We start from the raw sequence: 57,671 nt of genomic DNA, 5'->3' as shown, positions 1-57,671 counted from the left end.
ACTCCCGCCAGCGCGTCTCCACACCGTTCGCGGTGATGGTGGGCAAGTATGACACCTGGGCCCCACTGCTGGGAGATGCCCCCCTGCTGCCGGTCATTGAGGATGGCGTGGTCAGGCTCGACCACATCAAGGCAAACTCCGCCCGCGTGCGCAATCTCATGGTGCGCATCTGCCCCTCCATCGTGGCCAATGCAGAGGCCATCTCCTCCAATGTGTGCTACTTCGCCGTCAGTCCGCTGGGCTCTTCCCCGGTGGAATTTCTCGACCGGGAAGGCACGCCCCGCATCGGGCCGGATCCGAAGCAGCTCAATCCCCGGCATGTGGAGGCGCCCACACTCTGGGTGCTGTCACAGGCGACTCCTGAAATGATTCCCTCCACCTCCGCAAACTGACCTCATGGCCTGGCAGCTCATCTACACCAGCGCCCCACGCCTGATCGAAGCAGGCCGCACCGGATTCGGCACCGTGGCCAGACATCGTGCCGTCAGCGGCATGCTCGCAGCCGCCGTGGAACGCTTCAGCCAGTTTGCCCGTCTGCCGGGTCACGATCCCCGGCGCGTCGTCCATGCCCACCGCATCCTGACTGTGGGTTCGGGCACTTATCATGTGCTGAGCTGTCTGCAGGACGCCGGCTCCGATTACACCGGCCGCACTAATCACATCGCCCATCACCTGATCGCCGAACCTCGGGAGATTCGCGCACTCTCCGCCGCAGGACTGACACCTGCGGATGTGCTGCTCTCCATGGCGTGGCGCACGTCATGGAACGAAGCACCGCGTTACCTGGATCCATCCGAAGAGATCAACCTTTCGTCCTTCACCCCTTCGGCCTCCCGCGCCTGGGCCTCCGTCACCGGCAATCCCGCCTCAGCCGGCATCCTCTGGTCCCGTGAAGCACAGCGTGGATGCTATCTCATCACATCTTCTGGCATCAATGTGCTGGAGCTTTTCCGCGAGTCGCTGCTGGTGGAGCCCGCGCACGCCTGGCAGACCCGCTTCACCACCTGCCTGGAGCCCAATGACGATGTGGCAGACTTCCGCTGGATCGCCCTGTCATCCTCCTCCCCCATGCGTGCACAGGTGGAGACCTCCAACCGCTTCGTTTTCGATCTCACTTCTCCCGCTACCCTGCCCGAGCCGCCGCAACGTGAGGCTCCTCCGCCGGCCCTTGAAACCGTGAGTCCAGCAGCACCGGGGCCTGCACCGCGCCCCCCGGCATCGGTTTATGAACCCATGCGTTCGACAGTTGCCGCGTCAGCTCCCGTCAGCCCCATGGGCGCCTGGTCGCCTGAGCCGCGCCGCAAAGCTGCCAAATCAAACAGGAGCTTCATCGGCATCTCGCTCATCATTGCCGCCGTGATGATCGTTGTCGTGGTGGGGGCCTTGCTGCGGCAGAACAACCTGCAGGAGCAGGCCCGCGCGGACTATGAACAAAAAATCGCCGCCACCTGGAAAAATCATCAACTCGTCCTCAACGACACACGCAAGCTGCTCGAAGAGCAGCCCGACATTGAAGAAGGAACGGCACTGCTAAAGTCACACGAAGACTTTTTCCGCAGCATGAAGCAGGTGCTGAAGCAGCCGGGCACTTCCATCGAACTCCCATTGCCCGCACATACCGCGGACGATCTCGAAGATCTCAAAAAGCTGCTGGAGGAGTGGGCGGAACTGCATGTGAAACCCTGGGCGAAGCTGCAATCAGGCCAGACCACGGTGACGGCGTTGGACATTCTTGAGACCTACCGCAAATGGCAGGACTCACGCAATGCCACGTGGAAACAGCTCTCCCATTCTCTGAGCTTGAAAGAGATTCCGCCACCCGGCGAAGAACTGGTTCAATCCCTGAAGGACGCAGCCCGGGAAGTGCTGCGTCAGTCGGAGCCTGCACGTGACACCCGCGCTCAATGGGAGGAAGTGTTTAAACTCCCCGGAGACCTGAAGAACAGCACCGTTCTCGAAGTGCAGCAATGGCTGAAGCTTTGGGCGGTACTGGACGATGCAGGCCCCCAGTCCCAAGCCACATCGCAAACTGCCGCCTCCAACAATTCGCTGCCGGAATGGCTGCGCGAAAAGGCTGCAGGGGTGAAGCAGCCGCCTGACAAGAAAAACGAACCCAAGATGGCGGTCAAGACTGACGAGCCACGCACTCAAGTGGCGCCAAAACCGGTGGTCATCATCGATGATGCAGATGCGATCTCCGCCACGAATCCCATCTATCTTTGCCTGCTTCTGCCCAACGAAGATCCATCGGGCAAAGTCAACGGGCTGAAGGTCTCTGACGACATGCAGTTGTTTGTCGGCAATGCCTGGGCACTGCATTCACCCCCGGATGGAAAAATCGAGCCCAAAGAGGGCGAATTGAAGAAGTGGCTGCCGGTCAGCCTGGAAGGCGATGAGGTGCTCAAGTTCGGCACCTCCTTGTTTGCAAAACTGTCTGACATGATCGTCTTCTCCAAAGACGGCAAGCTAACCGCTATTCCTGAAGAACTCGGCAAATCGCCCGACGGTGCCAGGATCGTGGCCCGCAGCAAGGAGGGCACAAAAATTCTCTTTGATCTCCGCATTTTAAAATCGACTGCCAGCCAGCCAGCCCTGCTGCCATTCGTCTTGAAGGCCACGTTGGTTGAGTCACCTGAAATGGTCGAATCGCCAGAGCTCAGCGCATTGCTCAATCGTCTTTCTGGTTTGGCCCCCGCCTTTCAGTTGCGCCCTCCGTTGAATCTCGAAGCATCCTGGGATCTTAACCTTCAGGATGGAAAGTGGCTCCTGTCTCAGAAACAAAACGCCTCAGCCCCAAACTTCCTGGAAATAAAGCGTCTGGAAAACCTTATTCAGGCCTTTCTCGACGGAATAAAAAGCCTGGAAAATAAAAAGAAAGGGCTCAACAAAAGGCAGTCCAATTATGCGAGCGAGCTCCAAAAGTGTGATGACGGGATCGCTGCAAAGCAGAGCGAGCTGGCGGAAACCCAGTCTAAATTGGCAGACTTGAAACAGCCCAAAGCACTGCCCAAGCCCAGCCTGCCTTCGGGCGAATTCACTCTCTCTGCCTCACCCAAGGCGGGAACTGAGATCGACATCTGCAAAGTGCAGATCGTGCCTCAGGCAAAATCTGCAGCAACTCCCACGAACTAACCGTGAAACCTCTCACTCAAGCCATCGAGGCCATCCGCGCCGCCCTCAAAGAGGAGGTGCCACCATCCGCCGTCGAAGATGCCGCCATCATCTACGCGCAGTTTTGCTCGGACGTGGAGCGGCGGCTTGACCTTGTGGCAGCCATGCTGCAAAAAGGCAGTGACTATCAGGCCCTGCAGGTGGCCGAAGAAGATCCTCCCCTGCTGGATCTCGCCGCAGCCGTGAGTTTCGGCGAGGAAAAGAACTGGCAGATCTATTGTGAAGCACGCGGGCTGAAGGTGGCCGCGCGCGTGGACCTCCGCATCATTCAGGATCTTGAGTCACTTTATTCCCGGGGCATCTCCGCCAACCATCCGCTTTACAAAGACTTTCGCGCGGCGGTGCTCTCACGCGATGACGCGAAGTCGCTGCGCATCGTCAAAACCATCCTCAAGCTCAACCCGCAGGACGACAACGCCCGCAAGGAACTCCTGCGTCTGGAGAACAAGGCGCTGCAGGAAAAAATCGACCTGCTGCGTGAGGCGCTGAAGACGGATGACGAAGAACGCATCGCCACGCTCGCGGAGGACATCAAGGCCGCCGCTCCTCCATCCAAGCTGGAACGCCTGGATGTCTTTGAGCAGGGGGAGCACATCCGCCAGGCGCTCCGCCGCAGGCAGGCCGAGGCCCGCGTGCCGGACATGCTCGCCAACATGCAGCAGCTCATGGCCGAAGGCAGATGGCGGCAGGTGGGTCAGATGCTGAACGTCGTCAACGCCATGTTCAAGGAGCACGGATTCACGCCCGCCGATGCAGTGCAAAAAGCCACCTTGGCGGACCTGACTCAATTCCATCAAAAGGAAAGGGCAGCCGATGAAAAGCAGCGCAACTTTGACCTCACGCTCAAAAGCTTTCTTTCCTTTGTGGACGAGGTGGAAACCCGCCTGCTCACGGGGGCGGGCGTCACGTTTGAAGAGATTGCCGGGAAGGATGAAAGCTTCGTCAAACGCTGGAAGGAGCTGGAAGGCTATCAGCTGCCAGTGGCCGCTGACTCGCTGCAGCGCCTGCGCACCGCTGGCCAGGAACTGCGGCACAAGCTGGAGCGCATGCAGCGCACCAAACGTGTGGGCAACATCGCGCTGGCCGCTGCCGCATTGGTGCTGCTCTGCGGCGTGTCCGCCATCAGCCTGCATGCATGGAAGGCCTGGACGCTCACGCAGGAGCTCGCCTCGTATCAGGCCAAAGAAAACTACAGCGCCGCAGAAAATCTGATCAAGAAACTGCGCAGCGAAGAGGAGCTGCTGCTGCGCTGGCCCTACCTGCAGGCCCGGATCGAAGAAGTCAGTGCATGGGCCGCCAAATCCCGCGTCACCGGCAAGCAGGCTGCCGATGCACTGCTGGCGCTGGAAAATTCATTCCAAGGCGAACAGACCAAACTGACCGCCACTCAACTCGTCAGGCAGCTCAGCGATGCCGAAGCCTTGGTAAAACAACTGGGAGGAGATGTGGCTGCGGAGCCGAAAAACCGCCTCGCTGCCCTGAAGACCAAGGCGGATCTTCACCTCGTGACGGTCCTGAAAAAATTTGTCGCCAGCACCTCCACCACCCTGGCCAAGCTCGAAAAGCGCAGCGCCGCCGAGCTTTCGCACGAGAAGCTTTCGGCCAATGTCAGCACCAGTTGCACGGCCATCGACAAAGAGCTGCTGCCCCTCGAAACCCTCCTCAAGCCCGAGGTGCCGGCGCTGGCCTTCCCGGCGGATCTGGAGACGCGGATTCGCGCCCTGCGCCAGCGGCTGAGCACCTACCAGGAGGATCTGCGCACCTTTGCCGCCATCCGCAAGGAAACCGCCGGCGCGGCTTCACTGGACGACTACCGCAAGGCCATCACCAAGTGGCAGACCGTCAAGTTTGCCGAGGCCGCCCCCTCCCTCAAAATGCTGGACACCCTGCCGACCGAAAAAGCCTTTCAGGCCGCCCTCTTCACCGGTGGGGACAAGGACCTGCTCCAGGCCGTTCTCGATGACAAGTCCAGGCACTACATGGCACCCGACACACTGCTCGAAGCGGAGCTAAAAATGATCCTCTCCCTTCTGCACAACGAATATTTAAACAACATTTTCGAGAGCAGCTTGATCCATTATTCCAGCAAAAAGAGCGGCGGCACTGTGTGGTCCATGGGCAAGCCTGAAGCGACGATCATTGGGGGCTCCAGCCGCTGGAGCGCCAAATTCTACCAGCCCGACCCGACACAAACGTCGGTGATGTTTATCCAGCACAGCTTCACCCGCGCCGGAGAGGTGGGGGAATACCAGGGGGATGCCATCGCCACCACCCGACTGAGTCAGACCAGCGAGTTCATGAACTCATTGGATATCGGACGCATCAGTGACGAAAAAGGAGAGCACGTGCTCAAGCCGCTCCTGGAAGTCTGTGACAAGCTGGTACAGGACACCCGTGGCAGCCCCATCGCCAAAGCCTACGTCCTGCTCAAGCTTGAAGACATGATGCACCTGAGGCCTCGTGAATGGGGCTTGGTGCACTGCCCGTCCTTGCAGCAGGATCTGCAGGTTTTGCATCAGACTCTCGGCACCACGCCACTGCGCAGCGAAGACTGGCTCGTGCCGGAAATGCAGGAAAAATGGCTGGCCCCGCTCACCGCCTTTTTCAAACCTTTGAAATCACGCGCCTATCTGCGGGAGGCGCTCGCCCACCGGAACTACCTTCGCGCTGCCACCAGCGCCGGATTGAAATTTGCCGGTTATGTGGAGACCGATCTGTCTCTTGTCCTCAACTCACAGGGACGCAGCGCAGGTGAACTGTGGATGATCAGCAGGGAGAACGGCAAGCCGCTCCTCGTGCCCAACCCTGCTGCTGGAAAAGCCGCGTCAGATGCGCCCAAAGTGATCGTGGCCTCCGCCTCCGTTCCTCTCAGCCCGGTGTTCTTCGTGACCGCAGACCGGCGCGCACTGCTGCAGCAGTATCAAGAAGCTCTTTCCTCCACCGGAGTCGATCTCAAGCCGCTCCCTGCTGAATCCCTTTTCTTAACCAACCCCTGATATGAGCAACACAACCTATTCTCTGGAGTGGCGCGGCACTGTGAAGTCCGGCCTCACCTATGAAGACATTGAGGCCGGACTCGTCTCGGGTGATTTGCACACCTTGTACAAGATCCAGGTGAACGGCAGAAGGCTCGTGCTGCGGGACTTCGTGGAGCAGCAGCGTCCCCTGCTTGCTCCGCCCCCTGTGAGGAATCTCCTGCCGCAGCTCGCCGGCGATTCCCTGCCACGGCCAGATCTGCATTCATCGGCACCGCCACCGCCGCCCATGGGGAAAGCCGTCCCCACAACTCCCAGCCTGTCCGCAGGTGGCAAGGCGGCGAAGCCCGTCTGGTTCTGGCCCGCCATCATCCTCTCTTCCACCGCCTGCATTCTGATCGGCGTCGTGTTCGTGTATTTCATCGCCAGCAGTTTTTCCAGCAACCGCAGCTCCAAGACCACAACGAACACCTCCTCAACAAGCACCAGTGCTGGCAGCGAGGGCAAGGGAGAGGCCAAAGCGAGGGTCTTGAAAATCCTCCCCTACTCCCGCGCCGGGAAAGAGTTCTTCCCCAGTGCGCTCGTCTCCACCTATAACGTGCAATGGAACAACCAAGAGCTGAACAGTTTCGCCACGGCCATCTTCGGCAATGAGGGCAGCTGGCTGGGCCTGGTCTTGGAAGGGGTGAAAAAGGACGCCCATGTCAGCGTGGCGATCACCGTGGACGGCTTCACAAAACCCTCCAAATGGGAGGGGGAGATCACATCGGTAAGCGAGGACGGCGCGGCCATGATCATGCCCAAGCTCATCTGGGATTACGCGGCACTGCAGAAGGTCCGCCAGCAGCGGCCCGTCAATGTCAGCTTCACCGCCTCAGTCGATGGCAAGCCGCTGCCGGAAGTGACAGAAACCTACACGATGAGATCCATCAACGACTGTCCCCTGGTGCTGCTGAATGCGGATGGCAAAGGAGAAACAAACCTCTCCTTCCTCTTCGCCGCCTACGTCAATGAGGGCCACCCGCAGATTCAGAAAATCCTCAAAGAGGCGCAAGAGACCGGCCTGGTGAAGAGTTTCAACGGTTATCAGGGCGATCCCGAGAAGCCAGAAGAGATCAGGATGCAGGTTAAGAGGCAGGTGTTTGCGATCTGGAACGCCCTCCAGCGCCGTGGTATCAAATACAGCAGCGTTACCAACACGCCGCCCGGAGACCGCATGTTCTGCCAAAGCGTGCGTTTCTTGGATGAGTCCATTGACAACCGCTCGGCCAACTGTGTGGACGGCACGGTTCTCATGGCCTCTGTGCTGCAAAAGATCGGCATTCAGTCCTACCTCGTGCTAGTCCCCGGCCACTGCTTTCTCGCCTTCAACGAGATAGAGGACAGCGCGGCCCTTCCCACCGGCCTGGAGACCACGATGCTGGGCCGCGACAACATCACCAATGTAGAGAAGCTGGAGTTTCTCTCCGATGCGGAACAGTCCAAAGAAAACCAGGCCTCTGTCAGAACCTTTGTGGAGGCTATGAACGTGGGCAGTGGCAGAATTCAGGGCTGCGTCCTCAATTTGCAGGGGGGGAGCAGTTCAAAATACCAGCTCATCTCCCTCAAAGAGGCCCGCAACCTCGGCATCAAACCGATCGCGTCGGAGCAATGAACTCTCCTGCCACGTCCTACCACAAATTCACAGATCCATGAGCCCCCCCCAGGTTCCGCCCTCCAGCCCGGCCCCCATCTCCGGCAATCCTTTCCAAGACCCGAAAAAAGTACTCGACTGGTCGCGCTCAGACATTGAGCGCAGGCTCGGCTTTCGTGGCGGGCGCTTCACCAGCCCGGGCAATACATTGTCTTTGATCATCGCCCTGCTGCTGACCGCCGCATTTTACACCGCCATCATTCTGGTGCAGCAGAAGTGGCCGCAGACGCGGTGGTTTGCAGCCATGTTTCTGGAGCGCGGCCCCTGCCCCTATCCCACGATGCTCTTGTTCTTCTGGGCGCTGTCCATGCTGCTGCTCAAATGGCGCAAGCTGGTCTTCCAGCGCAGGGTCTTCGGTCTCCCCCTCATGCCCCAAGAGCCTGAATTTGTGCTGACATCCGCCACCGCCCGCGATGTGCGCGAGCGCATGAGCACGCTGGTGGACAATCCTCACAACTTTGTCCTCTTCAACCGCATCGATCTCGCACTCGCCAATCTCCACAACATCGGCCACACCGCCGATGTGGCTGCCATCCTCAAGGTGCAGGCGGAAAACGACGAAGCCCAGATCGCCTCCAGCTATGGGATCATTCAGGGCTTCATGTGGGGCATTCCAGTCCTTGGTTTCATCGGCACCGTGCTCGGCCTGAGCCAGGCTATCGGTGCCTTTACCGACACCCTGCAGGCGGGCGGTGATCTCACGGCCATCCGTGCCTCCCTCAAGACGGTCACCGGCGGACTCGCTACCGCCTTTGAAACCACACTCGTCGCTCTTGTCTGCGCGTTCATCCTGCAGCTCATCGTCAGTTTCATGCAGTCCCTGGAATCTCAATTCTTGGACAACTGCAATGACGTCTGCAGCAGACAGGTCGCTGGAAAACTCCGTCTGCAGGAAACCTGACCCCAAATGCGATGAGAGGCCGGTTCCAAAAATCCCATGGCAGCGCGGTGAGTTTCTTCGCGTTCCAGGACGTCATCACGGGCACCACCGGCTTTCTCGTCATCATCACCATTTTTCTCGCGCTCAATCTCGACGAGGTCATCAGTGTCAGCAGCAACGCAGATCCCCATTCGGCTCTGGCTGTCACCCTCAAAGACACACTCGCCGAAATCGTGAAGCTCAAGCAGAAGGGCGTCATGGCCGAACTGAGCCCGAACGAAACGGAGGAAACCATCAGACGCATGATCGAGGAATTGAAGCGCTCCATTGAGCGGCTCACTCCCTCCACGCAGCCGGATGCCACCCAGAAGACCACCGAGGAGTCGCCCCTGGAAAGGGAGGTGCGCATTGAAAAGCAGAAGCTGCTGACCACCATTGAATCGCTCAAAAAGCTCCTTCCTGATACCACGGAGAAGGCCGCGAAGGCGGAGTCAGAAGTGGCCGCGCTGGAGAGCGAGATCAAAAAAATCCAAAGCCTTCTGCAGATGAGCTATGACCAGCAGAACGTCCTGCGCCTGATTCCGGAAAAGAGCACCACCAACAAAGAGCCCGTACTCGTCGTGGTCGATAAGACCGGCTTTCGCATCCAGCTTTTTGACGGCTCAAAATCGAAGTCCGCCAGCTCGCTGGAGGAGCTGATGCAGACTTTGACCGCATTCCCATCAGCACAGCATTACATCGTGCTTTACTTCAAACCCTCGGGCGCGCTGCAGTTCGACGAAGTCACCCGGCGGACTCGGGGCGCAGGTTATGAAATCGGCTATGATCTCATCCCCGAACATATCCAGCTGGAGCCTGCTGGACCCACCAAGTAACAGGCCATGAGAAAACTGCGCCCCAAATCCGAAGAGAGCCTCGACCTGCTGCTCGACACCCTGTGCAATGTCTTTGGCGGCATCATCCTCATCTCCTGCCTGCTGGCGCTTCTGACCAATCAAAAGACTCCCATTCCGGGCGACCCCAGCGGCAACTCAGGCACCGAGGGCCGGCTGCTGGCAGAGCGGATCGAAGCCGCCAAAAACGAACTCGCGGGACTCCTAAAGATCAGCGAAAAAAAGAAGACCAAGGGGCAGGACGAGCTGCAGAGCCTGATCAGCGAGCGCAACGAACTTCAGGCCACCCTGGACCGGCTGAGAAAACTACAGCCGACGAATTCCGACACCACCGTCTCCAAAGATCCGGTGGGAGACCTCACGGTGCTCCGCTCCGAGGTCAAGGCCCTCGAACAGCGCCTCGCGGATGCCAAGGCCAGAAAGGATGCGGCGGACAAAAAGGCGCGCGACCTCGCCGCCCAAATCCAAAGCCTCCGCAGCAAGATCACCGCCGAGGATGAAAAACGCATCGAGCATGTGCGCTTCCCCAAAGAGCGGCAGATCACCAAATCGGCCACGAACATCATCTTGAAGTACGGTGCGGTGTATCCGCTGCAGGACTCCTCCGGCGCCAATTATTCCGGCATCACTCGTGTCATGAAGGGCCCGGAAGACTACGAAGCCATCCCCAAGAAGTCCGAAGGCATTCCCATGACGGACCTTGCCACGTTGCGCAGACTCCTGGCCAGCTACAAGCGGGGAGGTGTTTACGTCAGCCTGTGCGTCTATCCCGATTCATTTGAAACCTTCCGCGCCATCAAAGTGCTGGTCCTTGAGGCAGGCCTTGAATACGGCTTCGACGTGTATCCCGAGCACTACATCATCACCTTCAGTCCCAAAGGCACCTCCCCCGCTCCGCTTTGATGGAGGAGGTTCGGGCGGCGGAGAAGACATCCCGCGCCACCTCAGCCAGCAAGTCGTCTCACTTCACCGGCCGCAGGTCAAAGCACACCAGCTTGTCTTTCTGCCGCACGATCAGCCTGCCATTCGCGATGGCGGGTGAAGAGCAGCCCATGGCATCCGTCTTGGCACGGCCAAGTTGTTCGTAGGCGGCATTGGTGGCCTTCACCATGCGCACATGCGTGCCGTTGTTTTCATAAACCAGCAGCTTGCCGTCAGCGAGCAGCGGGGAGGTGATGGTGCTGTTGATCTCATTCACCACCCACTTCTCCGCACCCGTTTCAAGGTCGATGCACTGATGCTTTTCACCGCAGCAGAGGTAGACGCTGCCTTCGTAAATGATCGGACTGCCCGCGTAGCGACGCGTCACCCAGAAGTGAGACCACGCAGTCTTCGGCGTGCCATCCGCCTGCATTTTGTACGCTCGCAGGCCCACGCCTTCCGTGCCGCTGTAAAGCACCAGCCAGTCGCCGCTGCTCACCGGGGTGCTCTGGCTACCGCCTTCGGCCTTCCATTTCACGCTTCCTGTTTCCGGATCGAGACCGTAGAGCGCGTTGTTGCCATTGATGACGAGCACGGGCTTGCCGCTGCTCGGCGCCCACCACGTGGGGCTGGCGATCAATCCCTTCGCCTCTTTCTGCTCCCACAGCAGCTTTCCATCCGCTTTCGAAAAGGCGCAAGTCGCACCCGTGGCCATGTAAACGCGATCCCCCATCACGAGCGGTGATGCCGCTGGCCCTTTGACGGAAAGCGGTGCCGACCACACAAGCTTGCCATCGGCCTCGTTCACACAGAGCAGTTCCGAGCTGCACGCCGCATAGACCTTGCCATCCACCACCGCACAGGTGCTGGAGGACTGGCGGCCACTGGGCTTGCCCGGCTGCGTGTATTTCCAAATCTGTTTCCCGGTGGCCAGATCCAGGCAGAGGATCACATCCTGCGCGGTCTTCACCGTATTCGGCACCAGCGCGATCATCTTCTCCTTCACCTCCGGCGGAAAGCCTTCATCATCCAGCCACTTGCTGAACACTGCCGCACTGGCAAACGGCTTGCCCTGGCGGCTGTTCATCTTGTCCAGCCACTCCAGAGCGATGGCATTTTTTCCCGCCTTGAACCGGCTGGCCACCCAGGTGCCGATGTTGATCTCCTCTTTCTCGTTCAGGTTGTCCTTGCGCCACTGCATCACCCATTCATCGAACTTCGCGCCGCGCAGCGCAGGCAGGTTGAGGCGGGTTTCCTCCAGCTTCTTCGCGAGTTCCGGTGACGTGCCGCGATAGTTCAGCGACTGCATCACCTCTGTGTCGATCTCACGCGTTTCAGAAGGCACGCGCTCATGCCACACCACGCTGAGAAACACCTTCTCCCCGCTGACCACCGGGCTGCCGTGGCCACCATACTCATTGCTGGGGATAAACTCGCTCTCCCAGACCTTTTTCAGCCCTTCCGTTGGAAAGGCATCTGCAATCGGGCTCGTGTCCTGCGAGACCCCGTTGCGATCCGGCCCGCGCCATTGATTCCAGTCACCCGCCCATGCAGTGGTGGCGAAGAGCAGGACGTGCGCAGCAGCAAAAGCGTTTTTCATGAGCAGCCGTAAACGGCTTCGCGACACCTTAAGTTTCACCAGTCATCACAGCTTGATGCATTGTGATGAATGGTACGCAGGGAGGGGATCGAACCCTCGATTTCATACAACCCACTGATATTCAATGCATAAACTATACTCCCCTAGAGGGCAAATTTCCTGAGACGTCCTTGGACATGCTCATATGTTCCCATTATGTTCCCACATGGCGAGCATTTTCACACGTCCGAACTCCAAGTACTATTATGCCGCTTTTCGCATTGGGACCACGGACGCCAACGGGAAAAAGGGATGGAAGCAGATGAAGCAGGTCACGAAAGTCATCGTCCCTCAAACCACCAGGGAAAGGGAGAGAAGTGAACAAGAAGCTTTCAAAGTGGCACTGGAGTTTGAGCAGAACGCCCTTCGTGAGGCAGGTGCAGGAAGTGAGGGATCCCAACGCATCTTTTCCATTCTGCGCGAGGCTGCAGACAAAGCCGCCCAGAAAAGACTCACAGCGAATCTAGGCCGTGATTTCATCCGCCGGCTTGTCGAAGCCAGCACAGGAGAGACAATGCCAGGGGAGAAAACAATATCAGGCTGGTTAAATGAATGGCTCAAACAGAAGCAGGGCACCACCAAACCAGCAACCCAAGCACGCTACAAGGCGAGTGTGAAAGCCATTTTAATGCATTTGGGACAAGAACAATCCGACATGCCCCTGGACAACCTAACCATAGGCAAACTGCGGAGTTTTCGTGACAAACTCAAAGCAGAAGGCCGCACAGCCAAGACGACCAATCATTACCTCAAGGATCTCAACAGCGCCCTTCTTGCGGCGGTCAAAGAAGGCATCATAAAACGTTCTCCTGGCGAAAATCTGGAGCCTCTACCGGAAGAAGATTCCACCGGTCGCGAACCTCTCAGTTTTGCACAGATAGGCAAAATCATCCAAGCCGCACCTTCTGAGGAGTGGCGAGGCATCATACTTTTAGGTGCATTTGGCGGTCTTCGTCTGGGAGATGCGGCAAGAATTACTCGTGGCAGCATCGACCTCAAAGAAAAAGTCATCCGCTTCAAGCCGCAGAAGACGGCGCGAAAGAAGGAAGCCAAAAAAGCTCCGATCCTCCTTCCTATGCATGCGGAGCTTATACGCCACTTTGAAAATATCGAGCTCCCCTCCGACCTGAGTGCTCCTGTTTTCCCCTCTCTCGCTCGTGTCAGTGTCGCAGGCAACAACGGCCTTTCTAGCCGCTTTGTCCGCATTATGGAGGCTGCAGGCGTTTCACGCGGGCAGACTCGGGACCACGTTGATGGCATGGCCGGTCGCTCATCGCATTCTCTGTCCTTCCACAGCTTACGCCACACCTTCAACAGCAGCATGTTTAACGGTGGTGTGTCGCAAGAGATGCGCATGAAAATCGTAGGCCATGCGGACACCAAAACAAACGCAGGTTATACCCATGCAGAACTCACCGCTTTGCGTAAGGCAGTGGAAGCAGTTCCCTCCCTTCCCCTGATGCCCTGACCACAAGACTCAAAGAATGCGCAAATGAGTACGCATGTTCTGGGGGGTGTTTCGAACGCTCAAAACCCGTCCACGCTCTCAGGAAGTCCATCGGCTCCCTCATGGCCAACAAATTCGGGATCCACGCTGCGCAACGCCTTCTGAGACACACCAGCCCGACCATCACCTCGAAGTTTTACTCCGACCGGACAGCCACTACGCTTCCAGGGATCGGGTCGCTGCTGGAATCTCAATTACCGAAGGCATCCTGAATATGGGTGCCCCCTGCTCCTGGGGCATCAGCAACGAACGACAACCTGGAGTCTAAAAAATATATTTGCGCTCTCAACGTTCAATCATGTTTGCCAATGTTTGCGGCTCTGACTTGATATAAATTCGGCTTTCCAACTCACTTTTTCGAGGGATTTTGACCTGCCTTCATCACTGGAAACGAGCCTGTTGCACTCAAAAATGCAGCTGACTTCAACTGGCGGTGGATGTGCCCGATTATGAAATAGGGGTCGGGGTGGCTTATTGCCTCCGTTCCTCAAACGGATTGTCCTTGCGGCCCAGCCTCGGTGGTAACGCCGATGTGCTGGAAAAATAGGTTTAACCGGAGGTGGTCTAAGGACTGCCGCACCACACCATCGCGCCACCTTCGGTTAGACCACAATCTCCAATGCCCAATTTCCTCTTCCGCCCTCGTGGTTACATTCATTTTGACACCCCCTTGAACAGAGTGGCTGCTGAACGTCTTGCCACAGCCCCAGAACATGTCGCAGCCCATTCATTTTACCCCTTCATCTATTCGGTTCAGAAAACGCAAAAGATTGCCAGAGACGACCACAATCGGGTCCGCCTCATGCCTGAAAAGACGAGATCTATCGCCTATGCAGGACACGGCGATTCTCACATCTTCTCCCACTACGCTGACATCCTGAGCGAGCGTTATGAGGCAATTCTGGCTGAACGCGGATTGCAACAATGCGTCACTGCCTTCCGCAAACTCAATGGCCGGCGCAACATTCATTTTGCGGATGAGGTCTTCGAGTTCATCAGGCAAACTCCATCCTGCTGTGCGCTGGCCTTGGATGTGTCTGATTTTTTCGGCAGCTTGGGTCATTTACATTTAAAAGCCACCTGGTCCTCGTTGATGCAGGTGACGAGACTTCCTACTGATCACTTTGCTGTTTTCAAAGCTATCACACGTTTCTGTCAGGTCGAACGTGATGCACTGTTCAACGCCCTTCACATTCCCATCAATAATCCACGCTCCACGGGGAATCATCGTCTGCCACACCTTGATCGAAACCAGCAGCAGCACAGGACGCCATTCCCTGTCCAGGACGCTCCGCTGCGTAGACAGCCACCTTCAAATTCTAAGCCTAAAGGTTGGGACAGGAGGTCAATAGGCCTTGGTTACGCAACAGCGCGTCCCAGGGCTAATTTCAGTCTCTTGTAGACCCCAAAAGACAGCATGTTTTGAGCAAAAAGTTTCTACTTTCCTAGTTTGACTAAGGTTGAAAATGAGACTTAATCGCAAGACGTTAATGAAACCGAATCTCATTAGCATTAGTTAGCTTTTTCCTTTCAGACCTCTCATGCCACAAAAACTCGCCTCCCGTATTCACCGCACAGCTCGTAAGACAGGCTCCAAAACCCTTTCGGTCACCTCATTGCTCTGTGCTGCAGGCAGCTTGAACGCCCAGACGGCTGCCACCAAACCAGCCCCTAAAACTGAGGAGATGCCCACCGAAATGGAGGAGGTTCTCATTGAGGCAGCCGGATCCGTTTACAACGCCACCCGCCTGCAATCACCCAAGTACACCGAGCCGCTGCGTGATATCCCCCAGACGATCACGGTCATTCCCAAAGCGGTCATTGAAGACCGCGGTGCTTTCAGCCTACGCGATGTGCTGAAAAACACACCCGGAATCTCCATGCAGGCTGGCGAAGGTGGTGCCGGTGCCTCCGGTGACATCCTCTCCATCCGCGGCTTTAGCGCCCGTAGCGACATCTATCTGGACGGCATGCGTGACTACGCCACCTACAACCGCGATCCCTTCAACACCGAGCAGGTTGAAATCGCCAAAGGCCCCTCCTCCTCCACCGTGGGGCGTGGCTCCACCGGTGGCTCGATCAACACCGTCAGCAAGATGGCCAACCTGACGGACTCCGTCACCGCCACTGCCAGCGGCGGAACCAGCAACCTCTACCGCGGAACGTTGGACGTGAATCAGAAGCTCACCGAGCGCTCGGCCTTCCGCCTCAACACCATGTACTACAACGCCGACACTCCGGGGCGTGATAATGTCTCCATGGAACGCTACGGCATTGCTGCATCGCTGGGAGCCGGCCTCGGCACGGACACCCGCTTCATGCTGAACTACCAGCGGCTGGAGGAAAGCAACATCCCGGACTTCGGTCTGCCCTGGATCCCCAACAACGGCACTGGCCCCAATAGCGGCTTCACCGGCACTGGCGCTGCACTCTCCGGCTACCAGAACCAGGCACCTCCGGGGGTGAGCTTTAATACTTTCTACGGCCTGCCAGGCGTGGACTATGAAAAGATTCAGACCGACCATTTCACAGCGATCTTTGAGCACGATTTCACCAAAAATGTGCGCATCCGGAATGTGACACGCTACTCGCGCTCTCACCGCGACTCCGTGACCACCGCCCCCCGTTTTCGCGACATCAGCGCCGCTGCTGGCAGTCAATACAGCACAGTGCTGAACCGCCAGCTCCAGCGTCGCCAGCAGCTCACCGAGATGTATGGCAACCAGACTAACATTGTCGCCGACTTCTCCATCGGTCCGATCAAACACGCACTGGTGACCGGCATGGAGTTTTATCTCGAGTATCAGCAAAACGCCAACGCCTCCGGCATTGCGACTCTCAGCGATTTGTATAACCCAGGTGTCGTCAATCCTCCAAGCTCTGCCCCACCGGCGATCGCACAGGACATTGCCACACGGTATCCCGGCCTTCCAGCCGCGACCGACGCTTATCTCTACACCGTGTCAGCCTATGCGTTTGACACCATGAAGATCGGCAAGCACTGGGAGATCAGCGCCGGTCTGCGTTACGATCACATGTATGCGACCGTGAGCGGACCTGGAGGCACATCTGCCGGCGGTTTTTCCAATGCTGATGACCTCTTCAGCTACAAGGCCGCTCTGATCTACAAGCCTGTGAAGCAGGGCAGCATCTACTTCGGCTACGGCACGTCGTTCAATCCCACCATCGACGGTGCTTCCAGCGCAGGTCTGGGCCTCACCGCCGCCACATCCACGCTGGACCCTGAAAAAACCTCCACCTTTGAGCTCGGCACCAAGTGGGATGTGCTCAAGGAGCGCCTCTCACTGACGGCAGCATTGTTCCGCTCCCAGAAGATCAACGCCCGCACCACCGATCCTACCGGCATCACGACGCTGGGCGGAGACCAGCTGGTTCAGGGCATCGAATTCAGCATGACCGGCACCATCACCAAGAACTGGCAGGTCTTCGCAGGTTACGCCATCATGGAAAGCGCGACGAAAGCCTCCACCGCCGCTGGCGCTGTCGGTCAGGTTCTGTCAAACGCACCGCCCCAGACCTTCAATCTCTGGACCACCTACACCCTCATGGAGAAGACGCAGTTCGGCTTCGGTGCCCAGTACATGGGTCCGCGTACGAGCAACGACTCCGCTGCGACTTCCCGCACCGCGCCAAGCTACTGGACGCTGGATGCCATGGTCAGCTACAAGTTCACCGAGAAAATCAGCCTGCGCCTGAACATCTACAACCTCGCAGATGAACGGTACATCGGCAGCGTCGGCGGTGGCCATTTCGTTCCCGGCCCGGGACGTTCAGCCGCACTCACCGCAAGCATCAAATTCTAGAGCCTGTTATTAACTTTGAAAAGGACTGTACTCCGGTGAGGGTCCAAGGAATAAGCTTGCGATGGAACCCACGACCAACAAGCCAAGAGCCGCCTACACAATTAACGTTAGCGATGCATATTGGGACTTTTGCCGTCCCCACCCTGGTGCTGATGAAGGAAGGATGCGCCCCAGCGGAACTATTTTCTTTTCTACGCGAGCTTTTCAACGCGCTGCGCTACATCGTGCGTTGCGGCTGCCAGTGGCGCATAATGCCCCATGATCTGCCGCCCTGGCAGAACGTTTACCAGCAGGCGCAGCGCTGAATGAAGGCCTGCTGCTTTGAGGCCATGGCCATGATCTGCGTGAACTCTCACGCCTAGCCAAGGGCCGCAAGACCCAGCCCACGGCGGCCATCATGGATGGACGCACGCTGCAGTCCTCGCCTGAAAGCGGAGCCCGGGCCGGCGATGACGCCGACAAGCGCCGCAAAGGCAGCAAGGTGCACATTGCTGTGGACACTTTGGGGCATCTGCTGGCGGTGGACGTCTCGGACGTGATTTTCATAGTCCCTGTCTGTTGCTTCTCCAGATTCCGTGGAGATCAGGGATATAGGGACTTCAAAAACGGCGTCCGCTGCGTCCGAGCTAAAGAAAAGGGACCCGAATCAATCGAATCCCTCCCCTTTCAAGCACTCAGTCCCACATGCGTATCCAGCAACCCGTGGAGAGCTTCTGTGCGTTTCGGCAGCTCTGTCAGGTTCCCTTTCAGAGATTCCGTGTAGGCATTAAAAAGTGACCAGACGTTCCTCCCTTCAAATGCATCATGGGACGGCTCTCTCCATTCATGCAGCACGTCAGGGATCAAACGGTTGGAGCACACGCCGACATCCACAGAGCGGATGAGCAGGTCATGGGCTTCAATGTCGGTGATCTCTGCTTCTTTGTAGGCGCTGATGCGTTTATCCATCGAGTGCCATTTCGCCAGGAGCAGACCAATCGACCGAGACACCAATTGCGGCAGGTCTCGATTGATGAATCGGGTGTGCTTTCGAGAGAACTTGATGTCCCCATTAAATGAGAGGTTATCGCAAATGAAGACCGAGGCACCAGCGACTATGCCGGCGGGGAAGGTCTTGTCATGACTGTTGCGAAGACCGACCACGTAGCAGTAATCGTCGTTGGATCTCTGGGCATGAATCTCCATCAATCCAAAATAGCGTTGGCCTGCATGCGACAAAGAATGCGCTTGAGTTCCGATACGCAGGTTGGTGGTCTTGAGGGTGTTTTGAACCTGGCTGATGAGCTCGTGGTGAGGAATCGGGCACCAGCTGCTTGTAGAGCGTGGAGTCCTTACTTTACGCACTTCCTCCAATTCGACGTTTTGAGCGCCGCAGTGAAGGATGAGGTTGGGGGTTTTACGGGTGGCGATGACCGGGTGAGAGTCGAGGTTTGCAATCATGGTGGTAGTGTTTGGGTTTGGGGTTGAGAGTGTCAGGGAAACAGACGCTCGATTCTTTGAATGACAGGAACTGCGAGCTGTTTGGCCGCGAGATCACCAGTGGAAATCCAGTAACCGTTCTTCCATTCGACTTTGATGGTGCCGAGCGGAGTGATGATGGTGGCTCGCTTTAGCTGCTCGTGTCTGTTGAAGACGATGGTCGAGATGCGCTTCATAAAACGAAAGAGCCAGACACGCCGGTTAAGACACATCTGGCTCCTTGGGGTTTGGGGGCGGTCTAGATCTTCATCCCTTGGAGAGAGCGAAGCGTGGATCGAACAGACTGCATTTCCCGGGCGCTGGCTTTCTGGTCGCGATTGATGGTTTTGAGCTTCACGGACAGATCGCGCAGCAGGTTGAATCCATCGTTGAGCTTGTCACGAATAAGCAAGGTCATGTCGATGGCTTCTTCCACGGCGTTTTTGGCTTCGCTGGATGACGGTGGGGTTTCGGGTGTGGGGTTGTTGATCATGGGTTTGGGGGTGGGTGGTGGTGGAACGTTTGCGGGTTTGGGTGCTGGGGTGATGGTGCTCATTCTCAGCGGCATCACGATCATTTGTTTCGCCGGCGTATGGAACCGGAGCGGACTCATGTCGTTGATGAGGCTGATGGTGTTGAGACCGAAGCCGAGTGCTTTGATGAGGAACCGTCGACTCAGGTAGATCGTCACCTCTGTACCCTCTGCTTTGACGTCGGGGACCGGAACTCGTGTCCAGGGCTCGTTGTCGCTGTCTTTGCCGAGGAGCAGGAACTGTCCCTGGCTCCATTCCAGCCCGATGGTTTGATATCGGTCTGGATCATGACAAGGCATGCGCTGAACGAGTTTTATCAGCGCTTCCAGTTTGTTCGGGTCCAGGGTGATGCGCGTTTTGGCTTCACGCTGGTCTGGAACCGTGATGCGCCAGTCAGGATATTTGCCCTGAATTTGGCGGCTTATGAATCGCCAGCGCCTTGAGGAGAGCTGGATGAATTCATTGTCGGACTTCATCTGCCATTCCCCGTCTTGATTGAACTCCTTCCAGCCAATGAACTTGTTGGAGGGAATGAGGACGGAACTCTGAATGGGGAGGGTGAACGAATTGGCACTGAAGAGGTGCTTTCCGTCCGTTCCTACCACATTGAACGCCTTGGGGTTGCTGGCGTCGATGAAGGCCCCGTTGAGGATATAGCGGGTTTGGTCGGTGCTGGCACATTCAAGAGCCTGATGCAGTGATTCACGAACGGTAGGTGACAGAACCACGGCTTCGGTTTTGATGCGTGGTGTCTGAGGAAAAAGTTCCATTGGGACCAGCTTGACCTTGGAGGAGCCGAGGTTTTCAGCCAGGGCGAACCGGATGATTGGTCCTTGTGGCGCGTTTTCGACAAGAAGGCGTTCCTCCTTGCTGCAGTTCTTGGAGAGCTGCAGGAGCTGGTCGTATGGGACGAGGACAGCTGCAGGAGGGCCTTCGGCGGGATGTTCAAGGCGGAGGGTGACAAAACGGTCTAGATCTGAGCCAGTGAGTGCGATCCATCCATCTTGGGTTCTTTCGACTTTGACACAGAGCAGGGCGGGCAAGGTGGCCTTGTGGTTGATGACCTTGCCGATGCCTGTGAGTGCGGATTTGAGCTCCGCAATGGGCAGTGCGATGGGTTGCATGGGTGTTTGGGGTTGTGGGGTTAGACGCCAAAAAGCCCATGCGCCGGAATGACACATGGGCTTGGGGCGTGGATGGTGGAGCGGTTTACACAGACTCAGCTTTGTATTTGAGCTGGGCGGTGGTGCATTCGATGTGGCGGATGTCCTCACGTTCCCCCAGGTAAACAGGCTGGTAGATGGAGCCTGATTCCTTGAAGGCGTAGAGGTAACGGCATTCCACAACATCACCGGGATTGGGGATGTTGTGATTTAGTGGAATGGTCACATTGCCCGCAGGACGGATTTTCCCATCCTCGAACAGAATCAATGACACGCTGCGCTTCTCGTTGACCTTTGAGACGATGAACGATGCCGTTTCCACGAACTTGTATTTGAGCTGTGGGCCTCCGGCGTTGGGTCTGCCGGGTGTGTATGGCGAGTCGTAGTGCTTGAAGACGACGCCTTCCTTCCCTTCCCTTTTGAACTCGCTGAAGATTCCGTCTTTCCGGGGATGGATGTAAACGGGACCACAGTCGATATGAGGGTGGTCGAAGGATGCCAGCATGTCACGCATTCGCAGGTAACGGACAGCGAAACGTTTCAACCTCATGTCCTCCGGGCCAATGGTCAGGAGGTCAAAGGCGTGAAACTGATCTCCTACAGCTTCACCGTCGAGGATGAAGCTGCCTTTGTAGCGTTTGGCGTCTTCAACAATGGGTTCTGGAACCGCCGTGGGATAGCCCAGACGGTTGATGCCTGTGATGGTGTCGCCGTCCTTTTTGAGGATGAGCCGGCGTCCATCGTATTTCTCCTGCATCCAATAGTCCGGATTGAAGAGGATGTCATTGAGACGGTTTTCCTCCAAGGGATTGAGCAACTGACACTGGATGCCGGTGTGCTTGGTAGGTGTTGTGGGTGGCAGGATCTCTCCAGCGTCGTTGCCAGTGAGGTAGCCTTTGGCGGTCTTTTCATGGATCAGCCTGTCGTAGAGCCGTTTTGCTTCCGCATGAGTGACAGGACTTTGGGTTTTGGTGCCGGTGCTGAGGGTGGAACCACGACGGCCATACGCAAAGTGAACCATGAAGCCATTGTCCTGGGGACGAATGCTGGCCTGGTAAACCTTGTCGGATGAACCTTCGCGGAAATACAGGGTGGTGCTTTCCATGTGGGATTTCCTTTCCTTTTTGAAATGAAAAGAGCCGGACCATCCACAAAGGGACAATCCGGCTCTGGGTTTTGTCGTTGGGGATTGTGCTAGTAGCCGTAGGGGTCTCGTCGGCTGCTTCGGATGCGCATCTCAAGGATGGACCGGCCGATATAGATCATGCCACACACCAGAAGGATGCAGAGCAGAACCGATAGCGGGAACAGCACAAAGCTGCTCATAGTTGAAATCAGCAATGCGACCCAGCCTTTCAGTTGCTCCAATGCCAGTGTGACCAAAGGAGCCACGATGACGACAGGAACAGCAATGGCGACGGCAAGACGGGCATTCATTTTGATGAACTCCCGCAAACGGCCGGATGGAGACAACCAGTGCTCAAGCGTGGTGAGGATGAACCGAATCACCTCAGCAGCTCTTTCGATGCCGTTGAGGTGTGGCAGGTCATTGTCCACAACAGGTTCCGGCAGCGGTTTAGGCCGCCAGTGTCGTGTGAACATTTTCCTCAGTCGCTTGGGCCATGTGGGGCTTACGACCGTTGAGGGATGCTGGGGGAGTTGATCCTCCTCCCATTCGTCGTGTGAGTGATGCATAGAAGTGTTGGCGGGTTTTGGAGCCTAAGGCGGTTCCGAGGATGAGGAGAAACGCACAACCGACAGCCAGAGAACCGGTAGCAATTTGCCAGCGGTTGAGGCTTTGGTTTTGTGCGGCGAGTTTGTTTTCGAGTCCGTCGATCTTGATTTGCATGACGAGCAAAGGATCTGGCTTCGATGAGAACCAGCCTGCGTGTGCTAATGGTGAGAACAGGAGCAGACCGATGATGATGATGATGTGTTTCATTGGGGTGGTGGGGTTTGGGGTTTAATGTCTTCGGCATTCGTTGAAGAATTCGCAGGAGGAACAGTGCATTCCAGGTGAAGGAACGAATTGCTCATGCTGGAGCCCTGTGACGTATGCTTCCATTTGGCGGAAGAGCCGAGTTTCTTGATGTCCGGTCATGGGCGGCATCGTGGTGATGACGACCTTGGGGTTTTTGAGTTTGACCAGGTGATGAAGGGCCATGCCGCTTTCCTGTTGACCCGTGTTGTGACGGTAAAGGATGGCGTAGCCGGTGGTTTGGATCTCTGTAGTATGGGCAACCTTCTCTGGATTGGGAGTGGTTGCCGAGGTCTTGTAGTCAATGATCTGCCGTCGTTGAACCAGGTCGAGGATGCCAATCAACCGTGGTAAACCATGGTTGACGAGATCAGCCTCAACAGGGACTTCCACGGCATCCGGCTTCAAATCAGCAGGAACATGAGCTTCGCGTAGGTAGGTGTCGATCAAACGCCAGCCTGTGGTTTTCTCGTCAGCTTCCTCCCCAGCTTCCCAGACAGGTGTGCCTTCTGAGGTGTCCGACCATGCTTCTGTGTAAGAATCATGAGCCTGTTTGAGCGTTAGCGGCTTTTGGAGCCACCGTGCTTTGTTCCATGCCTTCAAGACAGCGTGAACCGAATTGCCGACGTGGAGCGATGGTGTTTTTGGCTTTTTCAGCCTGAGCACGTAGCGGAAGAAGAACTTCAGCCGGCATTGCAGAAATAAGGACAGCCTGGAAGCCGAGACCTTTTCCTGCAAGCCGGTGAGAATTTCCTTCACGCTGGGCTCTTGGGGTGGAGCTTCAGCGAGTGTTTTCATGCCGCTTGGTGGTTGGTGGGTTCTTGTTGCCGCCAACGTGTTTGACGTGGCGCTGGTTTACCGGCCTTGACGAGCAGATCTTCGATGAGCTGTGACGCTTGCATCTTGTTGAGCTGCTTCACACCGACACCGAAGAGCTGCTGGGACAGATCCTCGGCTACCTGTTTGGTGATGCTGGGGTTCTCATTGACGATGCGAAGGATGAATCCCTTCTGGCCGTCGGTGCAGTTCCAGGCATCACCGACAGGTTTGGCCTGCTGGTGTTGACCGTTGCTGTGCTGACGACCATTGCCATTGAGCTGGTAGGTGCGGCCGTTGTTCTGAGGTTGGTGACCGTTCCCATTGGTGTTGGGACGGCCATTGGCTTCAGGGACAAAGCCGGGGTGTTGGATTTCCTGATCGACGCTTTGTTGCAGGAGCTGGTAAAGCCTCTGCAGTTCGGATTCGACCTGGCTGATGTCGTTGAGTTCGACTTCGACGGATGCAGAGAAGCTGTGGCTCGAATATTGTGGGAGGCCGAGCTTCTTGCTGTAGTTGGCACTGAGTTTGATGGCCATGTTGGTGGGTGTGGTGGTGGTATGAGGACACGAAAAAAGCCAGACCGATGAAGGTCTGGCTTGATGCGTGGGATTGGGTGCTGCTTTACGTTCTAGGCCGCGTTTAACAGCTCAGAACGTGGTGGTGGTGTGATGTCCGCTGAATGCAGAGTCGTCGCTGTAATCCATCCTGGCGAACCACGAAGGGCATTGAGCAGAAGATCGTCCGTGAGCTTTGTCATGGGAATCTTTCTGTGCTTTGCCTCGTGGAACAAGACGGACACCAGAAACCTGCTGATGTGCGGAGAATAATGACGTGGTTTTGCCATGGTGTCTCCTGCTTGTGAATGATCGTGAAGGAGGACCAACGCGATCATTATATTATACCCCTTTTCCGATATTTTCAGGAGGGGGGGCTATTCGTTTGGCGGTGTCGTGCTGGTTTGATGAGCCGTGGCTGATTGGACTGCCTGAATGTATTTCGCCGAGATCCATCCTTTCACGAGTGGATACAGGACGTAGCCCAGAACGAAGATGCCGAACCACGCATACATGGGAGGCACCAGAGTCATCGCTGCGAGGCAAACCCAGATTGTTGTGGCTCTGGGCTGTCCGTTGAATGCATTGACAATGAGGTGGATGATCACGACGTAGTTGAACGCATACAGCAGGAATTTGTAGAGGTTCGTCACGGTGAGAGTGCTTCCTCCATTCTCCATCTGCACTGATGTGAAAATTGGGGCGTCGGATTCGAAAACCCTGAGGATGTTGGCGATGACGATGCAGTAGATGATCAGAGCCAGGAGCCATTTGGTTTTGGGCGATATGTCATTGATATTCATTTGCTTAAGGTGTGTTGAGGGTTAGGTGAGCTTGAGAAGAATCTCTTGCTCAATCTGCTATACCCGAAGCCAGATGGATTTAAGGAGGGGGGATCACTGCCGCTTGATGTCATTGAGCTTCCTATCCATCTCTTCGAGCTTCCGTTTCACGTCATCGAGCTTGTCCAACGCATCCTTGATTTTGAATGCGGAAATGAGCCAGTCTCTGAAATACCCGAGGATGGCCAACACAACGCCAAGAACGACCATCAGAACGAGCAGGATCCCCAATTCCTGTCCCCAACTCATTGCAATAAAGCTGAACATTTTCATGGCGACTTGAGGTTCATTTGTTGGAGGACCGGACGCAGAAGAGGATCAGTTCCATCATCGGCTTGGGCAGATAAAGACGGACAGCTTCAAGTGCTTTCCAGTTGGTTCCTCTGCTTCCTGAATTGGTGAGGTCAGGGTTCATGAGCAGGCTGTCGATCCTCAGCACGTCCACGGGTTCCTTTGGCTGTCCGTAGGTGTATTTGGCGCTGTATTCTCGCCATCCCTGCTTGTCCTGAAAGAAGGGCTTGTGGTCAATCCAAAGGCGTCTGCTGGCTTTAGTTCTCGAATTCACGAAATTGTAGGCATGCCAGACTGTCTCCTTATATGGCGCATCAACCAGATCAGTCTTTGGAGCCTCTGTCACCAGTTGAATGGCAACGACTTGATCCGCCTTATCGACAACGATGTAGAGCTGGTTGAAATGGCCTTCGAAACTCCCACTGAAGGAATAGTGGAAAAACGAGTCTCTGGGAAACCCTGGGCAGACCACCTTGTTTTTCGGCACGACTTTTTGAATCAGATGGAGCTTCTCCTTGGCTTCAACGTAGGGCATCAAATACGTGACGCCCTGGAACAGCTTTATGCTGGGTGCCTTGGATGTGTCTGATGAGGGTTGGGCAAATGGAGAGAGCAGTGCACCAAGATCCTCCATCGTTGAACTGCCTCCCTGAATCGGTGTTTGCCATCCCTTGTCTAGAACAACGGTGCCTGGGGAAGTTTGAGGTGTCTGGGAAAATCCTGCTGAACACAGGAATGCAACATAAACGGCGAGTGGAAGACAACGAGTGGTCATGGTAGCAAGAATCAAAACTCGCCACCAAGAAGGCAGACCCGAATGAGTCTGCCGAGGTGGCCGGAGAGTTAAGAAGTCGCCACTAGACGACCGCAACGGCCTTTAAACCGGTGAGGGCTCTGGACATACGCCGTCGCCTCCCGGCCATTATGCATGGTCGTTAGGCGACGTGTTTGCGGCACACGTCTGCCGCTAGTGGACGAGATTCTTAAGTCTCGGTTCAGGTTTCCCCGAACTGTTCAAATGCTAACGGGGAGCAGGACGCAGTAAAGGGGAAACTGAACCAGGAACCACCCACATCAGCTGCTTGCCCAATACGAATTATGCTCCCGTGGGCTGAATTTGAATGGTTTCAGAACATGCGTTTCCATCCCGGAATTTTTCAAGGTCCTGGAACAACAGCACCATTCACGACGAAACCACGAGCGAAAATTAGCAGGAGCAGCCGATTCCGTATGGGTTCGTCATCATCACTGGTTGTTTAGCAAGGAGTGCATACAGAGCTGCAGCAGTGCTTAAGAAAGCACTGCTGCTGCACATGTACTCACTGCACCCCAAAACTGCAGCAGAAGTGAAAAGTGCTGCTGCTGTACTTGTGTGGATTCGAGGTAGCAAGGCCAAAATTGGTTGAAACTGAGCCCTCTCATATTCATACCACCCAGTGTGGACAGGCAAAATTATCAGGCCGCTCTACATTTCGATTCCGACACTCAAGAGCGATCTCGGCGCCGCGAAACTGCCCTGACACTTCAAGCTTGTATGCACTGCATCACTTGAATGCCTTCAACGATTCCTTACCAAGGCGTCCATCATCCCAAGGCAGGATCTCTTCATCATGAACCGAACTCGGGCAAGCCGAGGTCCCTCCCTTACGAAACATTAATTGCCCTCCCTTATCCATAGCGTAGGTCATCCAATACTCGCGAGCGTTGCATTCATCATGCTCGTTACGACGGAATTTGAAACCGTAACATCTCCAGATGATGCAGAGACCCGATGTTGAAAGCCACTTAATCAGCGCGTCTTTCCTGACTAAGCACGCGCCATGGAAGCCCTCTCCCAAGTGGCGAACAAGCACTTCAGTCGAGCCCGGCTCAGCAAAATCAAACCCATGCCCTGTCCAAACCAAATTGCCAATTCTTGCAAGCTGCGGTGAGGGCATCGACCCATCTTTGGCTCTTCGGCGCTCTTCATCGGGGGCACATCGGCAGGTGGTCGAAATTGCTCCTGTGCGCCAATAACGCGATTCCCGCCAATTGTCTAGACAGCATCTCTTTTCCAAGGAATCTTGACTTTTGGGAAAGACCTTCAGGGAGGCCATTGACTGACCAAACTCGGGTTCATGGATCCACAATTGTCCCTGGTCGATGCACCTGTGACTCAGGTGGTCAACGAGCCTCCAGGCTAGGTCTGGAGACACCAAATATGATTGGATTGCCCATTCCATGCCAAGGCGATTAACCATAAAGCGATGCTCCCAGATTGGCGTCGGTTCATCCCACTGATGAAATGCAGAGAGCGTCAACCATTCATCCTTGCCGTCACATAACTCTAAGAGAATTCGAGGATCATCATTCTCGATCCGCTTAGCTAGCCATCGTTGCTCGTTTGCGCAGAGCGGCTTAGGAAGCGGATCCAGGTGTCCACGCCACCACGGTGACGGTGCTTTCACGAACATCCAGGTTTCATCACTGCGCTCCCTCCTATGGTCGACAATAAACGGATCGAGAAGATCGCGCGGTTGAATCTGTCGTGCTGAGCGAAAAGGTTGAGCGACGTCGCCCCAACCAGCAAAGTGGTAGTGGTCACTGAGATACCCCAGCAGCTCATACAGAGCAATCCACTGATACTTTTTGCTTAGCCGCTCGACCCGACGCTCAGAAGACTCTCCAGCGCTTTCCGGATGGATATCCGTCTTGGTGCAATCCCACCCCAGCTGAAATACACGTTGAATCACGAATCGTTTCGCAATCTGGGCGTCAAAGCAGCTCGCTTTGGATTTCGACGCTTTGCCTGAAAGCCTTTTATTCTGAAACTGATGCACATAACCTTCCATAATATAGCGCCCCCAATCGCCATATCCAATGCCCGGCCCAGGTTCAACTGAGTAATAGAGGCAACTGGCGTGATGATCACGTGATTCATTTCCGAGGGCTTCTTTTTGTTCTGTCACTTTTTTAGCTGACCAAATCTTGGGCCACTTGGAACGCCAGGGAGGGCGAAAACTGGCCGGCGGAATATCTTTTCCAAGCATTCCTTTTTCCTCGGCCTGAATACAGATTTCAGAAGCGTAGTGCCTTACGAGAAGGTGAGGTTCGATCACAGATCCAGCAAAGAACTCACGATAGGCAATTTGTGAAAGAGCGTCCAAACCTTTGTCACCGACTGACGCATGCTGCGCTGCTCCTGCACAAGCAAGCAACACGCGTTCTTTAATGTATGGGTCGTCAACCGCCACAAATTGCTCCAACAATTTAGCAGCCACAGATGTTCTGACAGCAACCACTCGCGTGAGAGTGGCGGCAAGCCGTAGCCGCTGTTCAACAACTGTTGTGCTGAGACACCATGCGATCACAGTGGCCAACAAAAGCAACTGATCTTCAGGGACGCGTTTGAGATCGCCACGTTCTGCCCATGCGCGGATTTCTTCGAGTGGATTGCTGTCAGTCCATCCGCTTAGGCTCTCGTTAACCCAAAACGTCCATTCTCGATCCCGCTTGGCAAGAGGCACGGCTAGAAGGGCCTGATGCAACCACGATGCGTTCCAAGGATGAGCGGGATTAGTTGCATAAGATACCAGGTGATCAAAATCGTTCCTCAGATAGCCCGACTTGGATACCTGCACGAACAGCTCACGTGCACGTTGGGTCATGCTTGTTTTAGTGCGCCACGGCATGCTTTCCATGAACGACCTGAGCAGGTCTGGTTCGGGGTCGACGGTGGAGGAGATCAGATCGAACAGCTCTATCTGTTGTTCTTCCGCGATACGGATACCGAGCAAATTTATTACTCCGCAATTCCGCCTCCGCCATTCCCAACTTCGAAGATTTTTCATCAAATCGTCAGCAGGACTTGCGCCCTCGGCCAAAAGGTGAACGCTCAAGAAATAATCCCACACACGCTCATAGGTAAACCGCACGGATTGACGATTCCCAAAAATGTTGCCTTGGCTCTCTGGAACCTCTGCTAAAATGCACTCTGATAGAAGAGCACGATAGAGCGATCTTGAAGCTGACGGTGCATTGTAATGCTTCAGGCAAATCCGGCGAGCCTCGTCGTCGGGAATTCTGAGGTTTTTGGATGCAAGCATCGCTCCCCCAATGTCTTTCAGCGCCCCAAGAACCTGCGCTATTTCACAGTCGATTCGCCCACTGATGATAGAGGCTTTACGTGAAGCAAAGTGACTCAAGATCACTGTAAGACTTAGAGTCCCAGCATCAGGTGTCTGCCCCGAATATGCTTCGCAAAAGATTCGTAGAAAAAGGGGAACCTTGAATTCCCTAGCCAAAGGCGGCAGAGCAAAACCTCTAACATCATAGGCTTTTAAATATTTAGGCAGGGCTTCGAGCACGTCCACACCCAACCCTTCGTGTGTTGTAAAGGACCACGCAGGCAAGGACCGCATCACCACCTCGTTCGGCAGTGTCTGTCTCATATAGTCCTCACGACAACTGACAATTAGTTTTATCTCTGGGTATTCCCTGAGCTCCGATGCAAACAATAGCAATCCGTTCCGCCATAGATCACGGTCGCTGATCTCGTTCAATGCATCGACGCAAATGAGAGATTTTAACCCAGTTCCTTCGCTGAGGGATGCAAATGTGGCCAGAAAGTCGCGCAAGCTTGTTCCCGGGAAGTCAGCCCACCGCATGACTTGCTCCCATAACGAGATTCCAGATTGAAATATCCCCCCCTCCATAAACAAGACCGCTCCACCCTGCTCTGAATATCGAGTGCACACTTCGGCAAGCACATGGGTCTTCCCACGACCAGGCTCCCCAGACATTAGAAGGACCTGTGAGTCAGATGCAGAGTGTTCTCGCAGAAAAGACGACAATGATCCGAGCGCCGAAGCGTTACCGGCGAAGCTTTCAAAGACCTCTTCTGAGGGGTGTTTTTGATGAGCATATGACTGCCACATTTCCCTGTCATCTCGTGGCTTCCGTGGGGGAATCAAAGCGCGAAGCCCCTCAAGTAAGGGTGTGAACGCTCGTGACACGACGTCGAGCGCGTCTGCGAGTTCGGAAAGTGATCGCGGCAGGGAAACGCCATCTCCCAGCAACGTTCGCATTCTGGCCTTTGCAGCCACAACAGCCTCGTAATGTTGCCGTAGCTCGTCACTCCACTCTGGACTGGCTTCTCTTCCCCCCAATCCCTTGCCTAGCCGCTCGCGCGCCTCCTCCAGATACTGGATTCGAAAGCGTTCAGATCTCAAAAAAGTGTGTATCGCATCTTCTGCGTCAGTCTCGGTATGCATTTCAGGACGATACCGGTCACCCAACGCACGAATGGCGGCTTCAGTCTTGCGTGAACACTGGGCACGATCAAAGTTGGGGTATTCAAAATAATGCAGCAGGAGCCCTCTGTGCGACGGCGAGAGCAACAGGCTTCGAATAAATGACTCATTCCAGAGCGTGAAGGAGATCCGATGCTCGTAACCGCAATCGGTCACAAAGGACGCCCAGCTCAGCTTTAAGGCGCTCCATTTGTCTGTTTGTTGCTGTGTGAAGTTTCTGGGTAAAGTGATAACCACCTCCCGAAGGGTGTGGCTAGCCGCATTTTCTCGAATTGCGGTCCGAATGGAAAGATCTAGGTCTCTCCACTGAGTTGTTCCTAGTTTGTCATCGAAAAATTTAGCCTGGAGCCCGATCAGAACGTGCCCATCAACGTCAGCTATAAATCCTTCCAGTCCCCCATCCCCCCCTGCGCCATGTCGTCGGACCGAAATATCCCTTCCAGCAAGCTCTCGTGAAAAAAGTTGGAATGACAGTTCTTCAAAAGCGCCACGGTGATCCCCTCCCTGAGGACGAATACACTTGAGGTTTATATGACGAGACATGTGGAATTCCCCCATTTTGTTCGCTCAAGACCGGCTTGCAACTCCCGAAGGAATATGCGCTCAATTTTTCAACGCTTGCCTGTCCGCCTTCTGCCTACACATTACAACTGAGGATCAAAATCGGGTGAACCAACTCACGTCCCCTTCCCATTTCAGACATGCCCAACCAACGACAAGCCGGGACGAAACTTGCCGGAGCCTACATCAGCGCCGACAAGGACAAGGCTCTGGCTGACATAGCTGCTCTCAAGGGCTACGCCAACAAGGCTGAGTTCATCCGCTTCCTTTTTGATGAAGCGATTGCGGAAAATGAACAGGCGATCAAGAAACCGAAAAGCGCAGCGAAATCCAAAAAGCCCATGCTCGGTCACTGAGGATCAACCTCACTTCCTGCCAATTTTTTTCAGGCTGTTTCGGACATGAATCGGATGTGTCAGATATGGAAGAGTCTACATTATAGTCACCTATTGGACCGATCCTGAGCAAAGCAAGGTCATCTGCATGCTCGGGCGAAAAAGGGCGGCACGGATGGCAATTGCGTCCGTTGCACGTCTTCATTTCGATGTGAAATTTGATCATGTTCGAGCCAACGCACAAAATCCTTCGCGAGCCACTTAAACAGCTCGCCAGTGAATCTGTTCTCATTGGCACGTCATCATGGAAATATCCGGGTTGGTGCGGACAGGTTTACGATGAGTCGCGTTACATCACGAGGAAGAAGGAAAAGAGAAGCTGCCGTTGCCTGTTCATCCAGTTTGCTGTGGCTTGGTTTCGTCTTTGGCGCTAAAGCCTCTTGGAATATGCCAAATCAAAGACAGCCCGGGACGAAGCTGGCAGGAGCCTATATCAGCGCCGAGAAAGACAAGGCGCTCGCAGATCTCGCGGCACTGAAAGGCTTCACGAACAAAGCCGAATTCATCCGGTTGCTCTTTGATGACGCGCTCGCAGCGAATGCAAAAAACCTCAAAAAGACGCGCAACATGACGAAACCAAACCGGTGACTAGACTTCACTGCGGGTAAATCTCTGCCCCCTTCGGCTTGGTTTCAGGCGTTTTCACAACTGGTTTCACCTCGACGTTCATCTGGCTCAAGGTCAGTGGCGTTCCTTCCGGGCGGTTGTCGGTGTCGAGGATTGGGTCATATAGATCGAGTCCAACGCTCTGCCGAAGCTTTTTAGCCTCCGCAGGTTTGTAGCTCGGGATTCCAACAATTTTCAGAGTTTTGATCAATCCGTCAGGTTGAGCCATGTAACGTCGGCTCATAAACAGCACCAGCGGGCCGGCCAACTTCAGTATGCGGTTCGAGGTTCGCTCGTTTGAATAATAAAAACCGGCACGTGAACCATAAGGCAACTGACGTAATTGCGAGCATCCCGATAAGAACTTTATGGCTGCTTTTTGCGGAGCATCACTTGATCCATCCACGCCAACGCAGTATCAGCTATGTCGTTTGACACGCTGCATCCTCCCAAATGTGGAATGAGTTCCGGAGAACCAAACCTCATACTCTTTATTGGCAGTGCCGACACTCAGTGGATGATACTGGCTATGTTTTTCATCGAGGGAAAAAGCATGAACGACCAGTTTGACATCCGCGTATGCACCAACGCTTATAGCGTTGAGGCTTTCCCGTCATCGTGACCTTGTCAAACGGGTCGTGGACATTATCACCACCCAAAAATTATACAAACCTTCATCACTTTAGATCTTTGCTGAAAGCTAAGCAATGCGTCTTTGGAGCTAAATTATTGTTCCTTGTGAATTTTTCGGAGCAACTGTTCAACACACGTCTCTATTGCTGATAGATTAGTATCAATCACCAAGTCCGGCGCGATTGGCTCTTCGAAGTCATAGTCTTCGCCAGGTAATTGCCTAATCGTTCCCGCTTTCACTCCCGCATATAAGCCTTTAGTATCACGCTTGGCGCACGTAGCAATGTCGCATTTTACGTATACCTCATAGAATGCCTCATCTCCGACCACACTCCTGGCAAGCTTTCGCATGTTTGCCGATGGAGTCATAAGAGCCGCGATAACTGTGACCCCTTGTTTGTAAGCTAGTCTAGCGATTTGTGCGGCTCGAAAGACGTTTTCCAACCGATCTTCTACGCTAAATCCAAGATCTCGACAGATAGATGAACGCAAGTCATCGCCATCGAGAATAAGGACAGCTTGCCTCGCACTCCGAAGCCGACTTGCCGTGGAATTTGCAATTGTTGATTTGCCAGCCCCAGAAAGACCGAAAAGCCAAATAACCCGTGCTTCGTCTAATTGTGATTGATTCTCCATAATAAATCCGATATACCGCATATGAAGTAGAGCACCTTACCGCACGCATGAAATGTCAAGATTTGATACATCGCGTAGCTGACACAGCGCCTACTAAACAATTCCATGCGCGCCGGCTGCGTTTACTTTCAGTACATTCGGGGCACATGTATTTTCGCTTCAGCGTTTGAAGACATCGCTGGAGAAATTTGGCCTTGATTTTGGCTATTTGTTTTTCAGGCTAATCACAAAGCGCTTCGGTTTTGGGGCGTCTGGTTTAAGAACTTCTATGGTGAGCTTCCCCCCAAGATACTTTTGAATTTCTTCCTCTAACGTTACAAAATTTATTTCACTCTCCTTTAGATTTCCAAATGTCACGAGACGATCTCCTTCTTTCACACCGACATTTTGTAACAAACTGTTTGCTCCCAATTTGGATATTACAGCTTCATGCTTCGCGATATCGAAAGATAGTTGAACTCCCAAAATGACCCAAGGGTCTACGGGGTGACTCAGGACACGACTTCGATAATATAAGTTGAGACCTTCGAAATCAATTAGATAATCGTATTGATGCAACCATCTTAATCCAATTTTATTTTCATTTCCTGAATTAACAGGACACCCCGCCAATGCTCGTCCCATAAAGTAGCCCTTCTGAAAAACGGCTCTTCGTTGCATCGTTTTTCCAGAAGTCTCGACCCCATAAATGGCGGACTGGTCATTTAGTTTCGCAGCGCTATTTGATTGAACAACCTCTAAATATAACGACTCTTCGAGATCAAGGAAATCGGTCATTGCTGTGGAGACAACAAACTGCCGCGGCTTTCCTTGAAGCTCCAAGGTAACACGTACCCCTTGAAGCTTTGGATCTATTTCGCATCTGCTCCATCTTTCGATGATATCTACAGGCACCTTTTCTAAAATGGATATCCTCCCTCCAGAGTTATTCACATAGATATGAGTCGCTTTCAGTTGTCGCACCCCAATGATTGCCTTGAGATTGAACCCAAGCGCCTTTTGCATGCCGTCCAGTGGCAGAACCGTTACCACATCGGCCGGCAGGCTATAATTGCCCAATTTGAAGGGCAATCCTTCCCGCACTTCGCTTTTCTTCGTGTTTGATCTTGGGTCGCCTTGGTTTATTTGAATTAACGATCCATAAAGATAGTCAGATTTTTCGTCTATCGCAGTTTCCAAACTGCCGGTATCCAGAGTGCAATAGAATTCTCTCCCTTCACATCGTGCCTTCAATGGCAAAAATGCGCCGGTCTTTGGAATCTCGAATTCAGCATTTTCTTCGGCGCAAAGCGGCAGCCATGCGAAATGAATCAATCCGAAAACTAGCATCTTCAAGGCACGCAAAAACGCGCTGCAGCTTTGACGGCCTGGAGAATTAGTCGAATAGATATCTGACCGTCGTTTACAAGTGTACTTTATCATATTGGAGAATGAGTTACCATCTTGCTTCGACTTTCACACGGATGAATCCTCCCGTGTTGTAGATATCGCCACGTTGAAGATTGACCTCTGATTCAACACCCAAGTCAAGACCGATGCTTTGAAAAATCCAAGTGGGAGGGGTAGAGAACATTAGTGATGAATAAATTGATGCCTTGTTTACTGGAGTGCCCGTTTGTTGATACAAGTCAGAATACTCAACTGTGAGATCTGCCTTTACCTCATCAGTATCAACTAAAGTTATCGACGCTTCTGCCGTGGTTCCAAATGCGTAGGTTACATTGGGCTGGTTATCCGCAAAAGAGGCCTGGAGGCTACTTCTCACTGCTGCGGTGAACCAGCCGTAGCTAAGGCCCTGTGAAACTCCCGCTTCAACATTTGTAGAAGCATTCCCATCAAAGTATTTGCTTGCTTCAGCGTAGAATTTACTCTCATAAGTTGGGCTAATTTCGGGCTCAACGTAAAGGGCCTGTATTGCATCGTTGACCGGCTTGTGGATTGGAATGCCCACTGATAGAACTATCTGCGATGTACTGACCTCCACTCCATCCTTTAGAAACTTGAAGGTGATTTCAGTTGGTGCGTGCCCATCAAGTTCAAGGTTTGATTTCGCTTGAAATGTTACTGAGTCTGGCGTGTAACTTTTGATGTCAAAGAACTCCGTCGGTCCTTCAATTGCATCATAATCAATTTGGCCAGGGTTCGAAAGTTGCGCTATCACTGAGGAATAGTCGACAGCGTATGGATTTGTTAACTGTAGTCCCGGCGCCACGAAGGAAATTCCTGGGCGCGAGGAACTGGATGAGGAACTCGAGGAAGAGCTGGAAGATGATTGCGACGAGCTGGAAGATGATTGTGACGAGCTGGAAGATGGCTGCGACGAGCTGGAAGATGGCTGCGACGAGCTGGAAGATGGCTGCGACGAGCTGGAAGATGGCTGCGACGAGCTGGAAGATGGCTGCGACGAGCTGGAGGTAGGCTGCGACGAGCTGGAGGTAGGCTGCGACGAGCTGGAGGTAGGCTGCGACGAACTCGGTGTTGGCGTTGGCGTCGGTGTCGGTGTCGGTGTCGGTGTCGGTGTCGGTGTCGGTGTCGGTGTCGGTGTCGGTGTCGGTGTCGGTGTCGGTGTCGGTGTCGGTGTCGGTGTCGGTGTCGGTGTCGGTGTCGGAGTTGGCGTCGGCGTAGGAGTTGGCGTCGGCGTAGGAGTTGGCGTCGGTGTCGGTGTCGGTGTCGGTGTCGGTGTCGGTGTCGGTGTCGGTGTCGGCGTCGGCGTCGGTGTCGGCGTCGGCGTAGGAGTTGGCGTCGGTGTCGGTGTCGGTGTCGGTGTCGGAGTCGGCGTCGGTGTCGGCGTCGGCGTAGGAGTCGGTGTCGGAGTCGGAGTCGGTGTCGGTGTCGGTGTCGGTGTCGGTGTCGGTGTCGGTGTCGGCGTCGGCGTCGGCGTCGGCGTCGGCGTCGGCGTCGGCGTAGGAGTTGGCGTAGGAGTTGGCGTCGGTGTTGGCGTTGGCGTTGGTGTAGGCGTAGGAGTTGGCGTCGGTGTCGGCGTCGGTGTAGGAGTTGGCGTCGGTGTAGGAGTTGGCGTCGGTGTAGGAGTTGGTGTAGGCGTCGGTGTAGGCGTCGGTGTAGGCGTCGGTGTAGGCGTCGGTGTAGGCGTCGGTGTAGGCGTCGGTGTAGGCGTCGGTGTAGGCGTCGGTGTAGGCGTCGGTGTAGGCGTAGGCGTCGGCGTCGGTGTAGGAGTTGGCGTCGGTGTAGGCGTCGGTGTAGGCGTCGGTGTTGGCGTCGGTGTAGGCGTCGGTGTTGGCGTCGGTGTTGGCGTAGGCGTAGGCGTCGGTGTTGGCGTAGGGTCTCCAATCTCAGCGGCGCGGCCTGTATTGCCCTGCGCTAAACCAGTATTCTTCGATGACTTTTTGCCTTTAGATGAGCTCATAGGGATACCATTTCAAAAGATGAGAGATATACTGACGGAAGCCTTCCTGAGAACCTGCTGTTCATTCAAGGAATGCCTAATCCCCAAATCTTGGAATACTCTTTTCAATTAGCAAATTCATTTTCCATTTGAACACTTGTTTTTTTTAGTCTCTCATTTTGGGAACTGGGTATTACATAGGCTTTTCGCCTATTTTGGTCACTCCGGGCATCGCAATCATTCGGCTAAGAATCACAAAATTTCACATGGGCGCATCTATTAAACGGGTATTCACATATGGTTTTCCTGGCAAATACGGAGGGGCAGGAACGGAATTGCATCACCAAATTCTTGTTTGGCTCAGAATGGGCCTAGAGGTTCATATCATTCCTTCTGAGTCAGGTTACCGGAGCGAACCATTGTACGGGGAAATGCTAGAGCGCGGCGTGACAATTCACGAGTACAATGATTGGTCAGCACTTTATCCAGGCGACCCGATCCTAGGCTTCTGCAACCGCGAGTTTCTGGATAACCTCCAGCCAATTCGTGAACACACTAGGCGAACTGTATTTGTGAATTGTATGACTTGGATATTTGACAAGGAACGTGAGGCAACGGCTAATGATCAAATCGCCATGTTTCTTTATCAAAACGATGATGTGAGACAAAGACATGAACAGGAACTTCGGGCCTTAAATTCAAATCCGAATGTGCAGTTTGTAACTTTTAAGCCTTACTTTGAGATGGAACATTTTCCATTCATAGCGAACCGTTCAGAGGAACGGTTTGGTTGTGGCAGAATATCCCGGCAAGATGCAGACAAGTTTGCGAAAAATACGCTCCATATCTACGAATACTTTGTCTCACCAAAGTGGAAAAGTGGTCTCTTTTTGGGTTTTGATGAACGCAGCAAATCCAAAATTGGCACTCCCTATGACTGGATAAAAACCGCAAGAGATCACACCGAAGTCAGCCAGCAGGAATTTTATCGCCATTGCGACATCGTTTTGCAACCCACAGATACAACTGAAAATTGGCCTCGTGTAGGTTTTGAAGCCATGTCTAGTGGCAGCGTACTTATTGTCGACAACCGCGGTGGATGGAAGCAACAAGTGCTTCATGGAAAGACCGGTTGGCTCTGCAATCACGAGAGAGATTTCATATACCATGCCAGCAAAATGGCCTATGAACCTAATATGCGGGCTGACATGGCAGCAGCAGCTAGGGAAAGAGCAAGAGAGCTGGGTGGATTATCAGCTTCCATCGCCAGCTGGGAGAGCATACTAGAAAAAATGACCCATCTCACTGAATAGTTTATGACATCACCATCAAGTAAAGATCAAGAACTGGCGAAAGCGGTCAACGATCCCCCGACGCCAAATAACGCAATTGTGACCGGATTATGGATCGGAGAGGCATTGCCTCCGTTGGCAGAGCTGTGCATCAGGTCGTATCAGGACCATGGTTTCACGTTTCAATTACTCGTCTATGCCCCCCCAAAAAATCTCCCTGAAGGTACCATACTACTGGATGCAAACGAAATCCTAGCTGAAAGCGAGTTGTTTACTCATTCAACAGGCAGCCTAGCACCCACTGCGGATAGGATAAGGTATAAATTTTTAGCCGAGCGAGGTGGACTCTGGACAGATATGGACGTGGTTTGCCTGAAACAATTCGTCCCTCCGGACCAGCCGTGGTTTGCCCTTCAAGAACCCGGAATAGCCAATCTTGCCGTATTGAGTTTCCCTGCCGGACATGAAGTTATGACAGCATTGGAACGACAGATGGCGGACCCGGCAGAACCAATGGGGTGGGATGACCCAGGCCAATTAGCCGTCAAGAGCTGCTGGCGCGCCTCGATGCCGGATGTAAAGCAGCGTCAGATGCATGCCGAATGGAGCCTTGGGGGTCCAGAAGGATTCACACGTGCCCTGAAGCATAATGACCTGTTTCATCTGGCTGAACCACAGAGCACTTTCAATCCCGTCCATTATACGGGATGGAGGTGGAGTTTTGATGGAACCTTGTTCGAAGGACATCCGCTCTTTTCAGACACATTGGCGATACATCTCTGGGCGGAGCTGCAGAGAAGAGAGCCTGACGCACTGGAATATATGTCGACGGAAAGTATCGTGGCCCAGTTAATGCGGAAACATCGTTGCCGGACCTGCTCTGCCGCCACGAAAGGTTATTCACCTAGCTCAAAAAAACCCAGGATACTCGTTGCAATTTGTAGCTGCCGGAAACACGCCCTGAGACGTCAGACCATCCGCGAAACCTGGCTCTCTGAAGCAGTTGATAACATTGAAGCAAAGTTTTTCGTTGGCACTGACCAGTCTCCTGAAAAGACTGACGTTCATTCCGCCAATGAACACGCATTTGAGCCGGATACAGTTATAGTAAGCGCGAATGACGACTATGAACACCTTCCGCAGAAGGTTCGCGCTTTCTTTACACATGCCGTCAAAAATGAAGCCTTTGACTGGTTATTCAAATGCGACGATGACACATATGTTGTATTGGAGCGTCTTCATGATCTCCTAGACGCGAGATACGAAATTATTGGCAATCCATACCTGGCAGAGCGAGGTTCCCCTAGCGGAGGTGCGGGTTATTTCCTCTCACACCGCATTGTGGAGACACTGGCAAAAGACGATAGCCTACCGATGATTGGAGACGAAGACATAGTCATTGGGACGGCTGCGATTCGTAACGGTGCTCAGCCCCTGTCAACAGGAAGGTTGCGGATGGACGCAGCAGTAATTCCCAAGAAGGATAATAACATTGTGACGGCCCACTGGTGCAGTACAGAACAGATGAGCAGCATCCACTCGATTCTGAGGAAGGAACCTCAAAGAGAGATCAAAATCCGTCATCCTTCCTGGAATGATTGTGTCCAGCTTTTTGACTCGGGTGCTTTTACCCGTGTCTCAACGAACTGCTACGGGAAGTGGGCCGAAAACACCGATGGGGAACTGCACTTGCATTGGTTCAACTGGCCGCCAGAGGTCTTTCACCGCTCCATCGCGACTTCCATTCAAGTCACTTCTGTATTCTCCTCAGAAAAAGTAATTTATCATTTCAAAGGAGTGCTGGAAAAATTGACAGATTTAACTCTCGGTTCCGTCCCCCCCCCAATATTGGTACATCTGGGTTGCGGGCCGAACCGGTTGCTTGGCTGGCAAAATCTGGATATGCCAGAAATCGACATCCGACATCCCCTTCCATGGAAGAGTTCGTTCATTGATGCGCTCTTTTTGGAACACGTCATAGAACATGTGAGTCCCGCGGAGGCCTATTGCTTCATGCGCGAGTCCTATAGGGTACTTAAGCCCGGAGGAATTCTGCGGCTTGCGTTTCCGGACGTCCTCCGAATCGCACGATTGGGAGACGCCGCTTACATTAACTTTATCACTCAACATGGCTGGGGAGATGGGAGCCCTGGGAGTGCGATAGCCTCCATTGTTCTAAACCATGGCCATCAAAGTGTCTTGTCTGCGGAAATCATGGCGGTTCTATTAGAATCCGTGGGTTTTAAAGTCCGCCATGAGGCACCTGGAACATCTACAGTTTCATTCCTGAAGAACCTTGAACGTCACGGCACGCAAATTGGACATGAGTTTAATGCCATTGAAACAGCGTGTGTAGAGGGCGTTAAGCCGGCATAAGATCAGCTCAAATATTAATTCGATTGGAACCAATATTTTATTACTATGAGTTTTGACCCAACCGTAGGAGTGTCTCCAGATTGGCTTGACTGGATGCGTGAGAACATCGCATTAGGAGCAAAGAAAGAGTCCTTGATCAGTGTTTTAGAAGAAAAGGGGTTTCCACCCAACGTCGCAAGTGCATTACTGATAGTTTTCGGAATGGCACCTCCAAATAGTGCAGAGCAATATTCAGATTTGAAGTTGAGAAAAGCCAAATGGCTATTGAATTCCCTTCGTGAACTGAATGAACTTGCCGGAGGATTTGGTTCGGTTCAAGAACGAACACAATTGAACAAAGAAGAATTTTTCTCGCATTTCTACGCACACAATACTCCCGTCATCTACCGGCAATGCCTGTCACCCTCAAGTCTTGAGAGCTCTCTTGATTGGGATGTTATTTGCAAAAAAGCTGGCCACTTCCAAGTGGAGATTCAGGAAGGTCGCTCTTCTACTACTGATTTTGAGAAGAAATCAGATGCCCTAAGGTCGAAGGCACTTTTTAGTGATTTTTTAAACCGAGTGGTAACAGTCAAAGAATCAAATGACTTTTATATGACTGCCAGGAACACATCGTCTAATGCCGATCTTCTTAACCAAGTTCTCGACACAGCGGCAGTCTGTCCGGAGTTGCTCGATGGAACTCGTTCACACAACAACGTTTTTCTATGGATTGGCCCCAAAGGTACATTTACACCAGCTCACCATGACCTGACGAATAATCTCTTCCTTCAGGTCAAGGGTTCCAAGTCATTCAGATTGGCTTCTAGCTTGGCCCTTCTGGAGGTAGGCAATAACCATCACTGCTTCACAAAGACTCCACTTTCTGAAGTTGACCAGAGCAGACAGCAAGCAGGACTACCACCCGTTTCGTTCACGGTGACCGTCAACGAGGGAGATGTATTGTTTATTCCCATCGGATGGTGGCACGAGGTGACTGGAATCGAACCTTCGATATCGGTATCCGCCACTAATTTTAGGGCGAAAAATGACTTCTTTCGTAACTACATTTTTTTTGGCTCGCTGGATTAAAACAGTATATCTTTTTCGAAAATACGAAGGCTCCAACGAAAGTGACATATCTCATTAATAAAAACAGATGAATGTAACAGACACCACGATCGAGTGCATCTCAGGCGAGCTTTACTTCTCCTCACCATTGCAATGTGCCTTAAATCCACTGGCGTCATTCGTGTTCAGCGCAATCAACAAGGCGTATTCTTGTAGTAGGATAATCAAAGCTGCGTCCGAGATGTTTCAGCAAATAGAGGGGGCACCGGTCTCCATGGAGGACGTCGTAGATCTTATACAGACGAGACTTCGGCTGCATAGGTTCCTCCATGAGGGTGCAGCCGCCTGTCACTTCTACAGATTTAGAACGTCCGTTCCGCCATCCAAATGCTTGAAAAACTATGTTGAATTGTTTCCACTGGTTTATTCCACTGCACATGTTCCGACCTCCGACGGCGAACCGCTTCATCCTCCGCAGGATATGAGACCCGCTGGAGAAGGTGAAACGTCGTCTTGCATGGGCTGTGAGCCTACATCTTTCGAAACCTCTCGCTGGCAATTCGATCCCATCAAACTGGAGGAGTTTTTGTTGGCTGAATCTGCGGGGAATGCTGGGCTTAATATTCTTCCGGTAACAGAGGGACGCCGCAATGCGGGCCACGACAGGTACCTACTTTTCAGACTGCATGAAGGGGGATTGAACAACCAACTCATGTCTTTGGAGATTGCCGTGGGCCAGGCTCATGCAACGGGTAGAAAACTGGTCCTCTACGGCACCGGCGGTGGTGACAGGAAGATTCAGGAATGTGGGGGAAACTTTACGGGCTTTCCAAAAATAGTCCAGGATCTCTTGGCTCCCTGCCCCGCCTCTCCTTCCTTATTGGAGTTGATCACTCCCCTTCCAGTCGAGACATTGAGCTATTCGGAATTCAGGCGTCTACATATACGGTCCCGGTTGAACATTCGTCATATGCAGCAAGGGATTGCCGATTCAGTTTTTGTCGGGGAAAAAGGAGCCTCGGATCAAGGCGACCTGCGAGATTTCGCGGACGGGAGAGCCGTGATTCACGATTCCGAGGAGGAAGTCATTCACATTAACCGTATGACCCTGGGCTACTATTCAAGATACTTTTACAAGCCAGCCGCCTCGATGGGTGAGACCATCAATGACATTCAATTTCTCAGTGAATATAAGGAGCTGGCCAAGGTCATTCTTGACGAATTAGGAGAGTTCGATGGCATGCATGTAAGGCTGACAGATTTCCGAGTATTTCGTCCCGATACTTTGGAAACGTTCGAATCAGACATGTGCAGATGCGTCGATGAGATGTTTGGATCGAGTGACTGCCTCGTCATCTCAACGGACGAATCCCGCAATCGCGATTTTTTCAAGAGTCTTAGAACCTCAAAAAGAAAAATCGTGTTTTTGGATGATTTCATTGCACTCGCCTTCAAGGAAAGGTTCCGTAAGCTACCAATGGCGGGCAAGATTGGGTTTGGCCTTCTGTGCAATTTAATCATGCAGAGTTCCCGTCAGTTTGCCGGAACTCCTGCCAGCACTTATACTGGCATGATTCAGCGCAGCATATGCATGAGAAGAAAATCCGCCAGCCTGCCGTTTCAATCTCATGAAGATAACACATTTCGTTTCATAAACAGCGGTTTCAAATTCACCTTGGAAGGATTTCAAAATTTTCAATATAACGATGTGAAGGAAGGACGTTATAGCTGGAACCGAATCAACCTTCCAATTGCCACTCAAGTGAAATCCTGGTTCCGGGAGTGGCCCGAATGTGATAACTCATCTAGTAAGATCAAGATCAAATCGTATTCATCTTAACTTTTATATCTCTCCCATGTTACGCTGGCTTGCATCTTATCCAAAATCCGGAAGCACCTGGATCCGGGCATTTCTTTCTGCCTACTTGCAAAAACTCAGCTCTAAGGAAGAGTTTGATTTGAACCTGATTTCCGATATCACAGTATCGGAGAGCCTAGGGGTTCTGTTCCAACGGATAAGTGGAAAAGCGATTGGGGAAATGTCTGAAGAAGAGATTCACGCACTCCGCTTTAGAGTCCAGGACAGTCTCGCCCGACAAATCGGCAGCACGAGGGTAGTCAAGACACATAATGCGTTCAGGACATTTGACGGTTACCCCTTGGTGAACTCAAAAGTGACGGACAGAGCCCTATACGTGGTCAGAAATCCCCTGGATGTCGTAGACTCACTAGCCGATCACGCCGGTATTTCCCGAGACGAATCCCTGAATCAAATGGGCAACAGAAGACAACGCCTCAGGGCCACCTCGAAGATGATCACCCAACACTTGGACACTTGGAGTGGGCATGTTCAGTCCTGGTCAGATCAGACCGAGTTCCCAGTAAAGGTGGTCAGGTACGAAGACCTTCTAACGGAACCTTGTCTTTTTTTCCAGCAGGTGATCCATTTCTTTGGGTATCCCGACAATGCTGACGCCCTTGGATGGGCGGTTGAAAAAACCTGCTTTGACTCTTTGAGAGGGATCGAAGATCGCCATGGATTTGCTGAATCTAGCAGTACTTCAACAATGGGACGCTTTTTTCGGCATGGGAAGATGAATCGTTGGCGATCCATCTTAACACCGGGACAAGTTGACAAAGTAGTAAAAGAGCATGGTGCGGTTATGGATATCTACGGTTACATGCCATAGTCGTACAACTCCGGCTTTGCCCTAGACTTGTACAATTGCGCGTTCAAAACGGCTCAATTTTTGGAATAATTGCGCTTAAAGGAGGCTGTCAAATGCGCCCGCCTTTCAGTCGAACATGGGTCCCGTTCCTTTTTCTCGAAACCACTTGGTAATTATATATTTCTCCCCTTCCTCGACAGGCAATCCGCAATGAATAGTGTCAGGGTTTGGCTGCCCATCTGTATGAAGATTATTCCAAACAACAGCAACCCCTTTTTTTGGGAAAAACGTTTTCTGTATGTTTAAAAACTCGGTTCCTCCACCCTTTTGAGTTTCATTAAGATAAACCATCACAGTCCATGTGCGATTACCACTGACACTTGCATGCTCTGCATATTGCTCAGGATCAAAGTAGTCAGTATGAGGTTTAAATTGTTGACCAACTTTATATTTTTGCGCCTGAATACCCTCCGAGTAGGTTAAGTTAATGCCGAGAGCTGCAGAGATTTTTTGATCGATTGCAGCAACAATGGGATTCTTAATAAGCGACAAATCGCATGTGGAACTGGTGCGGAATTGTGTGTCACTTGAATCCCCTGAAATTGTAGATGCTCGCAGATTTGCATCGATGATTTGGATAATTTGATCGCATTCCCAGCAACTCATGAAATCCTTAATCAGGTAGATCTGGGCCCTTTCAGTTTCGATGCGTTGCGCCCATTCAGGAGATTGCGTAATCCGTATCTTGGAAAGCTTTCGATAGTCGACACCTGCAGCGCAGGCTTGCGGCCTCCCCAAATCCAATTCACCTGGAAATGCGGAGCCCATTGCCTCGCGAATCGAATCCATGCAAAACCCTTCTTTGTCGAGTATTTGAACAATGCCTTTAGGAGAACACTGTCGTTCCACGTTTTCTTTTACCCACGCCTTCCAACTAAGATCTAGTGTTTTTCCGTTCATAACACGCTTTTTGTCGAGTTTATTTCCTGCCTGTAAACACCACTATCGGTAATTTGTCTTTGTCTTCAATAATGCGGCGGAAACAATGCCCGCATCGGAATCTGTGCAACATATTTTCAATGCAAATAAGCGCAGGTAGGGGGGGAACATTTAAAAAAGTAGAGGTTAGCGTGAAGGAGCCAGCTCAGATGACAGCACCAATGTAGCCAGGCATTCATGGAGGGCCCGTGGACAAGACTTGCAGACGGCCGCTGAATCATGGGTTCAAGGATCAAATTGTCACGACTTTAGCCAAATCCTAAATATGTCCATGCCTCGCGCACGGAATTCATCAGACGTTCTTAAGAAAACACAAAAGAAGTCGTTCATTTGTGCTGGCCTTGGGTCTGTTCATTCCATAGATTCGCAATCGATCCTTGCTTGCCTCTATGAAATCCATTCTGCTTTACGCCTTCCTGGTTCTTGGAGCTGTGACCTCGTTTGGAGCTGATACCCCCATTGAGATCAACCTCTTGGATGGATCCCGTATCAAAGGTCGTGTGATGTCGGCAACTGCTTCCGAGATCACATTCATGACCGATTTTGGTGTCTCGCGTATTCCTCTCGAAAAGCTGACCCCGGAATCCAAACAGGCCGTCACTCAAGGAGCCAAACCGGACGTTGATGCTTTGTTAAGGAGGGTTGCGGAGCTCGAAGCAAAGGTGTCTCAGCTTCAGCAGGAAAATGAATCCCTGCGCCGGCAAGCCGTAACAGCCACACCTACCTATCGCCCACCATCAGGAGCACAATCACTGACGCCTCCGGGATCGACCACACAACCAGCAGCAGGGGCAAGCCACACCATCAGCTCAACCGGCAAACGGCACAATTCAGGGTGCCGTTATTTTGGGACTGGCAGATCTTGTGGACCAACTGAGGGAGTCGCATGCAAAATCTGCGGTGGTTGATTCAATATGAAAGACGGCCTGTATATTGGTATCGACGTTGCTTGCGCTAAGGGCAAAACTCTTCCTGTCGCTGGAATCGTGTTGCGTAGTGGAGTTCGCAAACTTGCAAATCTGCGTGCACCTGGTTTTCCGTCACCGCCAAAAGGATGTGGAAACCGTCTGATCGCGGAGGACATTTTCCAAGCAAGGAAGTTCGCTCTTGAAGCATGTGCCTGGCTCACAGAGCTCGAAAGCTCGGCGTGCGAGAAGATCTTCAAAATCGCCATTGATGCCCCCAGAAGACCACGTCTTCGTCACCTTCCTGTCAGGGAATCAGAGTTGGCCCTTCAAGAAGCCAATATTCAGTTCATAAAGACGCCAGCAGAACACGAGTTTGGTGAAAAACGAAAGGAGGCTGCTAATCATCTGCTTTCTGGCAAGCCGGTGAACTCCCTCCCTGGAGCCAATCTTTGGTGGATGTGCGTTGGCTTTGCCCTGTTTGAAACCCTTACCGATCATTGGGACTGTGTCGAAACCTACCCGCAAGCCATTCTTCATCAGATCAAAGACGTAGGTTCACACAAGGGCAAAGATCATGCAAAGCAGCTTGCCCACATCATTTCGATTTCCGGGATTCAGGAGCTTTCCTCCGGAACGCTTCGTGACCGTTCATTTGGGGCCCCTCATGACAGGGTTGATGCTCTGATGTCTGCATGGGTAGCCAGCCTCCCTCAGAACCAAATTCACACATTTGGGACTACCCCGGAAGATCAGATCTGCGTTCCCACCCTTGTCATATGATGCCAAGGTTCATGATTCTGGCGCTCCTTGCCTGCATCGCTTTTGGAACGAACTTGAATGCTGCTGATGTCGTTCGCCTGGTCACTTGGAACTTGGAGTGGTTCCCTGGAAAGAAACCAGCGGCGTCACAGGAGGGACGGGACAAGCATTTTATGGAGGTGGCTGCTGTCTTGCCTCAGATGCGTGCAGACATTATCGTTTTGGAGGAGGTGAGGAATGATGAAGCTGCTCAACGTCTGGAGAAGCTGATGCCTGGGTTTTCTGTGCACGTTACTAGCCGATTCCCGGACAGTTTTACTCACAAGCTGGGAGAACAGCAGATCACCATTCTCTCGCGTTTTAAGGCCGATTCTGCATGGTCTGAGTCATGGAAGAAGGGTTGGGCTCGGGCTCCTCGTGGCTATGCGTATGCGAAGCTCCTGATCTCTGGGAAGCCACTGCATGTTTATGGCCTGCATCTGAAGAGCAATCTCGGCAATCCAGTCGAGAACACATCCAAGAGGGAGGATGCCATGGAGCAGTTGATTGAGCACACAAAGGAATACTGCAAACCCGGTGAGGGAGTGGTTGTGGTCGGGGATTTCAACACGTCCAAGGAGCAGGTCAATCTCGCTGGGGACACGACCTTGAAGAAAGTCGAGGCGGCAGGATTCTTTTGGACGTTTGAAGGAATACCACTCGAACATCGCATCACCATTCCACGAAAAGGCTCATACCCGGACGCCTGCTTTGACCACATCTTCGTGAGGGATCTCGGAAAACCTGCCGCAATGGTGCTGAAGGACACACCCGGCAGCGATCATTTTCCTGTGGTTGTGGATCTCGTCGTCCAAGATCGCCCTTAACCCACTATCTCCTTGAAATATCTGCCGTCACCGCATGTTTGGCTTTTGCACAGCGCCACATTAAGAATCTTTTTGCCGCTCTACTTTTCTGATCCGACTTGATTTTCTAACTGCACGATCAATTCACCACAATAATTATGTCACGTCATTTTTCATGCCGATCATTCAATGAAGATCAATGGCACTCCTACAGGCAGACCCTTGAGAATCAGCTAGTGACCGAAATCCATTCTCAACGAAAGGAGTACATCATTGCTGTCGACGAGAGTCAGTATATAAGCCACCTGATTGATAAATATACTCTCTCTCCTCTTGTGGTTGACAACGAGAGCGAGACAATTGCAAATCCCACGACTCTCGTGCAGACCAGAGAAGATTATGGAAGGCGTTTCCAAGTCGAAGCCTATGCCTTCAATATTAAATATCGTTTTACTGGCTCAGCAGGCTTGTTTCGGGTTCAGCCGTCGACATGGACTATGACAACGGCGGCAATACAAGTGGAGCCGGAAACATCCGAAGTGAGCTTTGAAGTCGTAATCGGGAAGAAAAGCCCCGAAGAATTTGCAAGAGCAAAGAAAGAAACCTGGAATAACGCTTTCTGTAACATCGGAAGCATCAACAATTGCGCCGCCGAGTGGAACAACGCACTTCCAGGGATTATCAATAGAACTTTCAATAGTAGGAAGAAGCACTTTTTAGATGAGAACAACTTTTTCGCTGCGATCAATGTAAAACCTTCATCGGCCAGCAGTGGGATTTTCTCTGTTCCACTTATTGAAAAAAAGAAAATCCCTCAACCTCAAATTACGCCCGGAACAACCTTCACTGCTGAGCCATCCTTCGCTGAATCGACTTATAGGGACATTCTCAAGCTCATGCACAGTATTGGAACGTCAATGGAACAAAAGCCATCTCTATACATCGGAAAAGAAGAAGAAGCCCTAAGAGACCATTTTCTCACGTTTATGGAAACCCGCTATGAAGGAACAACTGCATCAGGTGAAACTTTTAATCGCGGTGGAAAAACTGACATTCTCCTCAAATACCAAGATGGGAGCAACTTGTTCGTCGCAGAGTGCAAGTTTTGGTCAGGCCCGACAGGATTGCATGATGCGATCACTCAACTTTTCGATCGCTATCTTACTTGGCGTGACTCCAAGACGGCCCTGATTCTTTTTGTTCGAAACAAGGATTTTACGAATGTCTTAGCCACAATACAAGCCGAGGCAAAGAAGAGCAAATATTTCACGAAGGCCCTTCCTAAAAGCAACGACTCCTCATTTGCGTTCGAATTCCACCTTCCTCAGGACACGAAGAAGCCGGTTCAGTTTGAGATAATGGCGTTCCACTTTGATAAGGCGTCACCCACTCAGTAGATCTGTTTGAAACCAGGCACATCTCTCGTCCGTCCGGAAAGACTTGTAGTTGTCATAGGGCTACGTTTGCAGAATATGCGTCCATGGGCATCACCAAAATCATCTCAGGAGCACAGACAGGCGCGGACAGAGCTGGTCTTGATGTCGCGCTCGTCCACGATTTTCCTCATGGTGGCTGGTGTCCGAAAGGAAGGAAGGCAGAAGATGGCCCGATTGATGCGAAATACGACCTCACGGAAACGCCAAGCGCAAATTATCTCCAACGCACCGAATGGAATGTGCGAGATACGGATGGCACCATTGTCTTCACGATGGCCGAGGAAATCACAGGTGGATCAATGCGAACGGTCGAATTTGCCAAGAAGCACAACAAGCCCTGCCTCCATGTGTCCAAAGCAGATTCGAAACTGCCTGAATCATTGGTGACCGACTTTATGAAGAAGCACGGCATCAAATTGCTCAACATTGCTGGATCACGAGAGAGCAAGGAACCGGGCATCAACAAATGGGTAAAGCAGGTTCTGGATCGGGCGTTGTTTTCCACTGAGTCTCTGGGAGGAGCTGGAGAGGGATAGACTGACACCTTTGCAATAATTGACCTCAGGAAATTCTACGCGAAATATCTGCCCACATGGAGAAAAACAGCGAGACAGAGGAAAAGTTCGGAGCAGGGTTCGGCGCCACGGCCGGAACTGCTGCGGGAATCGGTGGTGGCGTAGCGGCTGTTTCGGCAGCAGGCACGACTGCAGGTTTATCTGGCGCAGGAATCACTTCAGGGCTTGCTGCGATTGGGGGAACCGCAATTGGTGGAATAGCAGTGATTGCTGCTGGCACTGTTCTGTTGGCTGCAGGTGGTGCGTGGGGCGGGTATAAACTGGTTCAGTGGTGGAAAACCAAAGACTGAACCCTGGGCCAAAGCAGACGATGAAAATGCCCCATGATGAATTCAGGAGGATGTGTGAGGCTGTCGAAGGTTATACTGCTTTGGGTTTGCTTGACGAGGCCCTCAATATTTTGGAGGATCTGCCGCCCAACCTGAAGATCACCAGAGAGGTCATCACACTGCACATGGGCATCCTCTTGAAGTCGAAGGATTATCTGAAAGCGTCTTACCTGGCTGAGAGCTTGAGCCTGAGCGATCCAGATAACAAGGAGCTGATGATGGAAGTTGCTCACCTTCGATATGACGCCGGCGATCCAAGGGAAGCACTCGACTGGTTGAATCAGATCGATCCCAAATGTGTTTCCCTCGCTCCCTACCATCATCTGAAGGCCAAGTGTTATGCAGCCCTCGGAGACCAAGAAAAGTGCCGGCATTCCTTGACGATTGCCCACGCCATTGACCCTGAACTGAAATTGGAAAGCCTTGAAGATCCAGCGTTTGAATCGATATTCGGCAAAGATCCCACCATTTAACACCATGTCCATCCCCTCCGTCTCTCAACTCCGCCATGCCCTCAAGATCGCAGAAAAACTCGAATCCATGGAGGAAGAGCTTGCTTCGATCTTGGGCGAATCCAGTGATCAGGCTCCAAAGGCTAAAAAAGGCCCAGGGCGACCAGCCAAGAAGGCCAAACGCCAGATGTCTGAAGAGGGCCGTAAGCGCATAGCCGAAGCCCAGAAAAAGCGTTGGGCGGCTAAAAAGAAGGCAGACAGCAAGAAGTGACCGAACCCCTGAGGCTACAACAACCCGTTAGACCCTATGCTGCACCACGACTTTGAGCGCCCGTTGAAGGATCTTGCCTGTATGGAAGATTATCGGGCACGAGATCAAGAAACGGCCCAGAAATATGGAAAGACAGTCAAGGCGATAGGAATCACGAACAGGGAGTACCGACAACGCTTCGACAAGCTGGCGGGTATTCGGTCCATGAAACCTCCTCCCAGCAGCGCCATCCATATCATGATGGGCTTCCTCGTCGTTCGTAAATTAGGCCCCCCCCCCCCCGGCAATATGAAACTTGGATGTCCGGTGATGTCTTCGATGAACTTTATGTGACGTCCGATCACAAAACCATGGCGCAGACGAAAGCATGAACAGCGGATGCCTTACACTGCTGACGTTCGGGCTTCTGCGGCGTGCGAAATCCGGCGCTAACCATCCTCTGGAAAATCCATATGGCCTGCGCGATGATTTTCTCTCGCCGGCCGAACTCTCTTTCTATCACGTGCTTCGGTCAACACTGGCGCTGGATGTGACGATCGTTATCAAACCAAGGCTAGGCGATATCCTCTTCGTCCGCCAACCACACAAGAACCAAGGAGCCCGAAACCGAATTGATCGCAAGCACGTAGACTTCCTGCTTTGCGAGACATCCACTATGAAGCCAAGACTAGTGGTGGAGTTGGATGACAGCAGCCATCAAAAGAAGGATCGTCAGGAACGGGATCAACTGGTGGATGGAGCTTTGAGGGCTGCTGGTCTTCCAATTCTACACGTGCGAGCCATGAAGAGCTACGTGCCACAGGAGCTGTTCGAACAAATTCAGCGGGCGATCAACAAGGCTGGTAGTGCATAAGCGTCCAACCCTCTCCTGACTCCCATGTTTCCGCCTCAGCGCGCATCAGGAGGTTCACAGGGATTGCTGAGGGTGGCCATAGCGGAAGTCTCATCCAGCAGCTCAAAGAGCCTCCAGAGCCCATATTGCCGCTGAGTGCTGACTCCATCTGCCTATCCCCGCTAGACCATTTTTAAAACAAATATATTGTCGTGTCTAGAGTACAGTTCCTCAATCCTGATCACCGGCATATTGGACGGCTTCATTCATCGTTGAAAAGAAGCCCAAAGGCCCCTGAGTTGTGACGATCCAATAAACCCCGAAGAAATCCATGATCAGTGTGTCGTTAATCTGTGATACCGGTTGTGACAGAAGCAGCAGGGCTAGTTTATCGATACGGGGATGCTTGATGTTTCCATTGAGCTCGTGCTGCTTCAAAAGAATGAGGTCGAGGAAGTGGTGGATGGGTGAGGGTTGGATCATGATGCCTCAACCTCCTTTTCCCACTCGCTGAAGAAGTTTGGCGTGGCATCTTTAAAATTGGCATCGTTGCGAAAGAATGCCTCCATCTCCTCTTGTGAATATTCATCTCTTTGGCCGGTGTATTCCTCCGCAAGTGCATGAAAGATCCTGGAGTGAAACCGTGTTGCCCAAGTCCCAAAATCCAGCATCGACAGGCTTGAAAAGTATGTCTTTCTTAAGTATGGGATTTTGCACGTCTCACAATACCGATGGCAGACAAACTCGCCTTCATGGAAATACAAAGCCTTCCTTGTGTTCGGGTTAACTTTGCAGATTTCACATGTGCCGGCCATCTTTGAAGCCCTGGCATAGAGCTCGTCAAAATAATCACGCTCAAGTGGAACGTAGTCGTATCGTTTTCTCAGAACGTTGTTTTCATAAAGCCACGTGGCGTATGAGGGAGCATTGAAAAAGACCCACTCAAACGTCTTCCCCTTGTGCACTCCGAAATTTAATTTGCAGTTCATTGGTCTTTGGTTTCGTCATAATTTTTGGTTTCGGTCTTTTGGGTGTATGCACTGCTGCAGCAACGGTTAAGAAAACCGTTGCTGCTGCACTACATCCTTACACCTCGATGAATGCAGCAGAGGTGTTTTGCTGCTGCTGCACTACCTTTGCTGGTGTTGTAAGCTTCGGTTTGAAGAGTGCAGCAGTGGGTTTTTGCTGCTGCTGCACTTCCTTGTTTTGACCGGTATGTGGTGGTGTGATGTCCTTAACAGGTATCGACTTGGGTTCAGGTGCGACTTTCCACTTTCCATTCTGTCCCTTGATTATCTTTTCGCTATCTTCTAAAAGTCTCCTTTTAACTGCGAACGTTCTATCCTTCATTCCGTTAAACACGCCACACGCCTCTTTCCATTCACTGGTAGTTAATTCATGGTCACCGAGAACTTCCAACAACTGGTCCGTCGTGAATTCCTCAACCCTTTTACCTGGAATTCTGAGCTTTCTTGGATCCAGTTTATCATTGCGTATCATGAGAGGAAAATCCCATTCCACACAAAACGGATCCACACGCTTAAAATCACGGAGCGTCATTTCGACAGAATAGACATCCTCTTCCTGGTGTTTCGTGATGATGACAATACCATCAGGTGAACGAGCAAAGACACCCGAACCAGAAATTCTGTCCATGGAATCCTTACCAGCCTGTCCACCTTTTGAAAAGTGATGACCTACTACGATTGCCGCCCCTGACTCAACAGCGATGGCCTCCAGTTCGTTCATTAAAGAATTGATGTCACCAGCGGAATTTTCGTCGCGATCACCTAGAACCTTATAAATGGGGTCTATAATGATCATCTTATAGTCACCATCACGAACCCGTTCTAAGATGTGTGGAGCTAATTCTTCGATGGATTGGGCATATCCTCTCAGGTTCCAAACGTCCAAATTTTTCAATGCTTTACGTGAAACATTCTTTTGGCTGCTGATAATATTCTGTCGTTGCTGGAAGTGATATTTTTTTAGTTCAAAGTCCAAGTAGAGGACCTTGCCTTGCGTTGTTTCCATGTTCCACCATGGCACTCCTGCTGCTACACTAATTGCCAGGTCGAGCAGGGCAAATGTCTTGTTGGTTTTTGAACCTCCACCATACACCATTGTCGATCCTTGAGATAAGACGCCCTTGATGAGCTCTGGAGGCATCGGTATCTTCTCGTCCATCATGTCCAAAGCATTTATTATCGGTGGCAGTGTCGATCTTTTTAGCCATTCCTTTGCACTTGGGACTGCTTTTTGAATCTCCACTGATGATGCCTTAGGAGCGCACATATTATTGGGAGAGGTGGGATTAGCCGATATTTCTACCGGCTCCCGCACATTCTTGCCTGGCTTAATTATCATGACATTCACCCTCCTCATCACGTAGGATGTTATTGGCCTGCAAATTCAATGTCACCACAGCGTCGTAAAATCCGACTTCATGCTTCTTCTTGATGTAGTCATATATGTCACCCTTCCAACCGCAATCCACACACTTGGCTCCTGCGTCATTGGACCATATATATAATTTGCCGTATTTATCTTCACAGAACGGGCAATTGCACCGCCACACACCCGGCTTTAATGAGCCCAATATTGCACCATCGTTTGCAAGGAGCTTTCTGAATGAGACTTTGCTCTTCAGCTCCTTGGCATCAATTGCGTATGTTTGATCGCTGCTTGTGGAAACCCTGGATTCGTTTTCAGGGCTTTCACAAAAAGCGTTTACTGTTCCTTGCTTGTCTTCTTTGACTGTATTCTTTGGTTTGATTTGCATAATACTAACGTTGCCCATTTGGTAGTTGTCACATGGGCGATGACTTCTGCTGTTCTTGTAGGTTTATTCGTGTTCATGATGGATAGACAATGTGGGGTAAAAAAAGAGGGGGTATTAGTTAAGGATAAGAGATGATGATAATTGTGCAGTGCGACCATCCTGGAGATACATCTTCAAGACGTGTTCGCTGCTGTCACCGTTGATTTGAAAAGTTCGTAGGCTTTGTGGAAGGATGCCAGCCAATCGGAGCTGTCTGGCTATCATATTGATAAAGGAAGAAGGGTAATCTTTTGCCTCTACCAATACCTTCTCTGTGCAGTTATTAATTGCTGAAAGAATAAATGAATCGAGTGCAGTTCCAGTGAGTTTTAGCGCAAGACCGATTTTACGAGCTTGGTATTCGCCAACACTCCTACTACCTGCTTGAAGTCCTCCGATAAGCGAGCGGGGGACTTTTGCGAGCGAGGCAAGTTCTTGATTGGTGAGTCTAGCCTCCACACGCAAGTCTGATAAATATTTTCCGAATCCCGTCTTATTCATTTTGGATAACTTCATTATTGCATACAATTTGCATTTGTCAAGCGTTAATTTATGGAAGCTACAATCAGCAAGCAAGCGGTTAACGATTCATTACGGGTCTAAATATACAAGTCTCTGCCCATAATATTCGTGTGGAAGGTATGCCCATGCGTCGTAGCGAAAACTTGAGTGAAAAATGCCCGCTTGCCCAAGGCTCGTTCTCAGTCGCTGGCATTGGAACAGCCATTCGGCTTTGTTTTCCGCCGCAATGTTAAACGTGACACTCAGGGTATGCACTCCCAATGCGACGACATCACGCACGGGAAAAAGGCGACCAGTAATTCCGGCGGTAAGGGCATTTAAGTGATTCGCTGAAATGACGGTGGTGGCGACATTCCAGGCAATCACGGCGTCAGCAACACGCTTCAAGGTCGCGTTATCGGCGTTCAGCTCATGGTTCACGCATAGCGGCCAGTAGCGATCATGGTTGACCTCTATGTCTGTCGTTACGTCATTCTGCCAAACCCTCTTTCGCCCGACACTCTGCGTGTTTAAGACAACTCGATTACCATGCGGCACAACTAGCCGAAGGTATTGCACAGCATCAACGAGCAGTGTCTCAACGGGTGATATTTCCATCAAAGGGAGAAACCTATCAAAAAATTCGCTCCATTCTCTTGCCTCTTCCGTCGCCTGAATTTCCATGAGGAGGTTATATTCCAGATCCTCGTCGATCCGTTTTTGCTTGGCAGATCCCGTATATCCATCCCATAGTTTGCCAAGTTCTTCAGCGGTTACAGGAGGATCGTAAATTGCGTTCATTATTCGGAGTGCGTCAGCGATATATTCTTCGCGCAATATCCCCGCTTTAACCGCCACAACACAATTACGATGAATCGCATGCTTTCGGGCGATTTCCGGATCTGGATGCTGTTCGTTTTCCATAATATTGAAATAATTAGAAAATGAGCCGCTCACTTCAGCTTGATTGCATCCATGAGCGGCCCGTTTTATCGCTTATGCAGCGGAGGTCTCTGCCGTGGCAGCGACAGATGCATCAGTCTGCTTGGCTCCGGTTTCTGCTGTGGGCAGGAGTTTGATCATGATCCGCGTCTGATCCTCTCCGTCCTTGTATTCCTCAATCTCCTGCGCACGTTGATCGGTGCTCGTCCTGAGTTTCTTACGCACCTTCAAGAGGAGCGCACTGTCCGGGAGGACTTCGCTGATATGGCCGAGTGTCAACGGCTTGTCATAATGCTTGAGGATGGCCTTGAGTGACACCTCGTAGTCATCGGCAATACCGAGCTCGTCGTTTTCGTCTTTGGTCTCAAGAAGAGCGATGCGCTTTTCAGCGAGATTGAGGCAAGCCGCGAGCTTTGCTTTTTGGAGCACGTCCTTATGGTTTGACATAGTTGCAGTTTTCTTTTGGTGTTTGGTCCACGCGGCATGTGCCCGTGGGTTGTTTTGAGCCGGGAGTTGTTCCGCAGCCCGAAAGGTTTGTGAGCTACTGGTGAGTTGACGCGGCCTCAGCCCCATCAATGCCGGTTGGTTGCGCCTCGATATGTGCGAGAAGGCTGGAGACCGAGTACAGCCGTATTCCTCTGCTCGCGTGTTTGTTGGTCTTCAAAGATTTGCTGACAACAGGTGGCTTAAAGCCATTTGCTTTCGTTGGCAAAATGAGCGCATTTATCGCGGAGCGTGAGAGCGAGCTGATAGGGCATCGGTATCCTGACTTTGGCAATTGCAGCCATTCAGGTCGCACCGAATAAGCTGCGTTTGACGGAGATTGATTTGTTGGATTCACGACGCCAAAGTGCGCGCCCCTGAGTTGAAAACCATGTCACGCACCCGACTTTTTGAATGACAAGTTACTGCCCCTCAAAGAAGGCGTTTCAGCACTCCTTTAATCAGCTCCACGGCCTTACGTTTGTCCCTCGCCACAGCCGTTTCATCTTTGACAGCCAGCGCAGCCCTTTGCGTCGCGATGAAATTCGGGACGTCCTTTGCCTTGCCCACGATTTTAATGAGTCGATACACCGATAGGAACTTCAACCGGTCAATGGGATGCTGTCCGCCTCTGTGCTCAGCGTGGGAACGGTCAAGCATTTGAAGTATGCTTGCGCGCGATGAGCTTGGATGGATCTCTAGCGACCACGTCGCCTGGCTATTCGTATAGCCTCCTCCAGGTGTATGAATTCGAAGGGCGAGTTCATTCCGCAGTTTGTTTAGCGACGAACAACGTGCCGCTCTGGAGGCACGTGGGAGCGAAAGAAATGGACGTTCTGGGAACTCGGGAAATGCGTCAAAGAACATTTTGCCAAGGAGGTTAGAACACCTGTCTGGGAAAAGCCCAGGGTCATCCCACACGCCGGCAGCACGATACCTGGCAACCATTTCAACGACGTCTTTATTATGGCGTGCATACTCGTAGATGTCGCACCAATGACGCTGGTCCTCTGGGCAGGTTGTGAATCGCCATTCAGCGTCTTCCAGATGTGGCACCGGCTCAATCGGTTTCGATGCGGAGATGATTTTCATAAGGATCGATTATTTTTTGATGAACAGAACATCGGTATAGCCGCGCACTTCACGACCCAGACGCTTCACGTGGTTGCTCTTCTCAACCTTGAAGCTGACGGAGGCACAGGAAAAGCGTGTCGATGTCTGGCTTGAAGAGAGCGATGCGCTGAGAGTGTTCGCAAAGGCAGCAATCCGGAACGGCTTGGGCACGATCACAGTAGAAGAGGTCACGTAGAAGGATCCCCGCATATCATGCTTGCCGCCGTATTTCTGCTCCGTCTGAACACGGTCCGCACCTGTCAGGGACTTGATCACTGCCGCACCTTGGTTGTTGAGGTAATCGGGAAGAACGTCCTTTCCGACAAGCGTAGATTTCCCAATGAAGCCGTGTGTTTCAAAGCGACCGGTTAGCTGATTGCTGCGGAGGTAACCAACTTTGCTGAGGCTGATG

Annotated in this window: 58 protein-coding genes (2 of these 58 only partly in view); 31 read left to right on the top strand and 27 right to left on the bottom strand. The window is 52.5% G+C overall.

All coding sequences use genetic code 11. The annotated features are described in order from the left end of the window. The 7 genes in view from AC3RLQ_RS31345 to AC3RLQ_RS31315 are tightly spaced (at most 37 nt apart) and all read left to right on the top strand, a layout consistent with a single transcriptional unit that may run on beyond the window. On the top strand, positions 1-392 hold the end of the coding sequence (locus AC3RLQ_RS31345) for an FHA domain-containing protein (RefSeq protein WP_493033078.1). 1,453 nt of this gene lie to the left of the window's left edge; only the last 392 of its 1,845 coding nucleotides appear in the window; its start codon lies off the left edge, out of view; it ends in the stop codon at positions 390-392. 4 nt (positions 393-396) lie between these two features. Beyond that, positions 397-3,132, top strand: coding sequence for a GAP1-N2 domain-containing protein (locus AC3RLQ_RS31340; RefSeq protein WP_493033076.1), 2,736 nt, complete (start codon positions 397-399; stop codon positions 3,130-3,132). A 2-nt stretch (positions 3,133-3,134) separates the two neighbouring features. After that, on the top strand, positions 3,135-6,167 hold the full coding sequence (locus AC3RLQ_RS31335) for a hypothetical protein (RefSeq protein ID WP_493033074.1): 3,033 nt from the start codon (positions 3,135-3,137) through the stop codon (positions 6,165-6,167). A 1-nt stretch (position 6,168) separates the two neighbouring features. After that, the gene (locus AC3RLQ_RS31330) at positions 6,169-7,800 is read left to right on the top strand and encodes a hypothetical protein (RefSeq protein ID WP_493033072.1); all 1,632 of its coding nucleotides are present in this window, start codon (positions 6,169-6,171) and stop codon (positions 7,798-7,800) included. A 37-nt stretch (positions 7,801-7,837) separates the two neighbouring features. Further along, positions 7,838-8,740: a MotA/TolQ/ExbB proton channel family protein gene (locus tag AC3RLQ_RS31325; RefSeq protein WP_493033070.1), complete on the top strand. Its 903-nt coding sequence runs from the start codon at positions 7,838-7,840 to the stop codon at positions 8,738-8,740. Positions 8,741-8,751: 11 nt separating this feature from the next. Continuing rightward, complete coding sequence (locus tag AC3RLQ_RS31320; RefSeq protein WP_493033069.1) at positions 8,752-9,594, top strand: hypothetical protein; 843 nt, start codon at positions 8,752-8,754, stop codon at positions 9,592-9,594. Positions 9,595-9,600: 6 nt separating this feature from the next. Next, positions 9,601-10,515: a hypothetical protein gene (locus AC3RLQ_RS31315; protein ID WP_493033068.1), complete on the top strand. Its 915-nt coding sequence runs from the start codon at positions 9,601-9,603 to the stop codon at positions 10,513-10,515. Between the two features lie 58 nt (positions 10,516-10,573). Here AC3RLQ_RS31315 and AC3RLQ_RS31310 read toward each other — a convergent pair whose 3' ends face one another. Next, positions 10,574-12,133 (bottom strand): PQQ-binding-like beta-propeller repeat protein, encoded by a 1,560-nt coding sequence (locus AC3RLQ_RS31310; RefSeq protein WP_493033067.1) that lies wholly within the window; start codon positions 12,131-12,133, stop codon positions 10,574-10,576. Between the two features lie 205 nt (positions 12,134-12,338). Between AC3RLQ_RS31310 and AC3RLQ_RS31305 the strand changes: the two genes are divergently transcribed. The 5 genes from AC3RLQ_RS31305 (at position 12,339) to AC3RLQ_RS31285 (ending at position 18,266) form a co-directional block, all read left to right on the top strand. After that, positions 12,339-13,640, top strand: a complete 1,302-nt coding sequence (locus tag AC3RLQ_RS31305; RefSeq protein WP_493033065.1) for a tyrosine-type recombinase/integrase — start codon at positions 12,339-12,341, stop codon at positions 13,638-13,640. A gap of 658 nt (positions 13,641-14,298) precedes the next feature. Beyond that, entirely contained in the window at positions 14,299-15,081 is a 783-nt protein-coding gene (locus AC3RLQ_RS31300) for a hypothetical protein (RefSeq protein WP_493033064.1), read from the top strand. Between the two features lie 139 nt (positions 15,082-15,220). Then, on the top strand, positions 15,221-17,503 hold the full coding sequence (locus tag AC3RLQ_RS31295) for a TonB-dependent receptor (RefSeq protein WP_493033063.1): 2,283 nt from the start codon (positions 15,221-15,223) through the stop codon (positions 17,501-17,503). Positions 17,504-17,616: 113 nt separating this feature from the next. Beyond that, entirely contained in the window at positions 17,617-17,808 is a 192-nt protein-coding gene (locus tag AC3RLQ_RS31290) for a transposase (RefSeq protein WP_493038795.1), read from the top strand. Positions 17,809-17,843: 35 nt separating this feature from the next. After that, entirely contained in the window at positions 17,844-18,266 is a 423-nt protein-coding gene (locus AC3RLQ_RS31285; protein WP_493038793.1) for a transposase, read from the top strand. On the opposite strand, the gene AC3RLQ_RS31280 is transcribed toward AC3RLQ_RS31285, so the two are convergent. The 12 genes from AC3RLQ_RS31280 to AC3RLQ_RS31225 all read right to left on the bottom strand — a co-directional run bounded on the left by AC3RLQ_RS31280 (position 18,170) and on the right by AC3RLQ_RS31225 (position 30,975). Next, complete coding sequence (locus AC3RLQ_RS31280) at positions 18,170-18,943, bottom strand: DUF932 domain-containing protein (RefSeq protein ID WP_493033062.1); 774 nt, start codon at positions 18,941-18,943, stop codon at positions 18,170-18,172. The two genes, AC3RLQ_RS31285 and AC3RLQ_RS31280, sit on opposite strands and share 97 nt — an antisense overlap. Positions 18,944-18,975: 32 nt before the next feature. Beyond that, positions 18,976-19,158: a frataxin family protein gene (locus AC3RLQ_RS31275; protein ID WP_493033060.1), complete on the bottom strand. Its 183-nt coding sequence runs from the start codon at positions 19,156-19,158 to the stop codon at positions 18,976-18,978. A 62-nt stretch (positions 19,159-19,220) separates the two neighbouring features. Beyond that, complete coding sequence (locus AC3RLQ_RS31270; RefSeq protein WP_493033047.1) at positions 19,221-20,618, bottom strand: DNA polymerase III subunit beta; 1,398 nt, start codon at positions 20,616-20,618, stop codon at positions 19,221-19,223. An 85-nt stretch (positions 20,619-20,703) separates the two neighbouring features. Beyond that, complete coding sequence (locus tag AC3RLQ_RS31265) at positions 20,704-21,762, bottom strand: WGR domain-containing protein (protein WP_493033032.1); 1,059 nt, start codon at positions 21,760-21,762, stop codon at positions 20,704-20,706. An 89-nt stretch (positions 21,763-21,851) separates the two neighbouring features. Next, positions 21,852-22,214 carry a hypothetical protein gene (locus AC3RLQ_RS31260; protein ID WP_493033029.1) on the bottom strand — a complete coding sequence of 121 codons (363 nt, stop codon included), beginning with the start codon at positions 22,212-22,214 and terminating at the stop codon, positions 21,852-21,854. Positions 22,215-22,233: 19 nt separating this feature from the next. Then, a complete protein-coding gene (locus AC3RLQ_RS31255; RefSeq protein WP_493033027.1) occupies positions 22,234-22,599 on the bottom strand; it encodes a hypothetical protein in 366 nt (121 codons plus the stop codon). Between the two features lie 21 nt (positions 22,600-22,620). Further along, positions 22,621-23,433, bottom strand: a complete 813-nt coding sequence (locus AC3RLQ_RS31250; RefSeq protein ID WP_493033025.1) for a RecB family exonuclease — start codon at positions 23,431-23,433, stop codon at positions 22,621-22,623. Continuing rightward, positions 23,430-23,990 carry a hypothetical protein gene (locus AC3RLQ_RS31245; protein ID WP_493033023.1) on the bottom strand — a complete coding sequence of 187 codons (561 nt, stop codon included), beginning with the start codon at positions 23,988-23,990 and terminating at the stop codon, positions 23,430-23,432. The genes AC3RLQ_RS31250 and AC3RLQ_RS31245 overlap by 4 nt, the downstream gene beginning before the upstream one ends. Positions 23,991-24,385: 395 nt before the next feature. Next, entirely contained in the window at positions 24,386-24,811 is a 426-nt protein-coding gene (locus AC3RLQ_RS31240) for a hypothetical protein (protein ID WP_493033021.1), read from the bottom strand. Between the two features lie 93 nt (positions 24,812-24,904). Further along, entirely contained in the window at positions 24,905-25,123 is a 219-nt protein-coding gene (locus tag AC3RLQ_RS31235; protein ID WP_493033019.1) for a hypothetical protein, read from the bottom strand. Positions 25,124-25,136: 13 nt separating this feature from the next. Then, a complete protein-coding gene (locus AC3RLQ_RS31230; protein WP_493033017.1) occupies positions 25,137-25,916 on the bottom strand; it encodes a hypothetical protein in 780 nt (259 codons plus the stop codon). Between the two features lie 769 nt (positions 25,917-26,685). Continuing rightward, a complete protein-coding gene (locus tag AC3RLQ_RS31225; protein ID WP_493033016.1) occupies positions 26,686-30,975 on the bottom strand; it encodes an NACHT domain-containing protein in 4,290 nt (1,429 codons plus the stop codon). Between the two features lie 158 nt (positions 30,976-31,133). On the opposite strand from AC3RLQ_RS31225, the gene AC3RLQ_RS31220 reads away from it, so the two are divergent. Both AC3RLQ_RS31220 and AC3RLQ_RS31215 read left to right on the top strand, forming a co-directional pair. Continuing rightward, positions 31,134-31,349, top strand: a complete 216-nt coding sequence (locus AC3RLQ_RS31220; RefSeq protein WP_493033014.1) for a hypothetical protein — start codon at positions 31,134-31,136, stop codon at positions 31,347-31,349. 255 nt (positions 31,350-31,604) lie between these two features. After that, complete coding sequence (locus AC3RLQ_RS31215; RefSeq protein ID WP_493033012.1) at positions 31,605-31,976, top strand: hypothetical protein; 372 nt, start codon at positions 31,605-31,607, stop codon at positions 31,974-31,976. Between the two features lie 7 nt (positions 31,977-31,983). Here the strand turns inward: AC3RLQ_RS31215 and AC3RLQ_RS31210 are convergent, their stop codons facing one another. The 4 genes from AC3RLQ_RS31210 to AC3RLQ_RS31195 form a co-directional block, all read right to left on the bottom strand. Further along, on the bottom strand, positions 31,984-32,400 hold the full coding sequence (locus AC3RLQ_RS31210) for a hypothetical protein (RefSeq protein WP_493033010.1): 417 nt from the start codon (positions 32,398-32,400) through the stop codon (positions 31,984-31,986). 320 nt (positions 32,401-32,720) lie between these two features. Then, a complete protein-coding gene (gene cysC / locus AC3RLQ_RS31205) occupies positions 32,721-33,263 on the bottom strand; it encodes an adenylyl-sulfate kinase (RefSeq protein ID WP_493033008.1) in 543 nt (180 codons plus the stop codon). Between the two features lie 204 nt (positions 33,264-33,467). Continuing rightward, positions 33,468-34,685 carry a hypothetical protein gene (locus AC3RLQ_RS31200; RefSeq protein ID WP_493033006.1) on the bottom strand — a complete coding sequence of 406 codons (1,218 nt, stop codon included), beginning with the start codon at positions 34,683-34,685 and terminating at the stop codon, positions 33,468-33,470. A 13-nt stretch (positions 34,686-34,698) separates the two neighbouring features. Beyond that, a complete protein-coding gene (locus AC3RLQ_RS31195; RefSeq protein WP_493033004.1) occupies positions 34,699-35,475 on the bottom strand; it encodes a hypothetical protein in 777 nt (258 codons plus the stop codon). Between the two features lie 56 nt (positions 35,476-35,531). Here AC3RLQ_RS31195 and AC3RLQ_RS31190 point away from each other — a divergent pair, with 56 nt between their 5' ends. From AC3RLQ_RS31190 to AC3RLQ_RS31160, 7 genes are all read left to right on the top strand, one after another. Then, a complete protein-coding gene (locus AC3RLQ_RS31190; RefSeq protein WP_493033002.1) occupies positions 35,532-35,681 on the top strand; it encodes a hypothetical protein in 150 nt (49 codons plus the stop codon). A gap of 60 nt (positions 35,682-35,741) precedes the next feature. Further along, positions 35,742-35,888 carry a hypothetical protein gene (locus AC3RLQ_RS31185; protein ID WP_493033000.1) on the top strand — a complete coding sequence of 49 codons (147 nt, stop codon included), beginning with the start codon at positions 35,742-35,744 and terminating at the stop codon, positions 35,886-35,888. Positions 35,889-36,872: 984 nt separating this feature from the next. Continuing rightward, positions 36,873-37,919, top strand: coding sequence for a glycosyltransferase (locus AC3RLQ_RS31180; RefSeq protein WP_493032998.1), 1,047 nt, complete (start codon positions 36,873-36,875; stop codon positions 37,917-37,919). 3 nt (positions 37,920-37,922) lie between these two features. After that, entirely contained in the window at positions 37,923-40,274 is a 2,352-nt protein-coding gene (locus tag AC3RLQ_RS31175; protein ID WP_493032996.1) for a methyltransferase domain-containing protein, read from the top strand. Positions 40,275-40,319: 45 nt separating this feature from the next. Continuing rightward, positions 40,320-41,345: a cupin-like domain-containing protein gene (locus tag AC3RLQ_RS31170; RefSeq protein ID WP_493032994.1), complete on the top strand. Its 1,026-nt coding sequence runs from the start codon at positions 40,320-40,322 to the stop codon at positions 41,343-41,345. 370 nt (positions 41,346-41,715) lie between these two features. After that, complete coding sequence (locus tag AC3RLQ_RS31165; RefSeq protein WP_493032991.1) at positions 41,716-43,164, top strand: O-fucosyltransferase family protein; 1,449 nt, start codon at positions 41,716-41,718, stop codon at positions 43,162-43,164. A 16-nt stretch (positions 43,165-43,180) separates the two neighbouring features. Next, a complete protein-coding gene (locus tag AC3RLQ_RS31160) occupies positions 43,181-44,014 on the top strand; it encodes a sulfotransferase domain-containing protein (RefSeq protein ID WP_493032989.1) in 834 nt (277 codons plus the stop codon). 105 nt (positions 44,015-44,119) lie between these two features. Here AC3RLQ_RS31160 and AC3RLQ_RS31155 read toward each other — a convergent pair whose 3' ends face one another. Beyond that, positions 44,120-44,953 (bottom strand): 2OG-Fe(II) oxygenase, encoded by an 834-nt coding sequence (locus AC3RLQ_RS31155; RefSeq protein WP_493032987.1) that lies wholly within the window; start codon positions 44,951-44,953, stop codon positions 44,120-44,122. Positions 44,954-45,381: 428 nt separating this feature from the next. Here AC3RLQ_RS31155 and AC3RLQ_RS31150 point away from each other — a divergent pair, with 428 nt between their 5' ends. From AC3RLQ_RS31150 to AC3RLQ_RS31105, 10 genes are all read left to right on the top strand, one after another. Continuing rightward, on the top strand, positions 45,382-45,900 hold the full coding sequence (locus tag AC3RLQ_RS31150; RefSeq protein WP_493032985.1) for a hypothetical protein: 519 nt from the start codon (positions 45,382-45,384) through the stop codon (positions 45,898-45,900). Positions 45,901-45,906: 6 nt separating this feature from the next. After that, entirely contained in the window at positions 45,907-46,680 is a 774-nt protein-coding gene (locus AC3RLQ_RS31145) for a hypothetical protein (RefSeq protein ID WP_493032983.1), read from the top strand. An 11-nt stretch (positions 46,681-46,691) separates the two neighbouring features. Next, positions 46,692-47,525, top strand: coding sequence for an endonuclease/exonuclease/phosphatase family protein (locus tag AC3RLQ_RS31140; RefSeq protein ID WP_493032981.1), 834 nt, complete (start codon positions 46,692-46,694; stop codon positions 47,523-47,525). A gap of 137 nt (positions 47,526-47,662) precedes the next feature. After that, positions 47,663-48,901 (top strand): hypothetical protein, encoded by a 1,239-nt coding sequence (locus AC3RLQ_RS31135; protein WP_493032979.1) that lies wholly within the window; start codon positions 47,663-47,665, stop codon positions 48,899-48,901. A gap of 83 nt (positions 48,902-48,984) precedes the next feature. Beyond that, positions 48,985-49,476 (top strand): putative molybdenum carrier protein, encoded by a 492-nt coding sequence (locus AC3RLQ_RS31130; protein ID WP_493032977.1) that lies wholly within the window; start codon positions 48,985-48,987, stop codon positions 49,474-49,476. A gap of 56 nt (positions 49,477-49,532) precedes the next feature. Further along, a complete protein-coding gene (locus tag AC3RLQ_RS31125; RefSeq protein ID WP_493032975.1) occupies positions 49,533-49,805 on the top strand; it encodes a hypothetical protein in 273 nt (90 codons plus the stop codon). 20 nt (positions 49,806-49,825) lie between these two features. Next, positions 49,826-50,317, top strand: a complete 492-nt coding sequence (locus tag AC3RLQ_RS31120; RefSeq protein ID WP_493032973.1) for a tetratricopeptide repeat protein — start codon at positions 49,826-49,828, stop codon at positions 50,315-50,317. Then, complete coding sequence (locus tag AC3RLQ_RS31115; protein WP_493032971.1) at positions 50,268-50,567, top strand: hypothetical protein; 300 nt, start codon at positions 50,268-50,270, stop codon at positions 50,565-50,567. Before AC3RLQ_RS31120 ends, AC3RLQ_RS31115 begins: the two co-directional genes overlap by 50 nt. 36 nt (positions 50,568-50,603) lie before the next feature. After that, positions 50,604-50,900, top strand: a complete 297-nt coding sequence (locus AC3RLQ_RS31110; RefSeq protein ID WP_493032969.1) for a hypothetical protein — start codon at positions 50,604-50,606, stop codon at positions 50,898-50,900. A gap of 34 nt (positions 50,901-50,934) precedes the next feature. Continuing rightward, positions 50,935-51,420, top strand: a complete 486-nt coding sequence (locus AC3RLQ_RS31105; RefSeq protein WP_493032967.1) for a DUF2726 domain-containing protein — start codon at positions 50,935-50,937, stop codon at positions 51,418-51,420. Between the two features lie 210 nt (positions 51,421-51,630). Here AC3RLQ_RS31105 and AC3RLQ_RS31100 read toward each other — a convergent pair whose 3' ends face one another. The 9 genes from AC3RLQ_RS31100 to AC3RLQ_RS31060 all read right to left on the bottom strand — a co-directional run. After that, on the bottom strand, positions 51,631-51,882 hold the full coding sequence (locus AC3RLQ_RS31100) for a hypothetical protein (RefSeq protein WP_493032965.1): 252 nt from the start codon (positions 51,880-51,882) through the stop codon (positions 51,631-51,633). Next, positions 51,879-52,388 carry a hypothetical protein gene (locus AC3RLQ_RS31095; RefSeq protein WP_493032963.1) on the bottom strand — a complete coding sequence of 170 codons (510 nt, stop codon included), beginning with the start codon at positions 52,386-52,388 and terminating at the stop codon, positions 51,879-51,881. Before AC3RLQ_RS31095 ends, AC3RLQ_RS31100 begins: the two co-directional genes overlap by 4 nt. Positions 52,389-52,485: 97 nt before the next feature. Beyond that, on the bottom strand, positions 52,486-53,766 hold the full coding sequence (locus AC3RLQ_RS31090; protein ID WP_493032961.1) for an AAA family ATPase: 1,281 nt from the start codon (positions 53,764-53,766) through the stop codon (positions 52,486-52,488). Next, the gene (locus tag AC3RLQ_RS31085; RefSeq protein ID WP_493032959.1) at positions 53,756-54,181 is read right to left on the bottom strand and encodes a CHC2 zinc finger domain-containing protein; all 426 of its coding nucleotides are present in this window, start codon (positions 54,179-54,181) and stop codon (positions 53,756-53,758) included. Before AC3RLQ_RS31085 ends, AC3RLQ_RS31090 begins: the two co-directional genes overlap by 11 nt. Positions 54,182-54,295: 114 nt before the next feature. Continuing rightward, complete coding sequence (locus tag AC3RLQ_RS31080) at positions 54,296-54,736, bottom strand: helix-turn-helix domain-containing protein (protein ID WP_493032957.1); 441 nt, start codon at positions 54,734-54,736, stop codon at positions 54,296-54,298. A gap of 75 nt (positions 54,737-54,811) precedes the next feature. Then, complete coding sequence (locus tag AC3RLQ_RS31075) at positions 54,812-55,645, bottom strand: hypothetical protein (RefSeq protein WP_493032955.1); 834 nt, start codon at positions 55,643-55,645, stop codon at positions 54,812-54,814. 72 nt (positions 55,646-55,717) lie between these two features. Beyond that, positions 55,718-56,092, bottom strand: coding sequence for a hypothetical protein (locus AC3RLQ_RS31070; protein ID WP_493032953.1), 375 nt, complete (start codon positions 56,090-56,092; stop codon positions 55,718-55,720). A 486-nt stretch (positions 56,093-56,578) separates the two neighbouring features. Beyond that, positions 56,579-57,238, bottom strand: a complete 660-nt coding sequence (locus tag AC3RLQ_RS31065; RefSeq protein ID WP_493032951.1) for a hypothetical protein — start codon at positions 57,236-57,238, stop codon at positions 56,579-56,581. A gap of 9 nt (positions 57,239-57,247) precedes the next feature. Then, a protein-coding gene (locus tag AC3RLQ_RS31060) for a DUF5906 domain-containing protein (RefSeq protein ID WP_493032949.1) crosses the window boundary here: on the bottom strand, positions 57,248-57,671 show its 3' portion. Its footprint extends 764 nt past the window's final position; only the last 424 of its 1,188 coding nucleotides appear in the window; its start codon lies beyond the right edge, outside the window; it ends in the stop codon at positions 57,248-57,250.

The sequence above is a fragment of the Prosthecobacter sp. GW821-HT29F12 genome (assembly GCF_058803405.1).
The sequence above is the reverse complement of the archived record's forward strand: the minus strand, read 5'-3'. Positions and strand labels throughout refer to the sequence as shown.

Coding starts and splice junctions, on each gene's coding strand:
- AC3RLQ_RS31340 (WP_493033076.1), top strand. CDS start 397: ATGGCCTGGCAGCTCATCTACACCAGCGCCCCACGCCTGATCGAAGCA.
- AC3RLQ_RS31330 (WP_493033072.1), top strand. CDS start 6,169: ATGAGCAACACAACCTATTCTCTGGAGTGGCGCGGCACTGTGAAGTCC.
- AC3RLQ_RS31325 (WP_493033070.1), top strand. CDS start 7,838: ATGAGCCCCCCCCAGGTTCCGCCCTCCAGCCCGGCCCCCATCTCCGGC.
- AC3RLQ_RS31320 (WP_493033069.1), top strand. CDS start 8,752: ATGAGAGGCCGGTTCCAAAAATCCCATGGCAGCGCGGTGAGTTTCTTC.
- AC3RLQ_RS31315 (WP_493033068.1), top strand. CDS start 9,601: ATGAGAAAACTGCGCCCCAAATCCGAAGAGAGCCTCGACCTGCTGCTC.
- AC3RLQ_RS31310 (WP_493033067.1), bottom strand. CDS start 12,133: ATGAAAAACGCTTTTGCTGCTGCGCACGTCCTGCTCTTCGCCACCACT.
- AC3RLQ_RS31305 (WP_493033065.1), top strand. CDS start 12,339: ATGGCGAGCATTTTCACACGTCCGAACTCCAAGTACTATTATGCCGCT.
- AC3RLQ_RS31300 (WP_493033064.1), top strand. CDS start 14,299: ATGCCCAATTTCCTCTTCCGCCCTCGTGGTTACATTCATTTTGACACC.
- AC3RLQ_RS31295 (WP_493033063.1), top strand. CDS start 15,221: ATGCCACAAAAACTCGCCTCCCGTATTCACCGCACAGCTCGTAAGACA.
- AC3RLQ_RS31290 (WP_493038795.1), top strand. CDS start 17,617: ATGCATATTGGGACTTTTGCCGTCCCCACCCTGGTGCTGATGAAGGAA.
- AC3RLQ_RS31280 (WP_493033062.1), bottom strand. CDS start 18,943: ATGATTGCAAACCTCGACTCTCACCCGGTCATCGCCACCCGTAAAACC.
- AC3RLQ_RS31275 (WP_493033060.1), bottom strand. CDS start 19,158: ATGAAGCGCATCTCGACCATCGTCTTCAACAGACACGAGCAGCTAAAG.
- AC3RLQ_RS31270 (WP_493033047.1), bottom strand. CDS start 20,618: ATGCAACCCATCGCACTGCCCATTGCGGAGCTCAAATCCGCACTCACA.
- AC3RLQ_RS31265 (WP_493033032.1), bottom strand. CDS start 21,762: ATGGAAAGCACCACCCTGTATTTCCGCGAAGGTTCATCCGACAAGGTT.
- AC3RLQ_RS31255 (WP_493033027.1), bottom strand. CDS start 22,599: ATGAAACACATCATCATCATCATCGGTCTGCTCCTGTTCTCACCATTA.
- AC3RLQ_RS31250 (WP_493033025.1), bottom strand. CDS start 23,433: ATGAAAACACTCGCTGAAGCTCCACCCCAAGAGCCCAGCGTGAAGGAA.
- AC3RLQ_RS31245 (WP_493033023.1), bottom strand. CDS start 23,990: ATGGCCATCAAACTCAGTGCCAACTACAGCAAGAAGCTCGGCCTCCCA.
- AC3RLQ_RS31240 (WP_493033021.1), bottom strand. CDS start 24,811: ATGAATATCAATGACATATCGCCCAAAACCAAATGGCTCCTGGCTCTG.
- AC3RLQ_RS31235 (WP_493033019.1), bottom strand. CDS start 25,123: ATGAAAATGTTCAGCTTTATTGCAATGAGTTGGGGACAGGAATTGGGG.
- AC3RLQ_RS31230 (WP_493033017.1), bottom strand. CDS start 25,916: ATGACCACTCGTTGTCTTCCACTCGCCGTTTATGTTGCATTCCTGTGT.
- AC3RLQ_RS31225 (WP_493033016.1), bottom strand. CDS start 30,975: ATGTCTCGTCATATAAACCTCAAGTGTATTCGTCCTCAGGGAGGGGAT.
- AC3RLQ_RS31220 (WP_493033014.1), top strand. CDS start 31,134: ATGCCCAACCAACGACAAGCCGGGACGAAACTTGCCGGAGCCTACATC.
- cysC (WP_493033008.1), bottom strand. CDS start 33,263: ATGGAGAATCAATCACAATTAGACGAAGCACGGGTTATTTGGCTTTTC.
- AC3RLQ_RS31200 (WP_493033006.1), bottom strand. CDS start 34,685: ATGATAAAGTACACTTGTAAACGACGGTCAGATATCTATTCGACTAAT.
- AC3RLQ_RS31190 (WP_493033002.1), top strand. CDS start 35,532: ATGATTGCGACGAGCTGGAAGATGATTGTGACGAGCTGGAAGATGGCT.
- AC3RLQ_RS31180 (WP_493032998.1), top strand. CDS start 36,873: ATGGGCGCATCTATTAAACGGGTATTCACATATGGTTTTCCTGGCAAA.
- AC3RLQ_RS31175 (WP_493032996.1), top strand. CDS start 37,923: ATGACATCACCATCAAGTAAAGATCAAGAACTGGCGAAAGCGGTCAAC.
- AC3RLQ_RS31170 (WP_493032994.1), top strand. CDS start 40,320: ATGAGTTTTGACCCAACCGTAGGAGTGTCTCCAGATTGGCTTGACTGG.
- AC3RLQ_RS31160 (WP_493032989.1), top strand. CDS start 43,181: ATGTTACGCTGGCTTGCATCTTATCCAAAATCCGGAAGCACCTGGATC.
- AC3RLQ_RS31155 (WP_493032987.1), bottom strand. CDS start 44,953: ATGAACGGAAAAACACTAGATCTTAGTTGGAAGGCGTGGGTAAAAGAA.
- AC3RLQ_RS31150 (WP_493032985.1), top strand. CDS start 45,382: ATGAAATCCATTCTGCTTTACGCCTTCCTGGTTCTTGGAGCTGTGACC.
- AC3RLQ_RS31145 (WP_493032983.1), top strand. CDS start 45,907: ATGAAAGACGGCCTGTATATTGGTATCGACGTTGCTTGCGCTAAGGGC.
- AC3RLQ_RS31140 (WP_493032981.1), top strand. CDS start 46,692: ATGATTCTGGCGCTCCTTGCCTGCATCGCTTTTGGAACGAACTTGAAT.
- AC3RLQ_RS31135 (WP_493032979.1), top strand. CDS start 47,663: ATGTCACGTCATTTTTCATGCCGATCATTCAATGAAGATCAATGGCAC.
- AC3RLQ_RS31130 (WP_493032977.1), top strand. CDS start 48,985: ATGGGCATCACCAAAATCATCTCAGGAGCACAGACAGGCGCGGACAGA.
- AC3RLQ_RS31125 (WP_493032975.1), top strand. CDS start 49,533: ATGGAGAAAAACAGCGAGACAGAGGAAAAGTTCGGAGCAGGGTTCGGC.
- AC3RLQ_RS31120 (WP_493032973.1), top strand. CDS start 49,826: ATGAAAATGCCCCATGATGAATTCAGGAGGATGTGTGAGGCTGTCGAA.
- AC3RLQ_RS31110 (WP_493032969.1), top strand. CDS start 50,604: ATGCTGCACCACGACTTTGAGCGCCCGTTGAAGGATCTTGCCTGTATG.
- AC3RLQ_RS31105 (WP_493032967.1), top strand. CDS start 50,935: ATGAACAGCGGATGCCTTACACTGCTGACGTTCGGGCTTCTGCGGCGT.
- AC3RLQ_RS31100 (WP_493032965.1), bottom strand. CDS start 51,882: ATGATCCAACCCTCACCCATCCACCACTTCCTCGACCTCATTCTTTTG.
- AC3RLQ_RS31095 (WP_493032963.1), bottom strand. CDS start 52,388: ATGAACTGCAAATTAAATTTCGGAGTGCACAAGGGGAAGACGTTTGAG.
- AC3RLQ_RS31090 (WP_493032961.1), bottom strand. CDS start 53,766: ATGATAATTAAGCCAGGCAAGAATGTGCGGGAGCCGGTAGAAATATCG.
- AC3RLQ_RS31085 (WP_493032959.1), bottom strand. CDS start 54,181: ATGCAAATCAAACCAAAGAATACAGTCAAAGAAGACAAGCAAGGAACA.
- AC3RLQ_RS31080 (WP_493032957.1), bottom strand. CDS start 54,736: ATGAAGTTATCCAAAATGAATAAGACGGGATTCGGAAAATATTTATCA.
- AC3RLQ_RS31075 (WP_493032955.1), bottom strand. CDS start 55,645: ATGGAAAACGAACAGCATCCAGATCCGGAAATCGCCCGAAAGCATGCG.
- AC3RLQ_RS31065 (WP_493032951.1), bottom strand. CDS start 57,238: ATGAAAATCATCTCCGCATCGAAACCGATTGAGCCGGTGCCACATCTG.